The following is a 57671-nucleotide window of genomic DNA, read 5'->3' as shown; positions in this document are numbered from 1 at the left end:
TGCCCAGCCGCTCCTTCTTGCCCTTGGTGGAGTTGATGACCTGTGAGCCGGACTCGACCGTGCCGGAGTAGACGCGGACGTAGGTCAGCTTGCCGAAGAACGGGTGCACGGCGATCTTGAACGCCAGCGCCGAGAACGGTTCGTCGACCGACGGCTTGCGGCTGATGGCCTCGTCCTCTTTACCGGGCACATGACCCTGCACCGACTCCACGTCCAGCGGCGACGGCAGGTAGTCGATGACGGCGTCGAGCATGGGCTGCACACCCTTGTTCTTGAACGCACTGCCACACAGGACGGGGTACAACTCCGAGCCGACGGTCAGCTTGCGGATCGCCGCCTTGATCTCGGCGACCGTGAGCTCCTCGCCGCCGGCGTACTTGTCCAACAGCTCCTCGTCCGTCTCGGCGACGGCCTCGATCAGCTTGGTGCGGTACTCCTCGGCCTTCTCGGCGAGGTCGGCCGGAATGTCTTCGACCTCGTACTTCTCGCCGAGGGCGGTTTCACCGCGCCACACCTTGGCCTTCATCTCGACCAGGTCGACGACGCCGATGAAGTCGTTTTCCGCGCCGATCGGCAGCTGGATCACCAGCGGCGTGGCCCCCAGGCGCTCCTCGATGGTGCGCACGGTGAAGTAGAAGTCGGCGCCCAGCTTGTCCATCTTGTTGACGAAGCAGATGCGCGGAACGTCGTACTTGTCGGCCTGCCGCCAGACCTGTTCGGACTGCGGCTCCACACCTTCTTTACCGTCGAACACCGCGACGGCGCCGTCGAGCACACGCAGGCTGCGCTCCACCTCGACGGTGAAGTCGACGTGGCCGGGGGTGTCGATGATGTTGATCTGGTTGTCGTTCCAGAAACAGGTGACAGCCGCGGAGGTGATGGTGATACCGCGCTCCTGCTCCTGCTCCATCCAGTCGGTGGTCGAAGCACCGTCGTGCGTCTCACCGATCTTGTAGTTGACACCCGTGTAGTACAGGATGCGTTCGGTGGTCGTGGTCTTACCGGCATCGATGTGGGCCATGATGCCGATGTTGCGGACCTTGTTCAGGTCGGTCAGCACGTCCTTCTGTGCCACAGAAGTCTTCTCTTTCGCTTGGTAGTTGGTGTTGTCATTTCGCCCCGGCGACACCGCTCTGTGCCATGCGTCGCTCGCGACTCCGGGGCGTCACATCACCAGCGGTAGTGCGCGAACGCGCGGTTTGCCTCGGCCATCTTGTGGGTGTCCTCACGCCGCTTCACGGCGGCACCCAGGCCATTGCTGGCGTCGAGAATCTCGTTCGCCAGACGCTCGATCATGGTCTTCTCACGACGGGCTTTGGAGAAGCTGACCAGCCAGCGAAGTGCCAGCGTGACCGAGCGATCCGGACGCACCTCCACCGGAACCTGGTAGGTGGCGCCGCCGACGCGACGGCTACGGACTTCGAGGGCCGGCTTGACGTTGTCCAGAGCGCGCTTGAGGGTGACCACCGGATCGGTGCCGGTCTTGTCGCGGGCCTGTTCGAGCGCACCATAAACAATGCGTTCGGCCAGCGATTTCTTCCCGTCCATCAGCACCTTGTTGACCAGCTGAGTCACCAGCTGCGACCCGTACACCGGATCGTTGACCAACGGACGCTTGGGCGCCGGTCCCTTGCGCGGCATCAGCTCTTCTCCTTCTTCGCGCCGTAGCGGCTGCGCGCCTGCTTGCGGTTCTTCACACCCTGGGTGTCCAAAGAGCCGCGGATGATCTTGTAGCGCACACCGGGCAGGTCCTTCACACGGCCGCCGCGCACCAACACCATCGAGTGCTCCTGCAGGTTGTGGCCCTCGCCCGGGATGTAGGCGGTGACCTCGACCGCGCTGGTCAGCTTGACGCGCGCGACCTTCCGAAGGGCCGAGTTCGGCTTCTTCGGGGTGGTTGTGTACACGCGGGTACACACTCCGCGGCGCTGCGGGCTGCCCTTGAGGGCCGCGGTCTTCGCCTTGGCGGGCTTGTCGTGGCGACCCTTGCGGACCAGCTGCTGGATGGTTGGCATCTACCGGCTTTCTGTGTTGCTGCTTTTTAGTTCTGGTAAGTCTCTGTACTGCGCTTTTGCCCCGGACACGTACCCCGCGACCGGGTGTGTCGCACGCGCCCGTCCGAAGCAGGTCGAAGGCAACTTGAAGGCATTGCCTCAATTCTCGGAGCATGGCGACATGCGAATTGGCCCGGCGTGCAGGCACGCTTTGCAGGTCCTTTTGGTGCACGCACCTGCGAAGCGCCTTATCTGCCAGGCACGATCGTCCACAATACCAGCACCGGGGCAGCGCTCCAAACCCGTCGCAGGTGCCCTAACCGCAGGTCAACGAACGTTCTACCGACGTTCCATTCCAGATGCCAGTCGCATGACCATGTCGCTGTACACCGCGTCGGTGTCGATACCGTCCATCGCCCCGGTCATTTCCAGCAGGACGAAGCCGTGCATGGCCGACCAGAATTCCAACGCCGCATAGAACGCGTTCTCGCCCTCGAGTCCATACGAACCCAGGACCGCGATGACGGGGGCGGCGGCCGCCCGGGTCACTTCGGTGAACTCCGGGTCGTCACCACCCAGCGGCATCCTGGTGAAGGCCGAATAGCGTCCTGGATGGTGATGCGCATAGCTGCGGTAAGCACTGGCCATCGCGGTCACCGCGTCGTCGCGGGTGCGGCCCTCCGCGACGTTGGTAAGCATGCCGATGATGTCGCCGACGACGCGCATTCGCACTGTTCTGCGCAGGTCTTCGAGGCTGTTCACGTGGTTGTACAGCGACGGGCCCTTGGTGCCGAGTTGGGTGGCGAGCGCGTTGATGGTCAGCGCGTCCCAGCCTTCGCGATCCAGGAAGGTCAGCGCCGCGTTGACGATGGTCTCGCGGCTGAGCCGGGGGACTCGCCGAGCCGACGTGCTCGGGGGCTGTGCCATGCGCGCTTCGCCCCCTGCCGTCTCGTCTGCCCTTAGTTGATACCCGGAGAAAACTAACACCTCTAGTTCCCTGGCAGTCAGTTGACGCGCTCCTGGCTGAGCTCGGCGAGTTGTTCGGTTATCGAGCACAGATCGGGCAGCGTCGCGGGGTTCATCGTCTGGATCGACCACGTGATGACGTCGCCGCCCTTGGCCACATAGAAGCTGCAGGCATTTGCGTCGAACGCCTTGAAGCCCTTGTTGCCGTCGACGGAGAGTTCGGTCAAGGTGCGGCCGGCCTGTTGTTCCAGGGAACGCTCGGTGTCCATATCGCTGCCGCGGTACCACCAGGTCGAGATCCCCATCCCCGCGCCGACGGTGCCGAACATGGTGTTCTCCTGCCAGAAGCAGCCCGCGTCACTGACCACGGCCTTGGTGAAGCCGTCCGACCCGGCCGCCGCCGCGATGTCGGTGTCGGTGATGCCGTTGCAGTCCACGGCGCGGAACCCACCGCCCGGGTTCACCGTCGACGCAGTCGTCGGCGCGTCATCGGACGATCCGCACGCCGTGAGCGCTGCGGCGCAGGCGGCGAGCGCGACGAGGTGGCGATGCCAGCGGGCGGACACCGTCACATCTCCGATTTCAGGGTGGCCGACAGGAGCTTCTGCGCTTCCCGGCACGGATCGCCGGCGCGCTGATCGCGAAACTGCACCCACCAGCTCAGCACCCCGCTGCCCGCCGCGGCGGTGACCGAGCAGGCGGCGCCGGTGATGTCGCGGCGCGCGATGAACGCCGGGTGGCGCTCCACCACGGTCTCGGTGATCGTCGCGCCGCGCTCGGTGGCCAGCGCGCGTTCGCGATCGAGGCTTCCGGTCTGGAACCAGGAGAACGTCGCGTCGATGGTCACCTCACCGCGGAAGGCCACGTACTGGCAGACCGCTCCGCTGTAGGGCCGCACGACGCTCTCGCCGCCCAAGATCTCCTGCACGGTGTCGTCGTCGAGCAGGGCGCAGCGGTCGTCGACGTAGCCGTAGTTGCGTTCGGGATCTGGCACGGCGGGTGTGGCCCGCTGCGCGCTTCCGCTGACGGTCTCAGCACACCCCGCCACCGTCACCACCGCCACGACCGCCGCGACAGCAATCGGAAACCGCCAACGCATCGCCGCTCACGCTACCCAGCGCGACCGTTAATAGCGACTCGGGTGAACGTCTGTGGATCTCGTCGCCCGCGTCGTACGCTTCGTCAATGATGTGGACAGCTGTGAGCCGGTCACTGGCGGCGTCGGCCGTGGTGTTCCCGCTGATCCTGACGGCCCCCGTGGCGCAGGCACAACCGGTGGTCTGCAACCCGCTGGCGCGGGAGTGCGCCGATAACAGTGTCGTCGGCCGCCATCAGGGAACCGACACCACCATCACGGGTATCGGTGTCGTCGAGACCATCGACTGCGCCAACTCCACGCTGCTCGTCAACGGCGCGAACAACCAGATCACCACGTTGGGAACCTGCTGGGCGGTCACGATGCAGGGCAACGGCAACGTCGTGGTCGCCGACAACGTGATCAACGACATCACGGTGTACGGCTGGGACCAGACCGTGTTGTACAAGAACGGAAATCCGATCGTCTTGGACCGCGGACGGGAACTGGGGATGACCAACCGCATCAACCGGGTACCCGCATGACCATGCGCGCCACATCCATCGCCCATCCCCTCATCGGTGTCATCGCGGCGGCGTTTCTGATCGCGGGCTGCGGATCCGAAAGCTCGGACACCAACACCCCCACCGCGACGGCGGGCAGCTCCGGCGCCCAGGTCGAGGTTGGCAACACGATCAACTACGGCTCGTTCGGCACGACCGCCGACATCGACTGCGCCGACGGCAAATCGCTGAACATCGGCGGGTCGAACAACACCCTCACGGTGAAGGGCACCTGTGCGAACGTGAACATCGGCGGCGCCGACAACAAGGTCACCTTCGAGCGGGTCGACAAGGAAATCAGCGTCGTCGGCCTCAACAACACGGTGACGTACAGAGACGGCGATCCGAAGATCAACGACACCGGCAACAACAACAAGATCAGCAGGGGCTGAAAACCCCTTCCCCTAACTGCCGCGAGCGTCCGTGTTTGCCCTTGAACACGCCGCGGTTTCCCGACATTCCGCGGTCCCTCGCGGCGGGTCAGCGTCCGCACACTGTCGCTAGGCGTTGGCGCCGTGCCTGCCCGCGCCGGCCGCGAAACGGGCTGCCCCTTCGAGGGATTCGGCGGCGACGCGCGACATGCTGCCGAACTCGAAGTCCATTGCCTCGGGCTCCGAGCGGCCCCACTGGTTCAGAGCCGACAGACGGTCGGCACGCATGCATTTCTGAGGCAGCTGGGCCAGTTCGGCGGCGAGTTCCTCGGCCCGCCGGCGCGCTTCCCCGTTGGGCACCACGCGGTTGGCCAAACCCATCGCCAGGGCCTCGGCGGCGTCGACGGCGCGACCGGTGAGGATGAGATCCATCGCCCGGCTGTGCCCGATCAACCGCGGCAACCGGACGGTCCCCCCATCGATCAGCGGGACACCCCAACGCCGGCAGAACACCCCCATGACCGCGTCCTCCTCGACGACGCGCAGATCGCACCACAACGCCAGTTCCAGACCGCCGGCCACGGCGTAGCCGCTGATCGCCGCGATCACCGGTTTGGACAACACCATTCGGCTGGGCCCCATCGGGCCGGGACCTGTGCGGTGCACCGGGTTGGCATCGGGAGTCCCGAATGCCTTCAAATCGGCTCCGGCACAGAATGTCCCGTTGTCGCCCCACAACACCGCGACCGCGGCCGAGTCGTCCTTGTCGAACTGGTCGAAAGCGGCGTACAACCCGGCGGCGGCCGGGCCGTTCACGGCGTTGCGCGCCTCCGGACGATTCATGATCACCGTCGTCACGGGGCCGTTCTTCTCGACCCGCACTCCACCCGTCATCTCGCCTCCGTCAGTTGGTCACGTCGCGTGAGCGACAATCCGGTGCTGTCGCGCCGCGCAGACAACTGCGCGGCGAAGTCGTTGTAGGCCTGGCGCAGCGCGGCGCCCGGCCAGCCGTCGGGCAGCAGTTCCTCCGGCAACACCGGATCGGTGAGCAGGTGGCGCACGATGGCGGCCGCTGCGATGAACCGGTCGGGAACGTCTGGCGCCGAGTTGATTTCGTCGAGCAGCAACTGACCCTCGCGCGCCCACGCCGGCAGGTCCCACAGCAGCGAGACCAACTCGGCGGGTGCTTCGTCACGGGAGATCAACACCCTCACCCGCCGCATCACCTCGGGCGGCAACGCCGTGTCCAGGTTGTCCGGTCGCAGCCACAGCCCTTCGCGCAGTTCGGCGAATCGGCTGTCCTGCAGAGTGCTTCGCAGCCCAGCCCTCGAGCGGGGATCGGACCCGACGCTGGTGATCACCACCGTGGTCCAGTCGCCCCGCCACGGCCGCAGCCGGGGGTTGATGGCGTCGTCCTGCCGCCGCTGCCGGGCCAGCAGGCGGTCGGACAACCGGTAGCCGTCCTCGGAACGAACCAGGTCACCCGCGCCGACCATCCGCGTCAACGCGACCCGCACCGTCGACTCCCTGAGGCCGAAATCCGCTGTGAGCTTGATCAGTTCACTCGCGGTGGCCCACGCCGGGTGCGCCCCGAGCAGAACACTGAGCACCACGGAGCGGGCCGTCATCCGCGAGAGTGACTTCGGCATCAGACGTCGGACGCCCTGCGGCCGTGGTCGCCGAACGGCTCGTCACGCTGTCGGACGGCTTCGCGGAATCCGTGTTCGCGCGACTGCGCGACGAACTCGTGCCCTTCCGGGGTGTGGCGGGCGATGCCGTCGAACACGGTCGACACCATTGCGCTGTTGGCCGTCCCCTGGGAATAGAGAGCGGAGTTCATCGCCAGCTTGACCATGATCAGCTGGTTGATCGGCACGCAGGCTATTCGTTCCACCAACCGTTCGGTGCGTGCGTCCAGGTCCTCGGGGGACGGCGCCTCGACCGCCAGCCCCCACTCGGCGGCCTGCGCTCCGGTGATCGAATCCCCGGTGAGCAGAAGGCGTTTGGCGCGCTGGTCGCCGAGGCGATGCGCCCACATCCCGGCCGCGGGGACACCCCACACGCGGGTAGGCGGGTAGCCGATCTTGGCGTCCGAGGCGGCGATCACCTGATCGGCGTGCAGCGCGATGTCGGTGCCGCCGGCCACGCAGTAGCCGTGGATCTTCACCACTGTCGGCTTGTCGCAGTGCATCAGGCTGGAGAAGCCGCGGACGAACCGGCTCATCATCTGGTAGTCGATCATCGGATCCCATGGTTGATTCGGCAGGTGGTTGACAGCCTGCGTCCTGCCCGACAGCACAGTGTCGCGATAGGGGCTGCCGCCACCGGCCGATGACGACCCCTCGGCGTAGGCGGACAGATCGAATCCGGCGCAGAACCCTTCGCCCCGACCGGAAACCAGGATCACGTGAACGTTCGGGTCGAGGTCGGCGCGTTCGACGAGCGCGGACAATTCCAGCGGCGTGTCCGCGACGATGGCGTTGCCCTTCTCCGGTCGGTTGAACGTGATGCGGGCTACCCGGCCGGTGACCTCGTAGGTCATCGTTTTGAGGTTGTCGAAGTCCACCGGCCTGATCGCGTGGGTCATCCGTTGTCGGTCCTGCCCGCGTCCGGAGCCTTGACCAATGCGCGTTCGATGATCGGCGCGAGATCGAGTCCGGTGGGCAGGGTTCCGAACGCGCCACCCCAGGAGCCACCCATCCGGGTGGCCAAGAACGCCTCCGCGACGGCGGGATGGCCGTGGCGTACCAACAGCGATCCCTGCAGGGCAAGGCTGATGTCCTCGGCGACCTTGCGGGCGCGGTACTGGATGGTTTCGAGGTCACCCAGGGCCGGTCGCAAGGCCTCGACGTGGGTATCGAGTCGCGTGTCCGCACCCGCGGTCCGACCGAGTTCGTCGAACAGCACGTCGACGCACTCCGGGCGAGTTGCCATGGCCCGCAACGTATCCAACGCGCTGATGTTGCCCGAACCCTCCCAGATGCCCATCAGCGGTGCTTCCCGGTACAGCCGCGGCATGCCCGACTCCTCGACATAGCCATTGCCGCCAAGGCACTCCATGGCCTCGGCCGCGTGCGGGGTGGCGCGTTTGCACACCCAGTACTTTCCGGCCGCCAGCCCGATACGCCGCAGCAGGGTTTCGCGGGTGTCGCCGCGCACCGCCGCATCTGTCGCGCCGGCCATGCGCATCGCGAGGATCGTGGCCGCCTCGGCCTCGACCGCGAGGTCGGCCAACACGTTGCGCATCAGCGGCTGGTCGATCAGATACTCGCCGAACGCCTTTCGGTGCTGCGTGTGATGGATCGCGCGGGCCAGCCCGTTGCGCATGCTGGTCGCGCTGCCGAGGGTGCAGTCCAGACGCGTCAGGTTGACCATCTCGATGATGGTCGGCACGCCGCGGCCCTCTTCGCCGACGAGCCACGCGACAGCGCCGTCGTATTCCACCTCGGAAGACGCGTTGGCGTGGTTGCCGAGCTTGTCTTTCAGCCGCTGCAGGAACATCCGGTTGCGGCTGCCGTCGGGCAGGACCCGCGGCAGCAGGAAACACGAGAGGCCGCCGGGCGCCTGCGCGAGCACCAGGAAGATGTCGCACATCGGCGCCGAGGTGAACCATTTGTGCCCGCGCAGTGAGTAACTGCCGTCGCCGTTGGGGGTCGCCTCGGTGGTGCCCGCGCGCACATCGGAGCCGCCCTGCTTCTCGGTCATCGACATGCCCGCGGTGATGCCGGCCTTGGTGGTGGGCGCCTTCAGCTCGGGGTCGTACTCGCGGCTGACCAGCAGCGGCTCGTACACCGCCGCCAGGTCGGGGTTGTGCCGCAGCGCCGGCACCACGGCGTAGGTCATCGAGATCGGGCAGATGTGACCGGGTTCGGGCGTCCACACCGAGGTCTTGGCGGCGCGCACGACGTGGGCGCCGGGCCGGTCGTCAGCCCACGGCGCGGCGTGCAGACCGTGCTTGATGGCCACGGTCATCAGCGAGTGGTAGGCGGGGTCGTACTCGACCTCGTCGACGCGGTGGCCGTAGCGGTCGTGAGTGCGCAGAATCGGCTGGTTGCGGTCGGCCAGCTCGCCCCACCGCTGCGCCTGCCGCGAGCCCGACAGCGCGCCCAGCTCGGTGACCTCGTCGAGGCCCCATTCACCGCCCTCGCGGATCAGCGCCTCGGTGAGTACCGGTGACGTCGCCGGGTTGTAGCCCTCCAGCGGCGGGACCTGGTTGGTGACGACATGCGTATCGGCCATGAGACCACTATTACACTTTCACGAACAGCTGCACAATAGTCGTAACAACAGCCGCGGAAGGGGTCAGCGGCTGTCGACTTCGGCGACGACGTCCCGCCGGCGCGGCTCGTGTTCGTCAACGGGTTCCGGCTCGGCGACAGGCTGGGATTCAACCGTCGGATTCGGCTCGGCCGCCACCGCGGGATCGTCACGCCGGTCGTAGAGCGGAACCATCTCGCCCGAGCGGTCCGCCGAGCGCGACGCCCTCGCGCGTCGCCAACTCTCGTAGCGGTGGAGAACGACGATGACCGCGGCCGCCAGGGCCCAGCCGAGCAGGATGTCGATGACGTAGTGCTCGGCGGTGTACACGAGCGTGAAGGCCATCAGGAGCACATAGGCCACGAGCGGTGGACGCCACGCTTTGTGCACGCGATGCCACAGAAAGGCCGCGATCGCCGCGGTCATGCCGGCGTGCAGGGACGGTATCGCCGCCACCAGGTTGACACTGGCCTGACCCGCATCGAGCAGTGCGCTGGCGGTGTGCATGTTCAGGTTGCCCCAGCCGCGGCCGACGATTCGCTCGATCCACGGGTTCGCCCCATCCTGGCTGGACTGCATCGCCCCGAGCACACCGCCGTCGGGTACTCCGCGCGCCGAGCGGAACATGCAGCGCGCGTAGGCCGGTCCACCTTCGACGTCGTCCGGGGTGCAGCGAGCCGCGGCCCACGGCGGCGCGGCCGGCACCAGGGCGTAGATGACCAAGCCCGTGAAGTTCAAGCCGACGAACAGCCGCACGAACGCCTTCCACTCCGCGCGGTCACGCAGCCACAGCACCGCGGCCACCACGTACGGCAAGATGAAAAACGACATGTAAACGCAGCTGAGGACCACTTCCCACCACGGCGGATGGCCCTGTTTGAGCTGCTCCTGAAGCCATACGGTCGGCACGGTACCGAAGAAGAGCCAACGATCGGCCTCGACGGGCCACTCCCACAGCGTCGGGCGCCCGATCATGTCGGCGGCGCCACGGCTCAGGTCGTAGGCGATCAGTATCAACGCGAACGGAAGCCAATCGCGGATGACGTAGAGCATCCGGCGGACCTGGCCGATGCTCGCGGCCAGCAGACCGGTGGCGATGTAGAGCAGCACGAGCTCACGGTTGAACGCAAAACCTTCGGTGACCGTGCGAAACACGATGACCGCAGCCCATATCGCGACGGCGGTCCGGCGCACGTACTTCAGCCGGCGTTCCCGCCTCTGGGGCCGGCCTGCCTCGGGGGCGCGCTGCGACTCTTGTGACGACTCGTCGACCGCAGACACTTAGTTGAATCTAGTTCACCCGAAAGGTGCCGAGCGTTCGACTGCGGTTCGGTTATCAGGTCGTGATGTGCTCGCGCAGGAAGGCGATGTCGTCTTTGCGGCCCTCGTCTGCGGTTTCGCAGATGACGGGTGCGCCGGCGGCCTGCACCACCGCGACCAGCAGCTGAGGATCGATCTGGCCGGTGCCGAAGTTGGCGTGCCGGTCGGCGCCCGAACCGGCGGCGTCGCGTGAGTCGTTGCAGTGCACCAGGTCGATGCGCCCGGTGATGGCCTTGATCCTGTCGACGGCGTCGATCAGCTTCTCCCCCGCGGCCCACGCGTGGCAGGTGTCCAGGCAGAAGCCGATGCCCTTGTCGCCGATGTGGTCCCACAACCGGGCGATGACGTCGAAGTGGCGGGCCATCGCGTGGTCGCCGCCCGCGGTGTTCTCCAGGTAGACGGGCACGTCGGTTTCGAGGTAATCCAGCGCCTTGACCCAGCGTTCGAAGCCCGCTTCCCAGTCTTTGTCGTCGGCGTGACCACCGTGCACGATGACCGCCGTCGCGTTGATCTCCGAGGCCGCGTCACAGGTGTCCTGCAGGATCTTGCGCGACGGGATCCGCACCCGGTTGTTGGCCGATGCGACGTTGATCAGATACGGCGCATGTACGTACAGCGGGACGCTCGAAGCCTTGAGCACATCGGCGTCCTCGCGCGGTTTGGGTTTCTTCCAGCTCTGCGGATTGCCGAGGAAGAACTGCACCACGTCGGCACCGTCTGCCTCCGCGGCGGCCAGGGGGTCGTCACCGTGGACGTGCGAACCGATCAGCACGACGCCCAGTCTAGGCAGGACCACCGACATGGCCACCGCACCGGCCCACGGTCACGGCACTCGGTCGCACCACTTGCGTTCGCCGCATGCGTGAGGGCGCCGCCTAGGCTCGGAGCGTGGGATCTGGAAGCGACCCGTCTCCGTTCTCGTCGTTGTCCGACGCGGTCGCCTCCGCCCGTTCCACTCTGCAGCGACGCGCCTTTTCGATGTTGTCTCATGCGCCCCGGCCGGTGCGGCAGGCGGGCCGGCTGATCGTCCGAACCGTCAACGACACGCTTCGAGACCGCGTGCCCGGTCTGGCGGCCGAGGTCGCGCTGTTCTCCTTGATCTCGCTGCCGTCGCTCCTGATCGCGGTGCTCGGCTCGCTCGGTTTCATCGCCGAAGCGCTCGGCCCTGAAGGCACGGCGCGCCTGCATCGGCTGCTGCTCGAGGTGCCCAGCTCCTTCCTTGCCGAGCGGACCTTCGAGTCATACCGTCGCGTGGTCGAGGCCGGGCTCACACAATCGCGCGGAAGCGTGGTCTCCATCGGAATCGTGCTCAGCCTGTGGTCGGGTTCGCGGGCGGTGAACCGGTACCTGGAGACAATCACCATCGCCTACGGTGTCGAGCCCCGGCCTGCCTGGCGACGACGGCTGCTGGCGCTGGGGCTGACCGCGGGCGGACTCCTCGGTGCCGTGGCGATTCTGCCGCCGCTCGTCCTCGGGCCCGACCTGGTGGCGTGGGTGACGCCCGACCCGTTGACCGAAAGCACCTTGCGCGCACTGGATCTGCTGTTCTGGCCCGGGGTCGCGCTGCTGATCCTGGTCGGTTTGGTCACGCTGTATCACCTCGGTGTGCCCTGGCGACTGCCTTGGCGCCGCGACATTCCGGGGGCGGTGTTGGCGATGGTGCTGTGGTTGGTGGCATCGGCGGGGCTGCGCGCCTATCTGTCGGTGAGCGCACGTGACGACGCCGTGTACAGCCAACTCGCCGTGCCGATCGCCGTCGTCGGGTGGCTTTACATCACGGCCTTCGCGGTGTTGCTGGGGGCGGAGTTCAACGCCGAGATCGAAAAGATGTGGCCACATGAGAAGTATCCGTGGCGGCTGGGCCGGCGTCGGCGGGCAAGCCGGAACCTCCCCGCCCCGCCTACACGTGCCGTCAGGTCCGGACGGTCAGCAGCAAGATCAGGTACGCCGCATAGGCCGCGACCATCAGCGCGCCTTCGACGCGGGTGACGCGCCGACCCGAAATGAAGATCGGGATACAGAGCAACGCGACAGCCACCATGACCGGCAGATCGATCGTCACCAGGCTGGACGGCAGGTTCAGCCCCTGAGCCGGCACCAAACAGGTCACGCCGAGGATGAGCAGAATGTTGTAGATGCTGCTGCCGATCAGGTTGCCGATCGCGATGTCGCGGTCGCCGCGGATGGTGGAGATGATGGTGGTCACCAACTCCGGCGCCGAGGTGCCGATCGCGACGATGGTCAGACCGATCAGCGCGTCGGACACCCCGAACTGTCTGGCCATGCCGACCGCACCGTCGACAAGCCAGTCGGCTCCCAGCACGACGACGGCGATACCGCCTAGAGTCATCGCGACGTTGATCGAGGTGCGGTGCCCCTTGGTGGCCACCGCGCCCACCTCTTCGGTGGCGTACTCAGCGACCAGCTCGGCTGCGAATTCCTCGACGACAGCGTGGGATTCGCGACGTGCAGACCAGATCACCGCGACGGTGTAGACGAACGCGCCGCCGACCAGGATCGCGCCGTCCAGACGCGTCAGCACACCATCGGCCGCCAGCATCCACAGCAGCAGCGCCGCACCAGCCATGATCGGCAGTTCGAACCGGATGGTGCGCGACTGCAACGTCAACGGCACCAGCGCGGCGCTCAGACCGAGGATGAGCAGGACGTTGACCACATTGGTGCCCGCGATGTTGCCGACCGCCAGCGCGCCGCTGCCCTCCCCCGCCGCGACCACACCGACCGCCAGTTCGGGCATGCTGGTGCCGATCGACACGATGGTCAGTCCGATGATGATCGGGCTGATTCCCAGTCGCACAGCGACTTCCGCGCCACCGCGGACCATGACCTCCGCGCCGACGATCAACGCGCCCAGTCCGAACAGGAACCACGCGGTGTTCGCCAGCATCAGATCCTCACTGCCGAGTGTGGGCTCGTGTCACGCACAACCCGCGCAGGACGTGCGGGTAACCCACGTTCGGCGCACCGCTCGGGGCACGAAAAAGCCCCCGGGCCGTGACCCGGAGGCTTTTCCGTGAACTGCTAGCGGTAATCGCTGTAGCCGTAGTCGTCCAGCGGCACCGCGGCGCCGGTGGCCTGGCCGAAGTCCGGGCTGTAGTACTGATCCTCGTACGACGGGATCGTGTACGCCGCAGCGCGGGCTTCCTCGGTCGGCTGCACCTGGATGTTGCGGTAGCGGTTGATACCGGTACCGGCCGGGATCAGCTTGCCGATGATCACGTTCTCCTTCAGACCCTGCAGCTTGTCGCTGCGGCAGTTGATCGCCGCATCGGTCAGCACGCGGGTGGTCTCCTGGAACGACGCCGCCGACAGCCACGAGTCGGTGGCCAACGACGCCTTCGTGATACCCATCAGCACCGGACGACCGGCCGCGGGCTCGCCGCCCTCGGCGACCACCCGACGGTTCTCGGTCTCGAACTCGCCGCGCTCGGTCAGCGAGCCGGGCAGGAACTCCGTCGAGCCCGAGTCGATGATCGTGACGCGACGCAGCATCTGCCGGACGATGACCTCGATGTGCTTGTCGTGGATCGACACGCCCTGGGCCCGGTAGACCTCCTGGACCTCCTTGACGAGGTGGATCTGCACCTCGCGGGGGCCCTGGACACGCAGCACCTCGTGCGGGTCGGCCGCACCTTCCATCAGCTGCTGGCCCACCTCGACGTGGTCGCCGTCGGCGAGCAGACGCTCGGTGCCGTCGTCGTGCTTGAACACTTTCAGGCGCTGACGACGAGAGAGCTTGTCGTACACCACTTCTTCGCCACCATCATCGGGGATGATGGTGATCTTGTAGAAGCGCTCGCCCTCTTCGAGCTGCACCCGGCCGGTGACGTCGGCGATCGGCGCCTTGTTCCGCGGGATGCGGGCCTCGAACAGCTCCTGCACACGGGGCAGACCACCGGTGATGTCCTCACCCACGCCGCCCTGGTGGAACGTGCGCATGGTCAGCTGTGTGCCGGGCTCGCCGATGGACTGCGCGGCGACGATGCCGACGGCCTCGCCGATGTCGACGAGCTTGCCGGTCGCCATCGAACGGCCGTAGCACATCGCGCACACGCCGGTCCCCGTCGCGCAGGTCAGCACGGAGCGGACCTTCACCTCGGTGATGCCCGCGGCCAGCAACGCCTCGATCGCCGGGTCGCCCAGGTCGTGGCCGCGCTCGACGACGACGTTGCCGTCCTTGTCGACGGCATCGGTGGCCAGCGTCCGGGCATAGGCCGACGTCTCGATGTGCTGATCGCGCACCAACGCGTCACCCTGTAGCTCGGCCAGCGTGACATTGATGCCGCGCTCGGTCTCACAGTCGGTCTCGCGCACGATGACGTCCTGCGAAACGTCGACCAGACGGCGGGTCAGGTAACCCGAGTCGGCGGTACGAAGAGCGGTGTCCGCCAGACCCTTTCGGGCGCCGTGGGTGTTGATGAAGTACTCCAGCACCGTCAGGCCCTCACGGAACGAGGACTTGATCGGACGCGGGATGAACTCACCCTTCGGGTTGGTCACCAGACCCTTCATGCCGGCCAGGGTCCTGGTCTGGGTGAAGTTACCCGTGGCACCCGAGTCAACGATCGTGATGATCGGGTTGTCCTTCGGGTAGTGCGCCCGCAGCGCCTCGCCGACCTCTTCGGTGGCGTCCTGCCAGATCTTGACCAGGGCGTCGTTGCGCTCGTCGTGGTTGAGCGCACCGCGCTGGTACTTCTTCTCGATCTGGTCGGCTTCCTTTTCGTAGCGGTCCAGGATCTCCTGCTTCTGCGGCGGCACCAACACGTCGGCCATCGACACGGTGACACCCGAGCGGGTGGCCCAGTAGAAGCCGGCGTCCTTGAGCTTGTCGACGGTCTGCGCCACCACGATCATCGGGTAGCGCTCGGCGAGATCGTTGACGATCCGCGCCTGGACCTTCTTGTGCATCTGCTCGTTGACGAACGGATAGCCGTGCGGCAGAAGCTCGTTGAACATCACCCGACCCAGAGTGGTCTCCGCGGTCCAGGCGTCACCGGGCTTCCAGCCCTCCGGGAACAGCTCGGCTTCCAGATCGGCGGACGGACGCAGCTGCGTCAACCGCACGCGGATCTTGGCCCGCACCGACAGCGCACCGCGGTCCATCGCCATGATCGCCTCGGCGGGCGAGCTGTACACACCGGTCTCCGGCTGATCCTTGGCGGCCGGCGTGTACTCGCCGGTGTCGCCCTCGATCATCGTCGTCAGGTAGTACAGGCCGGTCACCATGTCCAGACGCGGCATGGCCAACGGCCGACCCGACGCCGGGGACAGGATGTTGTTCGACGACAGCATCAGGATGCGCGCCTCGGCCTGCGCCTCCGCCGACAGCGGAAGGTGCACGGCCATCTGGTCACCGTCGAAGTCGGCGTTGAACGCCTCACAGACCAGCGGGTGCAGCTGAATGGCCTTGCCCTCCACCAGCTGCGGCTCGAACGCCTGGATACCGAGGCGGTGCAGCGTCGGCGCGCGGTTCAGCAGAACCGGGTGCTCGGCGATGACCTCTTCGAGGACGTCCCACACCTGCGGACGCTGACGCTCGACCATGCGCTTGGCGCTCTTGATGTTCTGCGCGTGGTTGAGATCCACCAGACGCTTCATCACGAACGGCTTGAACAGCTCGAGAGCCATCAGCTTCGGGAGACCGCACTGGTGCAGCTTGAGCTGCGGGCCGACCACGATGACCGAACGGCCGGAGTAGTCGACACGCTTGCCGAGCAGGTTCTGACGGAACCGACCCTGCTTGCCCTTCAACAGATCCGACAGCGACTTCAGTGGACGGTTGCCCGGCCCGGTGACCGGACGTCCGCGGCGGCCGTTGTCGAACAGCGCGTCCACCGACTCCTGCAGCATGCGCTTCTCGTTGTTGACGATGATCTCGGGCGCGCCCAGATCGATCAGTCGCTTCAACCGGTTGTTGCGGTTGATCACGCGGCGGTACAGGTCGTTGAGGTCCGACGTCGCGAACCGGCCACCGTCGAGCTGCACCATCGGGCGAAGCTCCGGCGGGATCACCGGAACCGCGTCGAGCACCATGCCCATCGGCGAGTTGGAAGACTGCTGGAACGCCGCGACCACCTTGAGCCGCTTCAGTGCGCGAAGCTTCTTCTGCCCCTTGCCACTTCGGATGACCTCACGCAGCTCCTCGGCCTCGGCCTCGATGTCGAAGTTCTCGATGAGCTTCTTGATCGCCTCGGCACCCATCGCACCGGTGAAGTACTCGCCGTAGCGGTCCTGCAGTTCCCGGTAGAGCACCTCGTCGACGACGAGCTGCTTGGGCGCCAGCTTGGTGAAGGTGTTCCAGATCTCCTCGAGCCGATCCAGCTCACGCTGGGCCCGGTCGCGGATCTGGCGCATCTCGCGCTCACCACCGTCGCGCACCTTGCGGCGCACGTCGCTCTTGGCGCCCTCCTTCTCCAGCTCGGCCAGGTCGGCCTCGAGCTTCTGGGACCGCTCGGCGAGATCGAGATCGCGCTGATCCTCAACGGCCTTGCGCTCCACGGCCATTTCGGCTTCGAGCGTGGACAGCTCGTTGTGGCGCATCTCGTCGTCGACGGCGGTGATCACGTAGGCGGCGAAGTAGATGATCTTCTCGAGATCCTTCGGCGCCAGGTCGAGCAGATAGCCCAGCCGCGAGGGCACACCCTTGAAATACCAGATGTGCGTGACGGGCGCGGCCAGCTCGATGTGGCCCATCCGCTCACGACGCACCTTGGCGCGAGTGACCTCGACGCCGCAGCGCTCGCAGATGATGCCCTTGAAGCGGACGCGCTTGTACTTGCCGCAGTAGCACTCCCAGTCGCGAGTCGGTCCGAAGATCTTCTCGCAGAACAGGCCGTCCTTCTCCGGCTTCAGCGTGCGGTAGTTGATGGTCTCCGGCTTCTTGACCTCGCCGTAGGACCACTGACGGATGTCGTCGGCGGTGGCGAGACCGATCCGGAGCTCATCGAAGAAGTTGACGTCTAGCACGTAACTCCCTTTCCCCTTTCGGGATTAGAAACCAATAACTGCTTAAGCCAAATCCTCAACGGAGGCAGATTCGTTGCGCGACAAGTTGATTCCCAGGTTCGCCGCGGCGCGTTCCAGGTCCTCGTCGTCGCCGTCGCGCATCTCGATCGCGGCGCCGTCGCTCGACAGCACCTCGACGTTGAGGCACAGCGACTGAAGTTCCTTGAGCAACACCTTGAACGACTCCGGGATGCCCGGTTCGGGGATGTTCTCGCCCTTGACGATCGCCTCGTACACCTTGACCCGGCCGACGGTGTCGTCGGACTTGATGGTCAACAGCTCCTGCAGCGTGTACGCCGCGCCGTAGGCCTGCATGGCCCAACATTCCATCTCGCCGAACCGCTGGCCACCGAACTGCGCCTTACCGCCCAGCGGCTGCTGGGTGATCATCGAGTACGGGCCGGTGGAACGCGCGTGGATCTTGTCGTCCACCAAGTGGTGCAGCTTGAGGATGTACATGTAGCCCACCGTCACCGGGTACGGGAACGGCTCGCCACTGCGACCGTCGAACAGCATGGCCTTGCCGTCCTCGTCGACGAGCGTCTCGCCGTCGCGGTTGGGCAGCGTGGAACCCAGCAGACCCTGCAGCTCGGCTTCGCGGGCACCGTCGAACACCGGTGTCGAGACGATACTTCCCGGCTCGGACTCGAGCAGCTCCTTGGGCAACGCGCTCGCCCAGTCCGGCGAACCGTTGATCTTCCAGCCGCTCTTGGCCACCCACCCGAGGTGGGTCTCCAGGATCTGACCGATGTTCATACGACGCGGCACACCGTGGGTGTTCAAGATGATGTCCACGGGGGTGCCGTCGGGCAGGAACGGCATGTCCTCGACGGGCAGGATCTTGCCGATGACGCCCTTGTTGCCGTGGCGTCCGGCCAGCTTGTCGCCGTCGGAGATCTTGCGCTTCTGCGCGACGTACACGCGGACCAACTCGTTGACGCCGGCGGGCAGCTCGTCGTCGTCCTCGCGGGAGAACACCCGGATGCCGATGACCTTGCCGGACTCACCGTGCGGCACCTTGAGCGACGTGTCGCGGACCTCGCGCGCCTTCTCACCGAAGATCGCACGCAGCAGCCGCTCCTCCGGGGTCAGCTCGGTCTCGCCCTTCGGGGTGACCTTGCCGACCAGGATGTCGCCGTCGCGGACCTCGGCGCCGATGCGGACGATGCCGCGCTCGTCGAGGTCGGCCAGCACCTCATCGGAGACGTTCGGGATGTCCCGGGTGATCTCCTCGGCGCCCAGCTTGGTGTCGCGGGCGTCGATCTCGTGCTCCTCGATGTGAATCGAGGTGAGCACGTCCTCTTCTACCAGGCGGTTGGAGAGGATGATCGCGTCCTCGTAGTTGTGGCCCTCCCACGGCATGATCGCCACGAGCAGGTTCTTGCCCAGCGCCATCTCACCGTTCTCGGTGCACGGCCCGTCGGCGATGACCTGACCCGCCTCGACCCGCTGGCCGGCGTCCACGATCGGACGCTGGTTGGCGCAGGTGCCGTGATTCGACCGCGCGAACTTGCGCATCCGGTACGTGTGCCGGGTGCCGTCGTCGGCCATCACGGTGACGTAGTCGGCCGAGACCTCTTCGATCACGCCGGCCTTGTCGGCGACGACGACGTCACCGGCGTCGATCGCCGCACGCAACTCCATACCGGTGCCGACCAGCGGGGCCTCGCTGCGCACCAGCGGAACCGCCTGGCGCTGCATGTTGGCACCCATCAGGGCGCGGTTGGCGTCGTCGTGCTCGAGGAACGGGATCATGGCCGTCGCGACCGACACCATCTGGCGCGGCGAGACGTCCATGTAGTCCACCTCGCTCGACGAGATCTGCTCGACCTCGCCGCCCTTGCGGCGGACCAGGACGCGCTCCTCGACGAAGCGGCCGTTCTCGTCGATCGGCGAGTTGGCCTGCGCCACGACGTGGCGGTCCTCCTCGTCGGCGGTCAGGTACTCGATGTCGTCGGTGACAACACCGTCGACGACCTTGCGGTACGGCGTCTCGATGAAGCCGAAGGGGTTGACCCGTGCGTACACCGACAGCGAGCCGATCAAGCCGATGTTCGGACCCTCGGGGGTCTCGATCGGGCACATGCGGCCGTAGTGGCTGGCGTGCACGTCGCGGACCTCGAGGCCGGCGCGCTCACGGGACAGACCGCCGGGGCCCAGCGCCGACAGGCGGCGCTTGTGGGTCAGGCCCGACAGCGGGTTGTTCTGGTCCATGAACTGCGACAGCTGGCTGGTGCCGAAGAACTCCTTGATCGCCGCCACGACGGGACGGATGTTGATCAGGGTCTGCGGCGTGATCGCCTCGACGTCCTGCGTGGTCATGCGCTCACGCACGACACGCTCCATGCGGCTCAGGCCGACCCGGATCTGGTTCTGGATCAGCTCGCCGACGGTGCGCAGACGACGGTTGCCGAAGTGGTCGATGTCATCGACCTCGACGGGCACCTCGACACCACCCGGGACGGTCATCGTCTTGTCGCCCTGATGCAGTCGCACCAGGTACTCGATGGTGGCGACGACGTCCTCTTCGGTCAGCGTGGTCGACGTGGTCTGCGCCGGGTTCTCGGTGATGCCCAGCTTCTTGTTGACCTTGTAGCGGCCGACGCGGGCCAGGTCGTAGCGCTTCTCCTTGAAGAACAGGTTCTCCAGCAGGGTCTGCGCGGACTCCTTGGTCGGCGGCTCGCCCGGACGCAGCTTGCGGTAGATGTCCAGCAGCGCCTCGTCGGTGCCGGCGGTGTTGTCCTTCTCCAGCGTCGACATCATGATCTCGGAGAAGCCGAACCGCTCCGTGATCTGCTCGCTGGTCCAGCCGAGCGCCTTGAGCAGCACGGTGACCGGCTGACGGCGCTTACGGTCGATGCGCACCCCGACGGTGTCGCGCTTGTCGACGTCGAACTCCAGCCACGCGCCGCGGCCGGGGATCACCTTGACGCTGTGCAGCGTCTTCTCGGTGGACTTGTCGATGCTCTCGTCGAAGTACACACCCGGGGAGCGGACCAACTGGCTCACCACGACACGCTCGGTGCCGTTGATGATGAACGTGCCCTTCTCGGTCATCATCGGGAAGTCGCCCATGAAGACCGTCTGGCTCTTGATCTCACCGGTGTTGTTGTTGATGAACTCGGCCGTGACGAACAGCGGCGCCGCGTACGTCATGTCCTTGTCTTTGCACTCGTCGACGGGGGCCTTGACCTCGTCGAAGCGCGGATCGGAGAAGGACAGCGACATCGAGCCGGAGAAGTCCTCGATCGGGCTCAGCTCGGAGAGCACCTCTTCGAGGCCACCAACGGGCTTTTCCTCGCCGCGCTCCTTGGCCTTCTCACGCCAGGCGTCGGAGCCGATCAGCCATTCGAAAGACTCGGTTTGAACGTCAAGAAGCCCGGGAACCTCGAGGGGCTCACGGAGCTTTGCAAAGGAAATTCGGTTTGGTGCTCCTGGGACGGAGTTTTTAGTAGCTTCTGCTGTCTTGCTTGGGCGGGACCCTGCCAAGATGCATCCTTCCAGCACCTCATGCGACTATCGTCCCGGTAGACCACCGGTCCGTTTTGTCGCGATATCTGCGTCGGTTCGGCTGGCCACTCACGACCACAGACTCCCGAACGCACGGCACGCGACTAGATCACCGAGCTGGGCTCAGGCTAGGACATCGGTGTCAGGTGCGGGTTTAGGTGGGCAGGATGCAGCCAGCGCAACGTCCAACAGTACCGCAGGACGGCGTATTCCTCAACATCACGACCCAACTGCATGTATGGCACGCATCGGGGCGCTGGCCGGCGTCTCGATCTTTCTCATACGTCCATACATTGCTGCAGAACAGATTGGCCCCTCGGCGGCCTCCCGTCAAGAGATAACACGGGTTGTTGTGGAGTTTTGCCTCAAGCGGCGATCGTGTTGCTGCAGTGTCCGGACCCCGCCGAGCCCACCGATTCGCGCACACACACCGGGCCCATGGAGAACAAGCCGTCGGCAAGGGGCATGAACGGCTTCAGGAAGTTCAGCAGGTACGGCTTGGTCAGCGTGTTGGGCAGTGCGACGACGGGGGCCTGCCCGGCCGGGGTGGCGAAGCTGAACTGCTCGCCGCGCTCGAGGTAGAGGCCCTGGTGGCTCGTGGGATCGAACATGTCGTTGACCCACCCGACCATCAGCATCTGCGCGGCCGCGGCATTCTCGGGCCGGGAGAATCCGGCGACCAGCTCCTGGGCGAACTGGATGAGGGGATTGCCGCCGCGCATGGCGTCGACGTGCGAGCCGTTGACCAATGTCACGCCGATGAATCCGGTCGGGCGCGCCGCGGCCAGGGCGTCGAGGCCGGCGCCGAAGTTGTTCCACATGTAGACCGGCGCGGCGAGCTGGTAGATCGGGATGTCGAGGGGAACCTTTCGCAGCGATTCCGTCATCCGCGCCGGGTCGCCCAGGGCCACGCCGTCGAGCAGCACGACCCCGGCGAGCCTGTCGATGCGCTCGTCGTCGGCCATGTAGCCCGCCATTCCCGATACCGCGCCGCCGCCGAGCGAGTGGCCCATCAACACGACGCGATCCGGGATTTCCCCGGTGTACCCGGCGGCCTCAGCGCTGTCGCGCAGCGCGGTGTTTCCGTCGTCGAACAGTCCGGCCATCGCCTCGTGCATCGGCGCCCCGCCGAGCCAGCACCCGTCGACGGCAAAGAAGTTGGAGCCGATCGACGGCGCGACCACGATGCTCTGGGTCTGCTCGGCCAAGGCGGCGGCGGTGTGGCTGTACCAGGGGCCGCTGGCGAGGAACCCGTGCTGCAGATAGATCAGCCGCTCGGGCGCCTCGCCCGTCGCCGTCTCGGGGATGTACCAGTCGGCGGGCACCTCCTTGCCTTCGCCTTCGGCGCATGCGCAGTCGATCCGCAGCGTCGAGGAGCGCACCGTGACCGTGCTGTTGGGCGGCAGGATCGGCGGGCCGCCCAGGAGCCGGGTCGCGACGGCGTAGAGGTCGAACACGATCGTGCCGATCACGCGCAGGATGAGGGGGATCTGGGGCGCGGTCGCGGTGGTCACCGCCGGTGGCGCCGACGCGAAGGCCACCGCCTGGGTGCCGAATTCCTCGGTGTCCTCGACGACGCCGGTGACCGGCTGCTCGAGGACGACCGCTGTGCGTTCTTCGGTCGCGGCCGGGTCGACGATGTCGTTCTCGATGGCGGCGGCCTTCTTGCCGGCCGTGTCCGCTGTGGTTCGGGCGGTGGTGGCGGCGACCACGGCGACCTCGGCGTTCGCAGAGACCACGGCATTCGCAGAAACCGCGGCCGTCGCCTGCTGGCCCGTGTGGTCACGGTCCGAGCCGGACTTCGCGGCGATCTCCTCGATCACCTCGGCGTCGGTCGCGGACTCTTCGATGGTGGGGTCGTCGACCACCGGCTGCTCGGTGGCGCCGTCGGTGACCGCCGGCTGCTCGACAGCGGTGGGGGTGACCGCGGCGGTGTCGGTGGTCCGGGTTTCGGCGGTCTCGTCCTTTGCCTGATCTGTTGCGGCGTCGGCGTCCACGGGTTTCGACGCGGGCCGCTTGCGCTCCTCGCCGCGGCCTGCTTTGCCGGTGGTCTCCGAACCCTTCGCGTCCTTGGTGTCGTCGGGAGTCTTCGCGCCGACACGGGTGCGCGGCGCGCCGGCGGTGGTGCTCGCGGCCGAGGCCCGGCCACCGGTCGCAGCCGACGACTCGCCGCCCGCCGAATCCTTCACGCTGTCAGCTGAATTCGATGACTCCGAAGTCGTGGACCCCCCGCTGTCCGAGGACGAACCGTCGTCGGCGATCGCCGCACCCGCACCGGCGAGCACCGCCGCCGACAGTCCCGCGGTGACGACACCCGCCCTCACCCACATCAGAAACCGGTCGACCATGACCTCTCCCGCTCGACGACGGGAGAAAGATAACGGGTTTGCGGGCCCCGAACCGGCCTTATGCGAAAGTTTGCGCGTGCTCGGTCGACAGGCCCGCCGACGTGACCCGTTCGACGCGCACCGGGACACCGGTCAATCGGGCCATCCCGGCCAGGCTTTCGATGTCGGCCGGATCGCTGGACATCAAGCGGTTGACGTTCGCGCCACCGGCGTCGTTGGCGACGCGCCATCCGGCCGTGCCCCTATGTCCCCAACCGTGCGGGACGGCGATCACTCCGGAGACGATGTCCTTGGTCGTGATGACGGGAACCTCGATCTGGCCGTGTCGCGAGGTGATCCGCACGGTGTCGCCGTCGACGATGTCGGCGGCGGCCGCGTCGTCGACGTGCATGAGCGCGCGGTGCGAGCGCTCACCGCGCATGAGGAGCGGCGAGTTGTGCATCCACGAGTTCTCCGACCGCGCTTCGCGCATGCCGATCAGCCGCATGGGATAACCGTCGGCGACGCTGCGGCGCGACAGCTTGTCGACCTCTGCGGCGATCTCGTCGTGGGCCAGACGCACCCGGCGACCGCGGTAGACGACGATGTCGCCCAGCACGCCGGCCCGCAGATGGTCCGCCAGCACGGCGCCGTGCGGATGGTTCGCGGTGAGTTTCGAGAAGCTCAAGCCCCGCCGCAGGCCGAACCGGTCACCGCCCGCGGCCAACCGGATGACGGCATCGGCCAGAGTTCGGGGGCTGAGCCGAAAACCGAATGCCGACAATATCTTTCGTGCGCCGGCTAGCATCGCCAGGCCGGGTGTCGATCGCCACATCCTGGCCGTGAGGTCGTCGATGATCTCCCACTCGGCGCGGGCCTGCCCCACAGGGGCGACGACGGCCTCGGTGGCTTGCCGGAACGGCGTGGGTTGCAGCGTCTGGAACGGCAGCGGGAAGTCGTCGCGTTCGTACATCGATGTCGCGGGCAGCACGTAGTCGCAGTGCGCCAGCGTCTCGTTGAGGTAGAGGTCGATGCCGACCATCAGCTCCAGGGAGTCCAGCGCGGTTTCGAGTTCGTCACCGTTGGGCACCGAAAGCACCGGGTTGCCCGCTCCGACGAACAGCGCCTTGACCTGCCCACGTCCCGGCGTGGTGATCTCCTTGGCCATCACGGCCGCGGGTTCGGACCCGAGAACGGAGGGGAATCCGCCGATGCGCGACCGTTTGCGCGTGTAGAGGGCGCGCAGCAGCGCACCGCCGGCCTTGTTGAGCCAGCGCTCCCCCGGCATGCCCAGCCGGCCGAACATGCTGCCGCCCGGCACGTCGAGATTGCCTGCCACCAGGTTGACTGCGTCCAGCAGGTACGTGGTCAGCGTTCCGTTCTCGCCGACGCTGGTGCCGACACGGCCGTACACCGCGGCCCGTTCGGTGCGGGCCAGGTCGCGGGCCAGCGCGCGGACGGTGTCGGGGTCGATTCCGGTGTGCGCTTCGGTGGCCTCGGGGCTGAACGGGGTGGCCAACCGTTCGAGCCAGTCCGCGGCGTCGGCCTGCTCTGCCAGCCGTCGGCGGTCGGCCAGGTTCTCACCGAACATCACGTGCAGCAGGGACAGCAGCAGATGGGCGTCGCCGTCGGGGACGATGCCCAGCCATTCGAACTGCGCGGCGGTCTCGGTCCTGCGGGGGTCGATGACCAGCACGCGGCCGCCGCGTTTGACGATGTCGTGCAGGCGGTCCCGGATCCGGGGCGCGGTGAGCACGCTGCCGTGCGAGATGACGGGGTTGGCGCCGATGATCACGAGGAAGTCGGTGCGCAGCACGTCGGGTACCGGCAGCGCGAGCGGCGATCCGTAGAGCAGCTGGCTGGCGACGAAGCGGTTGTTGACGTCCTGCGAACCTGCGGTGAACACGTGCAGGCCCCGTCCTGGACCGCCGAGGAGACCAAGCCCGAATCCGCCCATCAACATGCTCAAGCTCAGCGTGTAGGAGTAGTTGAACGCGCCGGGGTTGCCGAAGTACCAGCCGATCGCCCCGGCGCCGTGGCCGCGGTGGATGGCGGTGAGCCGGGCGGCGATGTCGGCCATCGCCTCGTCCCAGCCCACGGGTTCGAAGTCGCCTTCGGATGTGGGGGCCCCTCCCGCTTGCGGGGGACCGCTTGCGCGAAGACCGTCAGCGCGAGCGCGTCGTCGCAGTGGCGTGGTGACGCGGTCGGGGTCGTTGACCACCTCGGTGAACGCGATGCCCTTCTGGCAGGCGAATCCCGACGAGAGCGGATGGTCCTTGTCGGGGCGCAGCTCGATCAGCCGGCCGTCTTCGACCGTCGCGATCATGCCGCACAGCGGCTCACAGATCCGGCAGAACGTCGGATGGTGTTCGCGCGTCATCTCTCAGCGCGAGCGCTCATCGACGTTCACATCGGGCGGCCTACTGCTGCGCGCGCGGGATGGCGCCCGTCGGCGCTTCTTCGTCGACCGTGCGATGCCGTTGAGTCGGGGCGTCACCGAACTGGCTCGAGGCGTTCTGGTTACTGCCCTCGAGGTCGGCACGGATGGCCTCCTGCGCCTTGGGCGGCAGGGTGTGCATGATCTCGCGCACCCGGGCCTGCCGGCGGTAGACGGCCTGGCGCTCCGGCATGCCGGGCGTCGCCTGGATCTGCGGCGGCACCCCCTCGATCTCCTCGACACCGCCGTCATGGTGACCGGCGTCGATCATGGCCTGCTCTTCGGCCATGGTCGACTCGTCCTTCTCCTCGGACATACCGATCGGGCCGATACGCCGGCCGTTGAGGAACTGTCGCACCACCGGCTCGTCACTGGTCAGCAGCACCTCGCGCGGACCGAACATCACCAGGTGCTTGCGGAACAACATGCCCATGTTGTCGGGCACGGTGCGGGCGATGTTGATGTTGTGGGTCACGATCAGGATGGTGCAGTCGATCTGAGCGTTGATGTCGATCAACAACTGCGAGAGGTAGGCGGTACGGACCGGGTCCAGACCCGAGTCCGGTTCGTCGCAGAGAATGATCTGCGGGTCGAGCACCAGGGAGCGGGCCAGACCGGCGCGCTTGCGCATACCGCCGGAGATCTCGCCGGGGAACTTGTTCTCGTCACCGGCCAGACCGACCAGCTCGAGCTTCTCCATGACGATCTGGCGGATCTCGCTTTCCTTCTTCTTGGTGTGCTCACGCAAGGGGAAAGCGGTGTTGTCGTAGAGGCTCATCGAGCCGAACAGCGCACCGTCCTGGAACATCACGCCGAACAGCGTGCGGATCTCGTAGAGCTCCTTGGCGGTGCACTGGATCACGTCGGTGCCGTCGACGATGATCTTGCCGCGCTCTGGGCGCAGCAGCCCGATGAGGGACTTCAAGAACACGGACTTACCCGTACCGGAGGGGCCGAGCAGAACGCTCACCTCACCCGGCGGCAAGTCGAAAGTGACGTCCTCCCAGATTCGCTGGGGGCCGAAGGACTTGGTCAGTCCCTCAATCTGGATACCAATGCCCACGCGAGATCCTTCCGCCAATCATCGTCACGCCACAGGCTTCACCGCTTGTGGCTTGAGTCACTGTAGCCTACCGCTCCCGGCCACAACACGAGTCTGACGTCGATTGTGACCCATCGGAAAAACGACTGTGGGGCCGACCCGCTTTGCTGGATCGACCCCACAGTTGTGGTATTGCCGGCGTGCCGGCGCGGCGCTACTTGACGGTGACCGTCGCGCCCGCGGCCTCGAGCTTGGCCTTGGCATCGTCGGCGGCAGCCTTGTCGACCTTCTCGAGCAGCGGCTTGGGAGCGCCGTCGACGAGGTCCTTGGCCTCCTTGAGACCCAGGCCCGAGACGATCTCGCGGACGACCTTGATGACGCCGATCTTCTTGTCGCCGGCACCCTCGAGGATGACGTCGAACTCAGACTGCTCTTCGGCGGCCTCGGCGGGGGCACCACCGGCGGCGGGGCCGGCGGCCGCGACGGCGACCGGGGCAGCGGCGGTGACCTCGAAGGTCTCCTCGAACTTCTTGACGAACTCGGAGAGCTCCAGCAGCGTCAGTTCCTTGAACGCGTCGAGCAGCTCGTCGGTGGACAGCTTGGCCATGAGTGGTCCTTTCTGGTTCTTACTTCGTGGCTGGTGGGTGGGTTATGCGGCTTCTTCGCCGGCCTTCTTCTCTTGCAGAGCGGCGGCCAGCCGTGCGACCTGCGACGCCGGAGCGTTGAACAGGCCGGCGGCCTTGGCCAGATTCGCCTTCATCGCGCCGGCCATCTTGGCCAGCAGCACCTCGCGCGACTCCAGGTCGGCGATGCGCTCGACCTCGGACACGCTCAGCGGGCGGCCGTCCATGTAGCCGCCCTTGATGACGAGGGCCTTGTTGTCCTTGGCGAACTTCTTGATCGCCTTGGCGGCGTCGACGGCCTCGCCCTTGACGAACGCGATCGCGGTGGGGCCGACGAACAACTCGTCGAGCCCCTCGATGCCCGCCTCCGCCGCGGCACGCTTGACCAGCGTGTTCTTGGCGACTGTGTAAGTGGCGGAATCACCGAGCGAACGGCGCAGGTCCTTGAGGTTGGCCACCGTCAGCCCGCGGTACTCGGTGACCAGCGTCGCCGAAGCCTCCTTGAACTGCTCGGCGATGTCGGCAACCGCGGTGGCCTTGTCAGCCTTGGCCATGCATGCCTCCTCGTGGATGGGAACCGTGGGCCGAGTGAGGGTTGCGGGCCGGAAACGACAAACGCCCCGACGCAGACAGGTCGGGGCGCGCAAAAGCTGTGGCCTCGTCCTCCTGCGTGGGCCGCCCGGGGGTCCGGGACCTTCAACCGATTGCTCGGTGACCGACGGTCTTCGGTGGAACGTCGTCGAGAATAGCCGACCACCCGCTCATCAGCCAAAACGCGCACCTCCCCCTCTTTCAGCGCGACCGTGCGCGTCTGCGCACGACACGCCGCGATTTTCCGACAGCTCCCGCACTCTCACCCGGTCGCGAGCGTGCACAAACCGCCTAAACCTCCGCCACCGCGACGACCACCAGCCCGAACACCACGACAAGTAAGGCCACCCGACGCCAGTGCAGCCGGTCCCATTGCCGCGCCAGCCCGCGGTCGACATCGGCGCCCTCGGACCAGCGCCCGATGCGGTTGTTGATCGGCACCATCAACGTCACGGTCGCCACCACCACCAGCGCCATGGTCAGGGCCGCGGTGATGAACAGCCAATCCGCCCGCAACAGCACGGCCGCCACGATCAGAACCACCAGCGCCGCGACGTACCAGAACGGCATCACCTTTCCCAGGACCCGCCCGCTGTCGCTACGGGCCTGTGCGAATGCTTCGTCGGGCAGCCGGCCCAGCGCCGGGTTGAGGAACACCGCGACCGCGAGTTCGACCCCGACCAACGGTCCGACGATCAGCAGGGCCAGCACGTGAACAATTGCGTCCATACCCCGACCGTGCCCATCAGGCTGACACAAAACAAGGCACTGACACATCCGGCGGCGCAGCATCCCCGACATCACGAGCGCATGCTGATCCGCAATCTGCACGAGTTGGTCGCCGACGGCATCATCGACCACCACGATGCCCAGACCGTGCCTCCGTGCGTGCACTACTCGGCCTCGGAATACGGCATGACGCTCGCCCCGGTGTTGCAGAGCCTGTGCGATTGGGGTCGAAACCACATGGCCCGCAAACACACTCGGCAGACCCAGGAGGACACCCAACCGGCTGAGGTCAGCCGCCTGCCGTCTGCTGTCGCAGCAACGCAGCTGCCCCGACCAGGCCGGCGTCGCCGCCGAGTTCGGCGGGGACCACCTCGACGCCCCGAATGAAGTCCAGCCCGGCGTGGGACGCGAGCGCCTCCCGGACCGGGTCGAACAGCAGCGCCCCGGACTTGGCCACGCCACCGCCGATCACCACCCGGTCCAGGTCGCAGACCGCGCCGACCGACGCGATCATCGCGCCCACCGCCACCGCACCGCGACGAAATGCGCTCAGCGCCACCATGTCTCCGGCGTTGGCGGCGTCGGCGAGCTCCTTGGCGTCGGCATTGGCCGGTGCCACCCACCCGTGTTCGCGTGCCCACTGCGCCATGCGCGGGCCACCGGCGATGGTTTCGACACAGCCGCGCCCGCCACACGTGCAAAGCGCGCCGTCCGGATCGACGACGACGTGACCGACGTGGCCTGCGTTGCCGGTGCGGCCGTCGTAGGGGGCGCCGTCGAGCACCAGGCCGCCGCCGACCCCGGTCGAGACGACCATCCCGAGCAGAAAGGCCGCGCCTCGGCCCGCACCGCGCCAGTGCTCCCCCATCGCCATGCACAAGCCGTCACCGGCGAGGCGCACCGGGGCGCCGACGATCGCTGCGACCCGGTCGACGACCGGAAACCGTTGCCACGAAGCGATATTGATCGGGCTGACGGTGCCCGCCGACAAGTCGATCGGTCCGGCCGAGGCGATCCCGGCGCCGCGGATCCCTCCGCCCGCGACGGCCAACGCCTCGGTGACCAGCCGATCCGCCACGGCCCAGATCGTTTCCGCATCACCGTCCGGTGTCGGCAGTCTGCCCCTGTGCACCAGCGTGCCGGTGTCGTCGACGAGACCGACAGCGATCTTCGTGCCGCCGATGTCGAGTGCGAGGACGAGATCGGCCATCAGTGTCGGTGGGTGTTGTCGGGTTGTCGGGGGTCCCCGGGATGTTCGTAACCGGGGGCGAGTTCGACGACCGCGGCACACCGGGCGTCCAGCCAGAGCCGGAAGGCCCGGCGCCGCGCGGCGGCCCGCAGATGCGCAGCGGCCGAGGCTGCATCGCTGAAGCGCAACGGGTTTCGTTCCCGGTACGATGCCACCTCGTCATCGGAAACGTCGATACCCGCCGTCACCGCAGCAAAGACTGCGCGGGCGAGCGGTTCGGCCAGCACCGATGCCGCCACGCTGCCGATCTCCATCCGTACGGTCATGTCCGGCAGCACCTCGGCCTCGGCCGGCGCGTCCTCGACGTTCAGCCCGCGTGCCGCCGCTTCGGTCGCCACGACATGCTCGGTGACCAGAAGCTGGGTGAGCCAACGCCGCAGCTGTCGACCTTCGCTGGTGCCGGGCCGCGGCAGCGAGGAGGCGAGCCGCGACGCGCGCAGGGAGGCTTCGCGAGCGTCCACCTGCTCGAGCGAGACGGCCACTCCGTCCACACTTGCCGCGACCCCGGTCCACGCCGAGTCGCTCACCGAACCGTCACCTTCACCGCGGGCGAGTAGACGAGATGTCCGGCGGCGGCCAACCGAATCAGCGCCCACCATTCTCCCGGTTCGACCCAGTCCGGCGGGGCGACATCGAAACCGATGTCGGTCGTGCCGCGAGCGGACAGCTCCACACCGGTTACCGCCGGCCCCAGCCATTCCCACGTCCCCCACGGGCTGATCAGGTGCGCTTCGACCGCGACGTCGGCGCGGGCGTCGGTGCCGACGGTGACCCCTAGACGAGCCGTTTCGCCGGCCACCACATCGACCGGCTCCGGTCCAGTGACCAGCCGGAACAGGGTGTCGTCCGGAGGCGCGTCGATTGCGACGACGCACACGTCCTCGACGACCTGACGCCACGACGGTGGGATCGAGACGTGCGCACCCGTCAACGCGAGTTCGGCACGTATCGGATACAGCCCGGGTGACACGGATGTCGGCGGTGTCACGCTCACGGTGGTGTCCAGGTATTCGCCGGGCGGCAACATGAACGGCAACACACCGGGTTCTGCGGTCCAGCCGTCAGGACACAGCAGCCGCACCCGGCCGTGCAAGATCTCGTCGCAGCAATCGCTGGCCACGGTGAGACGAAGCCGCTGAGGGGAATCCGGCGCCACGACGTGTTGCGGGTGCAGATGGGCGACGGCGGGCAGGCCGCCGAGCGGGGCCGGACCGCGGTTGTGCAGCCAGTACCGGGCATAGAGCGGCTGAGCCTGCTCCGCCTCGGGTGCCAGCACGGCATGGTCGGCCTGCAGGACCTGCGGCAGATTGAATCGGGCCAGCACGGTGGCGACCTCGAAACCGTGCAACGACAATCCCTCCGGCGTCACCTCTCGCACACGCGGTTGCTCGAGCAGATCCACCCGGACCGCGGCAGACACCCGACGCAAACCCGAGGTGACCGTGACTTCGGTTGTGCTGCCCGTGGTTTCGACAAGTCGCATCGCGACACCGTCCGATGGGTGGACCGATCGCACACTACCGCTCGCGAGCGGGTTGCCCGCAGCCTTGAGCGCTGCCAGCCGCACCGATCCCGCCGGCTCTATCTCCAGCAGCGAACCCGACGGCGGCAGCCCGCCCACCGGTCCCCACTTGTCCGTCACCGCCAGGAGCGGATTGGAGAACTCGGCGCTGCGGGCCGGAACACCGGCCCGGCGCCAGTCACCGTCCCCGGAGACCAGCGCGTAGTCGAATGTGTGTGTCCAGTGCTGTAACTGGAAATTGGACCCGTCCGGCGCCGTGCGCCGCGGTGGATCGATCCACGTGCCCGAGGGCCACCCGGTGCACGACCGCATCAACGAAAGATTCAGCGTTCCATCCGATTCGACGGCGAAGCCGGGCACACCGCGGTTCAGCACCGCGACCGTCCGGTCTTCGAACGCATCCATCTCGGCCGGGGGTGCCTGCTCGACGACGATCTCCCAGTCGGACAAGTCGTCGACAATCCCCGCCACGACATGGTCCAGAGCCGGCCCGGCCACGATCAGAACCGGGAGCGCCCGCACATCGCGCAGATCCGCACTCGGCACCCACGCCTCCGCCAGCCCGACTGCGGCCGGTACCCACACCCTGGCCGCGCCGGCCGTGTCGAGCTGTCGCTTCACCTCCTCGGCGTACGACGAATCGACGGCGTCGAGAACGGTTGCGGTGAAGGGGTTCTGCTCTGGGCCGCCGAGAGCGATCCGCACGTCAGGAAGGTTCGAGTCGACGGCGAGATCGCCGTAGCGCGGCTTGTCCGCACCGCTGCACGTCGCGGTCACGCCGGCGCGCGCGAGCGCAACCATCAACGGACGTGACAGCGCCGCCTCGTTCTCCGTCGGCGTGATCACCTCGGCGACCGATACCGCCCGACGCCCCTCGCCGACTCGCACCCGCGCCGTCGACGACAGCCCGAACCAGCCGTACGCGGGGTTGTCCAACGTCCACGGATGCGTCGCGGCGTCGACCGCCGTTTCCCGGTCGCGTTCGTGCAGCAGCGCGAAGCCGCGGCCGATCACCGCGTCGCCGACCTCGCTGACCGGCATCGCACCGGGCACCGGGCACGGCCAGCGCAGCCGCAGCAGCCGGTCGGCGCCGGTGAACTCGTTGATCGTGGTCCGGCAGTCGACGCGCGCCACACCGTGCCAGAGCGTCAGAACCTGCGTGTAGCGCAGCACATCACCGACCGCGCCCTCGATCACCAGCCGTTGCCCGAGCGCTCCGCCGTAGGCCCGCACCGTGGCAGGCGATGCCGACGAGCGAACCACCGGGCCCTTGGGCAGCAGGTGCCATGGCCCCTCACCGGCTTCGGGATGGGCGGGGTACTCGTCGTACACGGCCAACTCGTTGCCGACCTCGCCGTCAGCGATCAAGGACCGGCCCGAACCGCATTCGACCAAGGACTCGACCGCACCGCCCCGTGACGGGTCGACCCGCAGCCGGTAATGATCGTTGCCGATCTCGTTCCCGCTCAGCGGTTCCCACGACGCTGCCGCCGGGCCGTCCGACTCCTCGAGTCGGTAGGACTGCCACCCCATCGACGGCACGTCTCCGGCGAGCCATGTCACCGTACGACCACCGTGTTCGACGTGAGCCGCCAGCTCGTCACCCGCAGAGTCGACCACCCGCACGGTCCCGATCGGTTCCGCGATGCGTGCGGTGACGACGTCGGTGCGCTTGTGCGCGACGGGATTCCACACGACGACCGATCCGTCGACCGCCCCCGACAGCACGGCCAGCGCCTGGTCGCGCGCGGCCCTGCCCAGCTCCCATGCGTCTCGCCAGCTCGTCAGCAGGTCGAGGTACACCTGGTCGGATTCCGAGCCGGTGATCGCATCGTGGTGCGCGCCGTAGGCCAGTTGGACCCACGCTTTGGCCAGAGCGGCCTGCGGATACGTCGCGCCCCCGAGAAGCCCGGCGAACACCGCGAACTTCTCGGCGTCGAGCACGACGTCTTCGGCCGCCCGGTTGGCCTGCTTGGTGTCGATGTAGGAGACGTCCTTGCCGGTGTAGATCGGGTTCATGTCGCGGGTCTGAGGTGACGGTTCGACGCCCCGCTCGGCCAGTTCGGCGCGTACCGCGGCGAAGAACTCGCCGGGCACCGCACAGATGAACCGCGGCCATCGGTAGCGGGCGTTCCAGTCCCGGTGGATCTCGGTCACCCACTTGTTCGGCGGGGTGTAGTCGGTGCCGACCGGCAGGAGCACGTTGCGAGTCAACGCGACCTTCTTCAGCGACGTGAACAATCGATACGTCTCGTCTTCGGCAGCCTCCAGCGTCGGCGCCGAATCCATCCACCAGCCGGCCGCATAGTGCGCGGGCATGTAATGCGTCAGCAGCCCGCGCCCCGAGGGAGCCAGCCAGTCGAATTCGCTGCTGAACTGCATGCGCTCGGGGGCGCCGCCCCCGGCCATCGGGCCCCATTGATGGTGCGGGCCGCGAGCCCACGAACTCGACGTCAGCCCGGCGTCGGCGGCCATACCCGGAAACTGCGGGTCGTGGCCGAACGCGTCGAGCTGCCACGCCGTCGCCGGATCGGCACCGAGCACGTCGCGCTGAAACCCGATGCCGTGCACGAAGTTCCGGATCGTGGTCTCGGGGCCGGTGAGGTTGGTGTTCGGCTCGTTGTACGTTCCGCCCATGATCTCGACGCGACCCTGGGCGACGAAGCGGCGCAGATCGTCGCGATCCTCGGGGTGGGTGTCCCAGAACGGTTTGAGATAGTCGACCTCGGCCAACACGAACTTGTATTCCGGTTCCCGGCGCGCCATTTCGAGGTGGGCGCTGACCAGATCGAAGCCGTTGGTCTGGCGACACCGACCGGGCGGGTCCTCGCTCCACACACTGGTGTACGCGGCCTGCGTGTTCCACCACACCGGGTCGTAGTGGAAGTGGCTGATCATGTACATCGTCCAGCCGGGTTCGGCGACGGTGAAGACAAAGGGCGTGATGCCGTCGCCCGTGACGATCCGCGCCGGCCGCTGCTGACCGGGGACCGGGTCGGTGACCGTGACCGGCACCTCGACGGTGCCGTCGCCCGCCGCGGCTCGCGCGTGGCCCACCAGCCCGTCACCGTCGACCCGCACCTCGCCCGGGCCGTCGGTATACGTGACCCGCACGATCTGCGACGGCGCCTCCTCGGCCCCGACGAACAGATCCGTCGACTCCGCCGAGATGACCCGCACAGCCAAACCCTACGTGCGCTCACCCCCGCATTGCGGTGGAAATCAGGCTCGCGAGATGTCGACGACGAGGGCGCGGTGGTCCGAGATCGGAAGCGAGGGCGCGTAGCACCGCTCCACCCGCAGGCCCCGATCGTCGGTGACGATGTGGTCGAGTTGACGATCGGGTTCTTCGGCCGGGAACGTGACCGCCGAGGCGAGCGGTCGCAGACGGGTCCAGCGCTGAATCGTTCGCGGCACCATGTTCAGGTCACCCATCAGCACTCGCGGCGACGGGAACCCGTCCAGGTCGCGCAGCAGCCGCCGCAACTGCATACGATTCCACCCCGGCACGAACGACAGATGCGTGTTGGCGACGGTCAGTGGCCCCAGCGCAGTGTTCAACTGGCCGACAACCGCCGCTCGCGGCTCCTCGTTGACGACCTTGACCCGGTTCGGTCCTGGCAGGTACATCGGGAACGGCACCGGTATCCGTGGTAGGCGTAGCACCTGCCAAGACTCGGCGGGGAACCGCGACAGCAGCGCGATGCCGTAGGCGGCGGTTCCTGGCTGCTCGTCGCCGGTGGCCGCCATCCAGGTGGCTCCGGGTGTGCCGGAGATCGCCGCCACGAACCGGTGGCTCACCGCACCCATCGCTTCGGCGGCGACCGCGGTCAGGTCGGCCATCCCCGACCGCGGCTGGTCGAGGTCGACCTCCTGCAGGGCCAGGATGTCGGCGTCGAGTTCCCGGACGGCCTCCACGAGGCGGTCTCGATGAACGAGCCCGTCGTGCACGCTGCGCCCGTGCAAGATGTTGAAGGTGGCCATCCGCATCTGCATGGGTACTAGCTACCCACAATGAATGACTGCTAGGCGATCAGTCGGCCCCAGGAGAGATGTGCCCCAGAGAAACGATGATCTGCGCGACGCGCTCAAAAGCGCCGCGTCGGCCTTGCGGGCCCAGGGCCCCGACTTCGCCTTGGGGGGCAGCTACGCGCTGTGGGTGTTCGGTGGGCCGGAACCCGTGCACGACGTGGATTTCGTGGTCGCCGAACCCGACACCGAGAAGGCCGCGGCGACGCTGGAGGAGGCGGGTTTCCGGGTCGAGCGCACTCCGGAGGACTGGTTGTTCAAGGCGTGCGTGGAGGACGACTTCGTCATCGACGTCCTGCACCGGCTCAACGGCGTTCCGGTCGACAAGGAAACCATCCTCGCGGCCGAGGAGTACGACGTGCTCGCGGTCCGGATGCGGGTGCTGGCGCCGACCGAGGTCATGCGCGAGAAGCTGAACTCCCTCAACGAACACCATTGCGACTTCGCCGCACTGCTGCCCGCGGTGCGTGCGGTTCGCGAACAGCTGGACTGGGAGCGACTCCGCGCCGAGACCGCCGACAACGCGTTCGCATCGGCGTTCCTGATGCTCGCGGACCGCTTGGAGCTCACCGGCTGACGCTGCGCCCCAGCCGCTCGGACACCACCTCGGCCGCCCGCACCACCTCCGGCGGCGAGAGCACCTCGAAGTCGCATCCCACCATCGCGAAGAAAAGCACCATGCGTTCGGGATCGTCGGCGCCGGCGGTGACGATGCACGTGTCGGGACCGTCGGACTCGACAGTCACCGATGCCGCCGAGAAGTGCTGTGCGACAACGCTTTCAGGCGCTTCGAAGCGGACGCGCGCGATATATCGGTACGGCGAGCTGCTGATCGACCGCTGCACGTAGGCCGCCGCGTCGGGCGCCTCGCGGGGCGTGAAGGTGCTGCCCTGCGCGCGCACGTCGTTCATCCGGTCCAGCCGCAGACTGCGCCAGTCCTGTTTGTCGCGGTCGTAGGCCAGCAGGTACCAGCGCCGCCCGGTGGTGACCAGCTGATAGGGCTCGAGCCGGCGCTGAGTGGCATTGCCGCGAATGTCGATGTAACCGGCGGAGACGTGCTCGTGGTCGCGGGATGCTCGCGCCAGCGTCATCAACACGTCGGGTGCGACCGGTGCATCCGAGGACGGCGACATCAGGGTGACGGTCGCGTCGTGCACCGCGGCCACCTGCGAGCGCAGCCGCGACGGCATCACCTGATCGAGCTTGCTCAGCGCGCGCAACGCCGATTCCCCCACGCCCGCGACCGTTCCACCCGCGGCCAGGCGCAGGCAGACCGCCATCGCGACGGCCTCGTCGGGGTCCAGCAGCAACGGCGGCAACGCCGCGCCGGCGCCGAGCTGATACCCGCCGCCGTGGCCCTTGCTGGCGTGGACCGGATACCCGAGGTCGCGCAGCCGCTCGACGTCGCGGCGCACACTGCGCGTGGTCACCCCCAGGCGTCCGGCGAGCTCCTCGCTCGTCCACACCCGGCGCGCCTGGAGCAAACCCAAAAGCTGAAGTACCCGGCTCGTCGTCTCCGACATGTACGCAGCCTGCCTCATTCATAGGACAGAAGCTGTCCTATAACCCTGTCAGAGTGATCGTATGCCCACGACGATCACCCACGAGCTGGCAGAACAGGCAGACTTCCACTGGACCAACTTCCTGCGTCCCCGGTTCCAGGGGCTCACCGACGACGAGTACTTCTGGCAGCCGGTCGCGGACTGCTGGACGGTCCACCCCGACGGGAGGATCGACTTCGCATATCCCGAACCGACGCCGCCACCGTTCACGACGATCGCCTGGCGACTGGCCCACCTCATCGTCGGGGTCTTCGCCATGCGCAACCACAGCCATTTCGGCGCGCCGGCCGTCGATTACCAGTCGTGGCACTACGCCACCGACGCGACGACCGCGCTGCGACAACTCGACGAGCAGTACAACACCTGGATCGAGGGCGTACGAGGGTTGTCCGAAGACGACCTGAACCGGCCGTGCGGGCCCGCGGAAGGCCCGTACGCCGACTACCCCCTCATCGCACTGGTCCTGCACATCAACCGCGAGTTCATTCACCACGGCGCCGAAATCGCCTGCATCCGAGACCTTTACGCCCACACCAACCCGAAAGGAAAATGAACATGCCCGCTCTGCCCCCACCCGTTGCCGACGAGCGCGAGGGCCTGCGTGAGTACGTGGCCGCGCAGCAGTACGCCTTTCACGCCGTGGCGTTCGGGCTGACCGACGAACAGGCGCGGTCGACACCATCGGTCAGCGCGCTGTCGATCGGCGGTTTGATCAAACACGTCACCAGCTGCCAACACGGCTGGATGCAGCGGGTCGCGGCCGCACCCGAACCGATCGCCAGCGACCTACGACCGACGGAGGACCAGCAGGCGGACTACCAGAGCGAGTTCGTCATGCGCGACGACGAGACCCTCGCCGACATCCTCGCCCGGTTCGATGAGCAGAACGTCGAGACCATCCGGTTGATCGAGACCACCGACCTGAACGCGGCCGTGCCGGTCCCGCCGCATGTGCCGTGGTTCCCCAAAGATGTGTCCGCATGGTCGGTGCGCTGGGTGATCCTGCACATGATCGAGGAGTTGGCGCGGCACGCCGGACAAGCCGACATCATCCGCGAATCCATCGACGGTGCAACGCTTTACGAGCTGCTCGCCGGCCTGGAGGACTGGGAACCGACGCCGTGGCTGACGCCGTGGGGCAAGAAGCCGGTAGCCGGGTAGGTGTAGAAAGCAGAACATGCGGGTTCGGAGCGGCACAGCGGTCTGCGGGGACGTCGGCATCTTCTACGAGGATCTCGGCGACCCGGCCGACCCGCCGGTGCTGCTGATCATGGGCGTCGGGGCCCAGTTACCGATGTGGCCGGACGGCTTCTGCGCACGGCTGGTCGACCGGGGCTACCGGGTGATTCGCTTCGACCACCGCGACACCGGGCTCTCGACGAAGTTGGACGGACAGCGCGCGGACGGGTCGGTGTATCCGAGGGTTCTGCGGTATCTCCTGGGCCGCGCGAGTCCGGTGCCGTACACGCTCGTCGACCTGGCCGAGGACGTGCGCGGGTTGCTCGACCATCTCCGCATCGAGCGCGCGCACATCGTCGGCGCATCCATGGGCGGGATGATCGCGCAGGTGCTCGCGGGCCGCCACCCCGACCGGGTGGCATCGCTGGGCCTGGTGATGACGAGCGCGGGCACGCCGTTCTCGTCGCTGCCGGCGCTGCGGGTCATCCGGCTGGCATTCGGCACGCCGCCCCGTGACGCCCCGCTCGAGCAGCGGCTGGCCCACGAGGTGCGCAACGTCGCAATCATCAACGGGCCCAACTTCTTACCGCCCACCGAGCAGTTGCACCGCCGCGTGCGCGAGCTGCGCGAGCGCAGCGACTACCCGCAGGGCATGCTGCGCCAGTTCGACGCGATCCTGGGCACCGGCAGCCTGCTGCGCTATACCCGCCGCATCGCCGCACCGACCGTCGTCGTGCACGGTACGAAGGACCCGCTCGTACGACCGCGCAACGGCCGCACCGTCGCACGGGCCGTCGACGGAGCACGCTACGTCGTCGTCGACGGCATGGGGCACGACCTGCCCGAACCGGTGTGGGGCCCGGTCGTCGGGGCGCTGACGGAGAACTTCGCTACCGCAGCACCTGACTGACGGCGTGCTCGACGACCGCATCCAGGTCGGTCCCCAGCCTGCCTGCCAGCCACTGTTGCGCCAGCTCTGCCATCGCACCGGTGTACATCGCCGCCCCGACCTGGGCGGCCACCGAGTCGGTGTCCGGCTGCAGGCGCCAGGCCTCGGTGAGCACGCCTTCGCGCAACAGATCCTGTGTGGCCGCACGCCGAGCCGCCAGCACCGGATTCGATCGCGCATCGGTGAACAGCACCCGGCCGCGGCGTGGATCCTCGGAGCTGAACCCGAGCACCGCAGCGATCCCGGCCCGGGTCCTGGCCCGCAGCGATTCGCCGGCCTGCGACATGGCCCCTTCGATCGCTTCGGTCAGTTGGGCACTCACCTGGTCGTAGACCGCCCCGATCAGATCGTCGGTATCGGCGAAGCTCTCGTAGAAATACCGCGTGTTCAGCCCGCATTCACGGCACACGGATCGCACCGACAGGGCGGCCTCGCCGCCATCGCCGAACAGCCGGAAGGCGGCGTCGATCAGCTGCGCGCGGCGTTCGGCGCGGCGGTCCGTCAGCGGCACGCCCGCCCATCGGGTCGGACTCGACACGACCCCAGCGTAGGACGTCGAGCGTCAAGTCTGGTCACATACGTGACCAGAATGTATTCTGGCTACACCCGTGACCAGACTTGGAAGCTAGGAGCCGCCGTGATTCTGTTGCCGCACCAGTTCATCGGAGAGGCCCTCAACCAGCGATTCGACAAGGACATTCGGCGCAATTACTTCCGCGGAATGCTGTTCGCTGCACCGGTGGGCGATCCGGGCTGGTTCGGCCCCGGCAGCGCGGTCTGGCATGTGCATTCGCACATGCAGGCGCTGATCTTCGGCCTGCAGTGCGCGGCGTTCATGGAGCGGCTCGATCCGTCGATCTACTGGATGGGGATGCACCACTCACGGCTGGTGAAGCGCGACCCGGAAACGGGTGTCGCCGTCCCCGAGATCGACCCCAGAGGCGCGGCGGTACGCCTGGGCCACTCGATCGCGTTCTTCATCGGCACCGCCTACGGCTCAACCGAGACCGCCGAACGCCTGGCCAAGGCCGTGCGCTCGATGCACCACACCATCAAGGGCACGCGCCCCGACGGCGCCCGCTACGACGCCGACGACCCGGACTGGCTGCGGTGGAACTACGCCACCGTGGTGTGGGGGCTGGCCACCGCGCACGAGCTCTACCATCCGAACCCCTTGCGCGGCAACAAGATCGACCGATACTATCGCGAGTTCGTGCGGGTGGGCCACGCGTTGGGTGGCACCGACCTGCCCGAGACGAAGGCCGAGGTCGCCGATTGTCTTGAGTCCTACCTACCGCGGTTGGCCGTCACGCACGGCACGGCGCTGGCCACGGGACCGGGCCTGCCGCTGGCGCAGAGCGCGATCAACTGGGCCATTCGCGACACGATGCCGCGCTGGGCCAAGCAGTTGATTCAGCACAAGGACCCGAACATCCTCGAACGCACCGCGCGGCGGGCGACCGTCTGGTCGGTGATCAACGGCTTGCATCTCGCGCAGGGCCCGATACCGGAGTTCCGCCAGGCGCAGGCCAGGGTGGCATCGGGCACCGATTTGCCGCACACGCTGCCGTCATACCGGTTGGGCGACGACACGGTTCTCAGCCGTGACGAGGTCGAGCGCAGCTTCGCCGAGGCGTAGCGTTCCAGGGCGCTTCGACTAGAGGGACATTTCCCAAAATCTAGACTGTTGTTCTACCCTGAGCTGTGACATTCATCCCCAAAATTGACGGGGATGTTGACGCCATGGTTCAGGGGGACGTGATGCACCATCCTCACCTCGGACGACGACTGGTCAGCGCTCTGGCGGCATTCGTGGCGGTTTGCACCGTGATCGCCTTGGCGTCGGGCGCCACGGCGTCAACCGCGGTTCGACTGGCCGCAAACGCGTATGTGATGGGCGGTACGACGTTTCCCACGCCGACACCGGGATACGTCGCCGCCGCGGTCCAGGACTTCGTCCGCCCCACGCTCGGTGGTAGCTACACCGGAATCTCCCTGACGACACCCGAGGGCGTCATCGGCATCAACCAGTCGGTGCGTGACGGCGTCGTCGACCTGGAGAACGCGATGGCGCGGCAGGAAGCGGAGAACCCGGGCCAGCCGTATGTGGTCTTCGGCTTCTCGCAGAGCACCGTGATCACGACGCAGGAGAAGCGGGCGCTCGCGCAACGGCAGGCGGCCGGGGAATCACTGCCGAACGTCAGTTTCGTTGGGATCGGCGTCGGAAATCGACCAAACGGCGGCATCGCCGCTCGGCTTCCTGGGCTGGTCATCCCGTTCTTCGACTTCACTTTCGACGGCCCAGCGCCGACGGATGTCGGTGTTCCGACCATCGACATCGCGCGCCAGTACGACGGCCTGGCCGATACGCCGCAGTTCATCACCAACCCGGTGGCGCTGGCGAACGCAGTCCTGGGAGTGGTCTTCGTGCACCTCTTCTACGGCGAGGTGAGCCTGGACCCGGCGAGTCCCAAGTACGTCCCGGGCACGGTCCGCCAAGTGAAGGGGGACACGACCTACTACTGGATCCCGACCGAGGACCTACCCCTGTTCGACCCGCTGCGCCTCATCCGGGTACCCGAAGGCGTCATCGACATCGCGGAGCCACTGGTCAAGGTCTTGGTCGAAGCCGGATATGACAGATCGGTTCCGTTCGGCGAAAACACGCCCGCACAACTGATTCCGGTGATCGACCCCTTGACGTTCGCGGTGCAGGTCGCCGGTGCGGTGATCGAGGGGGCCAACAATGCGGCAAAGCTGGCGGGCCTGTCATTACCGGCTTACCCGGCATTGGCCGCTGATCTCGACCACCTGGAGGCGGCGGTGGCCGAGACGATCGGTCGGCCCTACCGCGATGTCGTGCGCGAGATCAACATACTCAACCCGATCCTGGCGTTCAACGCGATCGAGGGTCCGCTGGTGACCGCGGTCAACGGTGTGCTCAACGCGACCGGCATCCCTGCGCTGCTGAACCAGGCCCCGGGAGCGGTGCTGTTCCCAGTCACGGCCTGGGCGGAACGCAATGTGCTTTACCCCTACCCCGACAGTTCGGCCGGTGGGCCCCTTGCTGCGCTGGCGCGGGATTTCCTCAGGCCGGTGCTACCGCACCTGGGCGCGGACACCGCCGACAGCCCGCCGCTCACGGAGCCAGCCGGTGACGGGCCTGCCGGCCGTGGCGACGCCGGTGTCGGTTTGTCGGAAACCGGCGCCAACGATGTCGATGCCGTCGGTGCCGGTACTGAAGTCGACGAGACCCAATCGAGTCACGCCGACGTCGGAAACCAGCAGCCGACAACAAGTACCGGCGAAGTCGATGCCGATGTCAGTGTCGATGCCGATGCCGATGCCAATGCCGATGCCGATGCCGATGCCGAGACAGCGCAATCGACGAGTAGCGCCGAAATCCGTAGGGAGGCGCCGGAATCAGGGCGGCAGGGAGAATCGGGGCGGCAAGGAACACAAGACCGCGACGAACAGCGACCGCCGAAGAAGCGCAATTCCCTCGATACGAAGTCCGAAGCGGTGACCAGGCCGAAGCCGAGACCAAGATCCGCAGACTCGGTTCGCGATGGTCGCCCCGACAACTCGACCGCGCCCACGAGGCCCGCAAGACCTCAGGGCCCGGCGGACAAGCCGGCCGACACCTCCGCTGACCAGCGGGACAACCAGGCTCAACGCCGTGCGGACGCGGCCTGACGCGCCGTGAAGCCGGATCGGCGGCTTTTGTGAGCCCGTCCACAGGTTTTTACGTGTCACCGCGGACTTTGAGACACTGGCTTCCATGAGTGCCACGCGAAAGACGCAGCACCGCGATGTCGCCAGACTGGACAGGGTCCCCCTGCCGATCGAGGCCGCCCGCGTCGGTGCCACGGGTTGGCAGATCACCCGGACCGGTGCGCGGGTCGTTTCCAAGATCGGCGGCCGCGGTTCGCTGCAGCAGAAGATCATCAGGCAGGTCCCGCAGGCCTTCGCCGACCTTGGGCCCACCTACGTGAAGTTCGGCCAGATCATCGCCTCGAGCCCGGGCGCGTTCGGCGAGCCGCTGTCCAAGGAGTTCCGCAGCCTGCTCGACCGGGTTCCGCCTGCGGACCCCCAAGAGGTGCACAAGCTGTTCGTCGAGGACCTCGGTGACGAGCCCGCGAACCTGTTCAAGAGCTTCGATGAGAAGCCGTTCGCATCGGCGTCGATCGCCCAGGTGCACTATGCGACCCTGCACAGCGGAGAAGAGGTCGTCGTCAAGATCCAGCGTCCCGGCATCCGCAGGCGGGTCGCCGCGGACCTGCAGATCCTCAAGCGCGGGGCGCGGCTGGTCGAGTTCGCCAAGCTGGGTCAGCGTCTGAGCGCTCAGGACGTCGTTGCCGATTTCGCCGACAACCTGGCCGAGGAACTCGACTTCCGGCTCGAGGCGCAGTCGATGGACGCCTGGGTCGCGCACATGCACGCTTCGCCGCTGGGCAAGAACATCCGTGTGCCGCAGGTCTATTGGGACCTGACCAGCGAACGCGTGCTGACGATGGAACGCATCCAGGGCACCCGCATCGACGATGTGAAGGCCATCCGCGAAAAGGGTTTCGACGGAACCGAACTGGTGAAGGCCCTGCTGTTCAGCGTCTTCGAAGGCGGTCTGCGGCACGGCCTGTTCCACGGCGACCTGCACGCCGGCAACCTCTACGTCGACGACGACGGCAAGATCGTGTTCTTCGACTTCGGCATCATGGGCCGCATCGACCCGCGCACCCGCTGGCTCCTGCGGGAACTGGTGTACGCGCTGCTGGTCAAGAAAGACCACGCCGCAGCGGGCAAGATCGTCGTGCTGATGGGCGCCGTCGGCACCATGAAGCCCGAGGCGCAGGCGGCCAAGGACCTGGAGAAGTTCGCGACACCGTTGACCATGTCGACCCTGGGTGACATGAGCTACGCCGAGATCGGCAAGCAACTGTCGACGCTCGCCGAGGCCTACGACGTCAAGCTGCCGCGCGAACTGGTGCTGATCGGAAAGCAGTTCCTCTACGTGGAGCGCTACATGAAGCTGCTCGCGCCGAAGTGGCAGATGATGTCGGATCCCCAGCTGACCGGCTACTTCGCCAACTTCATGGTCGAGGTCAGCCGGGAACACGACGAGGAGCTCGACAGCGAGGTTCGCGGCTGAATGCAGGTCCGAACCGGCATCGCCAAATCCAAAGATGCCAAGTCCGGTGATCTCGACATCTACTACGAGGACATGGGCGATCCGAACGACCCGGCGGTGCTGCTGATCATGGGATTGGGCGCGCAGCTTCTGATGTGGCGCAAGGGTTTCTGTGAGCGGCTCATCGATCAGGGCCTGCGGGTCATCCGGTTCGACAATCGCGACGTCGGCCTCTCGTCGAAACTGCGCGGACTGCACACCGATACCCCGCTGGTGCCGCGCATGCTGCGCTCGCTGGTCGGGATGAGGAGCCCGGCCGCCTACACACTCGAAGACATGGCCGATGATGCGGCAGCCCTGCTGGACCATCTCGAGATCGAGCGCGCCCACATCGTCGGCGCGTCGATGGGCGGGATGATCGCCCAGGTGTTCGCCGCCCGGCACAAAACGCGCACCCGGTCATTGGCGATCATCTTCTCGAGCAACAACAAAGCGCTGCTGCCACCACCGGGTCCGCGACAGCTGCTCGCAATCTTGCGCCGGCCCAAGGGCAACACCCGCGAGGCCGTCATCGAGAACGCCGTCAGGGTCAGCAAGATCATCGGCAGCCCGGACTTCCCCGCGTCGGTGGAGCGACTCCGCGCCGACGCGATCGACGACTACGACCGCTGCTACTACCCCGCCGGGATCGGCAGGCATTTCGCGGCGATCCTGGGCAGCGGCAGCCTGTTGCATCACGACCGCGAGATCAAAGCCCCCACCCTGGTGCTGCACGGCAAGGCCGACAAATTGATGCGACCGTCCGGGGGACGAGCGATCGCCAACGCCATCGAGGATGCCCGGCTGGTGTTGTTCGACGGTATGGGGCACGAATTGCCCGAACCGCTGTGGGACGACATCATCGGTGAACTCAAAACCATTTTCGCCGCGCCTATTTGACGTCCACGCAACTCCTGCACGGGTGGCCGGACGGCGCGGCTGCGCGTACATTCGTCCCGAGTGCTTCCAGGCTTGAACTGTCACAGGCGACGCGAGCTCTGATTCCGCCCAGAAAGGCACCATCGTGGCCGCAATACGCAACTTGACGCCGCACTTCGCCGACGTGCAAGCGCATTACGACCTCTCGGACGAATTCTTCCGGCTCTGGCTGGATCCGACGCAGACGTACAGCTGCGCGTACTTCGAACGCGACGACATGACGCTCGAGGAGGCTCAGCTCGCCAAGGTCGACCTTGCGTTGGGCAAATTGGGTCTCGAGCCGGGGATGACGCTGCTCGACGTGGGCTGCGGTTGGGGTTCGACCATGCTGAGGGCTGTCGAGAAGTACGACGTCAACGTCGTCGGCCTCACCTTGAGTGAGAACCAGCACGCCCACGTCGAGAAGGCCTTCGCCGCATCCGACAGCCCGAGGTCCAAGCGCGTGCTGCTGCAGGGCTGGGAACAGTTCGACGAACCCGTTGACCGAATCGTGTCGATCGGCGCGTTCGAGCACTTCGGCAGGGACCGATGGGACGACTTCTTCGCCATGGCTCACCGCGTCCTGCCCGACGACGGGGTGATGCTGCTGCACACCATCACCGCGCTCACGCTTCCGCAGATGGCCGAGCGGGGTATGCCGCTGACGTTCTCCGTGGCCCGGTTCGTGAAGTTCATCCTCACCGAGATCTTCCCGGGCGGCTATCTGCCGACCATCGAACTGGTCGGCGACCACGCTGAGAAGGCAGGCTTCACGTTGACGCGGCGCCAGAGCCTACAGCCGCACTACGCGCGCACCCTCGACTGCTGGACAGCGGCGCTGCAAACCCACGAGGACGAAGCGATCGCCATCCAGTCCCGAGAGGTCTACGACCGCTACATGCACTACCTGACCGGCTGTGCGCACGGTTTCCGCGTCGGATACATCGACGTCAACCAATTCACGCTCCAGAAGTAGCCCCGGCTCCCCACAAATCGCCGCCGGAGTGGCGGCAAGCCGAATTAGGGTCTGGCAACGGCCGAACGATATGGTGTCGACCAGATCATCGCGTGACGACGTGCAGGCCCGCGTCACGTCATTGGGAAAGGCCAAGCAGGGGAAATATGTCTGACAACTCAACCGGCACGAAGGATATGCGGCCTCATTTCGAGGACATCCAGGCGCATTACGACCTGTCGGACGACTTCTTCGGCGTGTTTCAGGATCCGACGCGTAAGTACAGCTGCGCTTACTTCACCGGTCCTAACGTCACGTTGTCGGAGGCGCAGGTCGCCAACGTCGACCAGCACCTCGACAAGCTCGACCTCAAGCCGGGTATGACCCTGCTGGAGGTCGGCTGCGGGTGGGGGCTGACGTTGCAGCGCGCGATGGAGAAGTACGACGTCAACGTGATCGGGCTGACGCTGTCGAAGAACCAGCAGGCCTACTGCAACCAGCTGTTGAGCAAGGTGGACAGCGACCGCAGCTACGACGTCCGACTCGAGGGCTGGGAGCAGTTCCACTCTCCCGTCGACCGCATCGTCTCGATCGAGGCGTTCGAGCACTTCGGGTTCGAGCGCTACGACGACTTCTTCAAGACGTGCTTCGACATCCTGCCCGACGATGGCCGCATGACCATCCAGAGCAGCGTCGGCTACCACCCCTACGACCTGGCCGCACGCGGTAAGAAGCTGACCTTCGAGATGGCCCGCTTCATCAAGTTCATGATCACCGAGATATTCCCCGGGGGCCGTCTGCCGACGACGCAGATGATGATCGAGCACGGCGAAAAGGCCGGCTTCCAGGTTCCCGAGGCCATCTCGCTGCGCAACCACTACATCAAGACGCTGGGCATCTGGGCCGACCGCCTCGAGCGCAACAAGGACACCGCGATCGCCGCCGCCGGCGAGGAGAATTACGAGCGCTACATGAAGTACCTCAAGGGCTGCCAGTGGTACTTCATCGACGAGGGCATCGATGTCAGCCTGGTCACCTACCTCAAGTCCGGCGCAGCCGCATAGGGACAGAACGTAGGGAAATACCTGATTCGCCCGGTGTGAGGAATCGCTACCGTTCGACAGATGAGCGGGAGTCGGGAGTCCGCGTGTTACCTGGCGGAGTGGTACCTGCCCGAGTTGAGCGAGCAATCCGTCGAGGATCTCGTCGCGCGTCTTGACGCCGCGGCGGCCGCCGCCACGGTCGAGGGGACTCCCGTCGAGCTGTTGATCACGTTGGCCGTCCCCAGCGACGAGGTGCTCTACGGCGTCTTCGGCGCCGACTCCCGGGAGATCGTCTCCCGGACCTGTCTCGCCGCGGGTGCGCCGCACCAGCGGTTGTCCGCTCCGGTGGGCACCCGGATTCGCCCGCATAACCGCGCATGACGTTGCCGAACCTCGCGCCCCGTCCCGGCTCCGCTCAATAAGCGCACCTCTTAGCTGCATCTCTTCGCCCTACGACTACTGCACTCATACGTCAGCGGGATATCCTCGATTTGCTGTCGATGGGGGGTGTGGGTCTGGTGTCCGGCGTGATCGAGCGTCCGGCCGAATTTCGGTCGGTGGGCGATTTCCTGGAATCCGCTGGCAGCGGGCCCTGTGCACTTGTCATCGAGGGCGATGCCGGAGCCGGAAAGACAACCCTGTGGCTGACGGGTATATCGGCGGCTCGCGAACGTGGCTACCGGGTGCTGACGGCGCGCGCCGGTCAGGCGGAGACCACCCTGGCGTATGCGGCCGTGGCCGACCTCCTCGGTGGCGTACCCTCCGACGTCGTCGCGAGCCTGCCCGACGTGCAGCGCCTGGCCATGGACCGCGTCCTGCTGCGCGCCGACGGCGGCGGTCCGCCGACGGATCAGGGCGCGGTGGCGGCGGCCTTCACCGCCGCAATCGAGCGACTCTGCGGGCACGGGCCGGTGCTCATCGCCCTCGACGACGTGCAGTGGCTGGATCCGTCCAGTCAAGCCGTGGTGGTTTTCGCTGCGAGGCGGTTCAGCGGGCCAGTGGGCATGCTGGTCACCGAACGCACCGAACACAAGGGCCCCGGCGCGGCGAGTTGGCTGCAGGTGGGCGACTCCTCCGGTGTCCGACGGGTGCATGTGGGCCCATTGAGCCTGGGCGGCTTGCATGCCCTGATCTCGACGCGTCTCGGCCGGTCTTTTCCTCGCCCCACGATGGTCCGAATCGCCGAGATCTCCGGCGGCAACCCGTTCTACGCCCTCGAGTTGGCGCGGGCGATCGACGCGGGTGGCTCCCAGTCGGTGTTGCCCGCGACGCTCGCGGAGTTGATGCGCAGGCGCATCGGTCGTCTCGAACCCGAGACCCAGGTTCTGCTGCTGGCCGCCGCGTGCGAGGCCGCTCCCACCGTCGACCTGCTGGCGCGGGTCACGCGCAGCACAGGTGATCGCACCGCCGAACTGCTCGCCGAAGCCAGAGACAAGGGCGTCCTGATCATCGATGGCGACGCTGTGGCGTTCTCGCACCCGCTGTTGGCGCGCAGTGTCTACACCGACGCCAAACCGAGCGCGCGGCGCGCCATGCACCGGTCGCTTGCCGAAGCGGTGGTACTCGAGGAGTCGAGAGCCAGGCATATGGCACTGGCCGCCGCCAGCGCCGACCCGGCCACCCTGGAGGCGCTGGACATCGCGGCCGATACGGCGGTGGCACGCGGTGCGCCTGCCGCGGCCGGCGAATTACTCGAACTGGCAATCGGTCTGGGCGGTGATACGCCGACGCGGCGAATTCGCGCGGCTGACCACTACCTGCATGCCGGCGATCTGGAGCGCACACGTTCGCTGCTGGACGGGTTGACCGAGCGCGTGACCAGCGGCGTGCACCGGGCAATGGCATTGAACTTGTTGGCCAGCATGCGTATCCAGCACAACAGCTTCACCGATGCCGTCGTCCTACTCGAACAGGCGCTCGACCACGACGAGGGCGACCGCGAAGTTCGTGTCCGCACGCTGCTGCTGTTGGCATACTCGCGGCTCAACGCCGGCGATTTCGGGGCAGCGCTGCAGAGCGCGGAACGGGCGGCCGCGTACGCGGAAGACGTGGGGATCGCCGACCTCACGAGTCAGGTTCTGGCGGTGCGCACCAACATCGCCTGCATGTGCGGTCGCGGCGTCGACTGGGCGGGCATCAGCCGGGCGCTGGCACTGCAGGATCTGACCAGCGAGGCGCCCATCGCATTCGGGGCCAGAGCCAATCACGCCGTACTGCTGGGGTTCGTGGGGCGGTTGGACGAGGCGATCGACGAGATGACCTTCGTGCGTGCGCGTTGCGTCGAGAGAGGGGCCGAAACCGATCTGATCTTCGTCGCGGTGTTCAGTGCGCTGATCGAGATCTGGCGGGGACGCTACGAGGAGGCGACCCGCATCGCCGAGGAGACCGTCGAGCGGGCACAGCAACTCGGCGGCGAGCACATGCGAGTGGTCGCCAAGACCATCCAGTCCGCGGTCGCGGCGTATGCCGGAAGGCAGGACGAGACCCGCTCTGTCGCGCGGAAGGCGATCGACCTCGCCGAGCGTTGCGGTTCCCCCCGGCTAGCGGATTGGGCCTCGGTCAACCTGGCGTTCCTCGAAGTGTCGTTGGGCAACTACGAGCAGGCGTTGCACATACTGCAGCCGATGGTCGACCGCTTCCCGTTCCTGCCCGGTACCGAGATCATCACGGCGGGATTCGTTCCCGACGCGGTCGAGGCGATGGTCGCGCTGGGCCGCGCGGCCGAAACCGAGCCGATGATCGAGGCGCTGGAGGCCAACGGGCGGCTGCTCGACAGGCCGTGGATGCTGGCCATGGCCGCGCGGTGCCGCAGCCTCTGGCTGGCCGCGCATGGTGAAATCGATGAGGCGGCCGACGTGGCGAGGCGAGCGTTGGTGCACCATGAACGCCTGCCGATGCCCTTCGAGCGCGCCCGAACCCTGTTGTTGCTCGGCCAGTTACAACGGCGTCAACGTCAGAAGGAAGCGTCACGCACGACGATGACCGAGGCGTTGCACGCGTTCGAGAGCTTGGGAACGCCGCTGTGGGCGCAGCGGGCCCGCGCCGAACTCGCGCGAGCCGGCGCGTCGAGCAACGGACACCTGGGCCTGACCCCGTCGGAGCACCGCGTCGCCGAACTGGCCGCGTCGGGTATGACGACCAAGGATGTGGCCACCGCGCTGTTCATCAGCCCCAAGACGGTCGAGACCAACCTGTCTCGCATCTACCGCAAACTCGGGATCAGATCACGTGCCGAACTCGGGCGCGTCTTCGGCGAGAGCCGTTGAGCTGGATGTCCCGGCGGATTCCCGTCGAACGTAGTTGACCAGAGACGCGTCGGCGTCGGCCGGCTCGAATCCGGCCGATTGGATCTTGGCGAGATCGAGGACGCTGTTATCCGGGCGCGGCGCAACGAGTTTCGATGAGTCGGCGAAGTACTGCTCGGTCGTGACATCGGTGATCCGGGCCGGATCGTGACCGGCCAGTTCGAACGTCCGCCTCGCGAGGTCAGCCCACGAGTTGACCGGTCCCGAACCGGTGACGTTGTACGTGCCGTACGGCGCATGGGTGTCGATCAAATGCCGGATCGCTCTTGCGATTTCCGATGTGAACGTGAGGCGCCCGCGTTGGTCGTTCACCACGGAGGGGTTCACCCCACGATCAGCGAGGGAAAGCATCGTGCGCACGAAGTTGTTCCCATCCCCGATCACCCATGAGGTCCGGATGATGTAGTGCCGGTCGACCGTTGCCACGACGAGGTCACCGGCGGCCTTGGTCTGGCCGTACACGCCGAGTGGTGACACGGGATCATCTTCGCGATAAGCCCTCGTGTCCCGACCATCGAAGACGTAATCACTGGAAATGTGCACCAACGTGATGTTGTTGTCGGCAGCGGCACGTGCGAGCGCAGCGACACCGGCGACATTGGTGGACCACGCGACCGCACGGCCTTCCGGTGTTTCGGCCGCGTCCACACCCGTGAATGCGGCGGCGTTGATGATTATCTCGTATTCGCGCCAGCGGCGGGCGGATTCGAGACCGGCGGTGGTGAGGTCGATGTCGGCGCGTTCGGCGAATTCGACAGCGGGGTTGCCGGCGTACGCCTCGCGCAGTGCCCGGCCCAGTTGACCGCCGGCGCCGAGGACCAGAGTCTTGCGTGGCGGGACGGGCTTGACGTCCGCTAGCCGTGGATTTTCGCGATCCTTCGCCGACAGCTGCGCGCGTTCCAGTGGGATCGGCCACTCGATGGCGACCGTCTCATCGGCCAGATTGACCGAGGTGTACTGGGCATCGGGCGAGTAGTGATCGTTCACCAGGTAGATATAGGCGGTGCTGTCCTGAAGGGTCTGGAACGCATTGCCGACACCGCGAGGCACGAAAACCGCTCTCGATGGGTCGATTTCGGTGCTGAAGGTGGTGCCGAACGTAGGCCCGTCACGCAGGTCGACCCACGCCCCGAAGATCCGGCCGGTCGCGACGGAAATGAACTTGTCCCACGGCTCGGCATGAATCCCGCGTGTGGTGCCCGCACTCTCGTTGAGCGACACGTTGTTCTGGACCGGCTTGAAATCGGGTAGACCGAGCGCGACCATCTTTTCGCGCTGCCAGTTCTCTTTGAACCATCCACGGTTGTCTCCGTGTACGGGCAGTTCCCACACAACCAGCCCCGGTATGGGAGTCGTGATGGCGCGCAGGGGTTTACCGAACTCAGTCACAAATAGGCCTTCTTCACTGACCCATCCGGGCGTAAAAGCTCTCGGTGGCGTCTTTGGCGGGAGCCCACCAGTCTTCGTGGTCGCGGTACCACTGGATCGTTGCGGTCAGACCGTTTTCGAAGTCTTGATATCGCGGTCGCCAGCCGAGCTCCTCTCGGACCTTGGTGGAATCGATGGCGTACCGCAAGTCGTGGCCGGCTCGATCGGTGACGTGGTCATACGCGTCGGCCGGCTGACCCATGAGGGTGAGGATCAACTCGATGACGGTCTTGTTGTCCTTCTCACCGTCCGCACCGATGAGGTACGTCTCGCCGATGCGGCCTTTGTCGAGGACGGTCAGCACCGCCGAGGAATGGTCGTCGGCGTGGATCCAGTCCCGCACGTTGCGGCCCTCGCCGTAGAGCTTGGGACGAATCCCGCGCAGTACGTTGGTGATCTGTCGCGGGATGAACTTCTCCACGTGCTGATAGGGACCGTAGTTGTTGGAGCAGTTCGAGATTGTCGCGGCCACACCGAAGGATCGAACCCAGGCCCGTACCAGCAGATCGCTTCCCGCCTTCGTTGACGAGTATGGCGACGACGGGTTGTACGGCGTCTGCTCGGAGAACCGGCGCGGGTCGTCGAGTTCCAGGTCCCCGTACACCTCGTCGGTCGAAATGTGATGGAAGCGCGTGCCGTGCTTGCGTGCGGCCTCGAGCAAGGTGAAGGTGCCTACGAGGTTGGTGTGCAGGAACGGCTCCGGGTTGTCCAACGAGTTGTCGTTGTGGGATTCGGCGGCGTAGTGCACGACCGCGTCGGCATCGGCGAACAACTCGTCCACGAGGGGAGCGTCCGCGATGTCGCCGTGCACAAAGGCCATTCGGTCTTCGGGTAATCCGGCGAGTGAGGCGCGATTGCCGGCATAGGTGAGTTTGTCGAGCACCGTGACGTGATGGTCGGTGCGGTCGATGACGTACCGCACGAAATTCGAGCCGATGAATCCCGCTCCACCGGTGACGAGAAGTCGCGACATCAGCGTCCTCTCTCCAGGAGATCCAACAGATAGTTGCCGTAGCCGGACTTCACCAAAGGCGTGGCACGTTCCCGTAATTCGTCGTCGCTGATCCAGCCCTGCCGCCAGGCGATCTCCTCGGGAGCGCCGATCTTCAGCCCGGTGCGCCGTTCCATGGTGCGTACGTACTCGGCGGCGTCAGTCATCTGGTCGAAGGTGCCGGTGTCCAGCCACGCGGTCCCGCGGGGCAGCACGTGCACCTGAAGCCGCTCTCGCTCGAGATAGCAGCGGTTGACATCAGTGATCTCGTATTCGCCGCGGGCACTGGGCTTCAAGCCCTTTGAGATCTCGACAACGTCGTTGTCGTAGAAATACAGGCCCGGCACGACGTAGTTGCTCTTGGGACATTCGGGCTTTTCCTCCAAGGATATGGCCAAGCCCCTGTCGTCGAACTCGATCACACCGTACGCGGACGGCTCCGCTACCCAGTAGGCGAAGATGGCGCCGCCGTCGATGGTGGTGAACCTTTTCAGCTGGCTGCCCAGTCCGGGACCGTACAACAGGTTGTCGCCCAGCACGAGAGACACACTGTCGGTGCCGATGAACGTCTCACCGATCGTGAAAGCCTGTGCGAGACCGTCCGGCGACGGCTGCTTGGCGTAGGTGATGGACACCCCGAAGCGCGATCCATCACCGAGCAGGCGTTCAAAGCCGTCCGCGTCGTGGGGCGTCGTGATCACCAGGATGTCGCGAATGCCGGCCAGCATCAGCGTCGAGAGCGGGTAGTACACCATCGGCTTGTCGTAGACCGGCACCAACTGCTTGGACACACCCAGGGTTATCGGGTGCAGGCGCGTGCCGCTCCCGCCGGCCAAGATAATGCCCCTCACGCGCCCAATCGTGACACACAGCGAATGTGCGCCCGCACAGAGACGCTGGTCCGGGGGTGCGAGCGGCTCGCGGTCAGGCCGCGGCGGGTTGGGAGTCCTGCGAGTTCTCGGAGTCTTTGGTGTCATCCTCGGAGCCTTCGACGGTCCCGGCGGGTGCCGGCGTCGTCGAGAGATTCTCAGAGGGTTTTGTCACCGGGGCGATCCGTTGAACGGAACCGTTGTCACCATCTGCAGGGTCCGCGGCGGGCCTGTTCGGCGAGGCATCCAACGACACGCTGCGACCGTCGGCGTCGACTCTGTTTGCAGCGACGACTTGGTTGTCTTCGGGCTCCTTGCCCATCACAACCCCGGTCCCCTGCCCGGGGTCAGCGCCGTTCACACCAGGATCGACATCCGCGGTCGGTGGCTCGGGTACCGTCTCCGGCAACTCCTCACCCTCGGCGGCGCCCGCGACGATCTCGTCTTCCAATTGTGACGTCTCGATGCCTTCGGTAAGCACCAGATCGCCGTCGGTCTGCGTGTGCGCGACGAACTGATTCGCTTCGCCGCCCGCCTGCTGATCGAGGTCACCGTTTGCTTGGTCCGATTTCAGACCGGCTCCGGCTAGGTCGTCACGTTCACTGCTCACCAGCCGCGCGTTCTCTGGCTCGTCCTCGTCCTGGCCAGCCAGCGGTGACACCGCGGGAGTCGGCACCTCAGGAGTCAGCGGGATCTCTGTCGCCAATCCGAAGTTGGCCAAGAAGTTGTTGATGCCCTGGAAAATTGCGGGGATCAACTTGAGTACAAGTGTGATCGGGTTGAAGAACGGGATGAGCCCGATCGGCGAGTACTGGCCGAACGGAATGTTGCGGTCGTACCCGGTCTCCTCGATGATCACGCGGAGCGCAGGCTCGAGGAGGTCCGCGATCGGCTTGCCGATGAACGGAATCGAGTGCAACGGACGCACCAGCGGCAGCACCTTCGGCGTCACCGTGTAGTAGGTGGTGTCGCTTCCCTCCAATTTCTGAATGTGGACGATCTCGGGGTACTTCGTCGGGTTGGAAGTGATCTCCCGCCACTCATCCACGGTGTAGCCGGCGGGGGTCTCATCTGCATCGCTCTCCTGGTTTTTCGCCAAGTACGTGCCGTGGTCGTAGTAGAACCCCATCAGCGAGTTGATCACCGCAAGGGGATTGAGCAGATACTGCGGGAAGTCTGCGATGCCCTCCCATCGGATCGCCCAGTCCTCGGTTTCGAACTCTGTGTCGGTTGGCGTCGGCTGGCCGGTGGTCACATCGAGTATCGGGATGCGGCCGAGGATGCCGAACCGCGACAGGATGCCGCCGTTCGGACGGTTCGGGTTGCCGATGAAGACGAACTGCACTGAGTCGACTCCGTCGAGGAACTGGTCCCAGTCCCCGTTTGCGATTCGCGTCTTCGCGATGCTGACGACGCGAGCGCCCTGAGAGTAACCGGCTATCACGAGGTCACCATCGAAGTCGGGGTCAATGTTTTCCAAGTTGCCGAGCGCCTGCTTCAAGTTCTCCACACCGGCGGCGACCGATACGTTGAATTTCTCGCAACGACCGGGATCACACCACCCGGGCAGCGGAATCGGCCAGAACGACGCGGGGTAGTTGACGCCTTCCAGCTCGCAGCTAGCGTCATCACATTGCGTTTTTTGCATGTAGTAGTCGCGGAAGTTCGGCATGTACTCCCCGACGCTGTTGGCATTGGGAGTCCCAGTGCCAGGCACGATCAATGCGGTTGCCGCCAGGCTGACCGCCGCCACCAGTGCCGCCGCGGCACCGAGGACGGTTGCGCTAAGCAGGCCCAGCAAAGCGAGAAGGACGACCCGAATGCACTTACGCATGGGTTAACTTTCACACAAGTGTGACAGCGTCACCGTGGAACAGCGAACTTCGACTGAAGAAAGTTCTACATCAAGAAGGCGGTGCCTACGGGCGGCTTGGGATGCTCGCTCGCAGCCCCAGCGGGGATTTCCCTCCCGCCCCATCATGCCCATCGATGGCGGACAGATACATACTCGATCGACTCGAGCTGAGATCGGCCGTGCTCACCGACGTACGGCGAGATCGGCCCCTCGGATGCGGCCGACACCCGGTTTCGGTGGCCGCCCGCAAACGCCCTACGCTCAGGCCTCGGCGAAGTTGCGCGTCACCGACGGATCGACGGGAATGCCCGGGCCGGTCGTGGTCGAGATGACGACCTTCTTGAGGTAGCGGCCCTTCGACGACGACGGCTTGGCCCGCAGGATCTCGTCGATCGCGGCGCCGTAGTTCTCCGCAAGCGCCTTCTCGTCGAACGAGGCCTTGCCGATCACGAAGTGCAGGTTGGCCTGCTTGTCGACGCGGAAGTTGATCTTGCCGCCCTTGATGTCGGACACGGCCTTGGCGACGTCGGGCGTCACGGTGCCGGTCTTCGGGTTCGGCATCAGGCCACGCGGACCGAGGATGCGAGCGATGCGGCCGACCTTGGCCATCTGGTCGGGTGTCGCGATCGCCGCGTCGAAGTCCAGCCAGCCGCCCTGGATCCGCTCGATCAGATCGTCGCTACCCACGGCGTCGGCACCTGCCGCCTCCGCGGCCTCGGCCTTGTCGCCGACCGCGAACACCACAACGCGGGCGGTCTTGCCGGTGCCGTTCGGAAGGTTGACGGTGCCGCGCACCATCTGGTCGGCCTTGCGCGGGTCGACACCCAGCCGGATCGCCACCTCGACGGTCGCGTCCTGCTTCTTCGATCCCGTCTCCTTGGCCAGCTTCGCGGCCTCCAGCGGCGTGTACAGCCTGCTGCGGTCCACCTTCTCGGCGGCTTCGCGGTATGCCTTGCTCGTCTTGCTCATTCGTTTCTCCTAGTTGCTGAGTTGTGGTCTGTGATGATCGCTCTTCGCGCGAGCGCTCATCGCCGAGCCGAAGCTGGCTCTCCCACGGGATCCGGTCGAACTATTCGACCGTGATGCCCATCGACCGGGCGGTGCCGGCGATGATCTTGGCGGCCTGATCGATGTCGTTGGCGTTCAGGTCTTCCTTCTTGGTCTCGGCGATCTCGCGCACCTGATCCCAGGACACCTTGGCGACCTTGGTCTTGTGCGGCTCGCCCGAGCCCTTCTGGACACCGGCGGCCTTCAGCAGCAGCTTGGCCGCGGGCGGTGTCTTGAGGTTGAAGGTGAAGCTGCGGTCCTCGTAGACGGTGATCTCGACGGGGATGACGTTGCCGCGCTGGTTCTCCGTCGCGGCGTTGTACGCCTTGCAGAACTCCATGATGTTGACGCCGTGCTGGCCGAGCGCCGGACCGACCGGCGGGGCGGGGTTGGCCTGCCCGGCCTGGATCTGCAGCTTGATCAGCCCGACGACTTTCTTCTTCGGGGCCATGGGTGTGGTGTTTCCTCTCTCGTTACTCAGCGATCTGTGTGCGTTTTCGAGCGCTCGCGCTGCTCAACGCACACAAATCGCAGCTAGATCTTGGCGACCTGGTTGAAGGTCAGTTCGACAGGTGTTTCGCGGCCGAAGATGGACACCAGCACCTTGAGTTTCTGCTGCTCGGCGTTGACCTCGCTGATCGATGCGGGCAGCGTCGCGAACGGCCCGTCCATGACGGTGACCGACTCGCCGACCTCGAAGTCGACCTCGATCGGCGCGCGCTCGATGCCCCCGGCCTCGGCGGCGGCTGCACCGGCAGCGGCGGCCGCCTTG

Annotated in this window: 50 protein-coding genes (2 of these 50 running past the window's edge); 16 read left to right on the top strand and 34 right to left on the bottom strand. The window is 66.5% G+C overall.

The features are described from left to right. The 6 genes from fusA to AU197_RS00770 form a co-directional block, all read right to left on the bottom strand. Positions 1 to 1075 carry the 5' portion of an elongation factor G gene (gene fusA, locus AU197_RS00795; RefSeq protein WP_082696465.1) on the bottom strand. 1031 nt of this gene lie to the left of the window's left edge, so 1075 of the gene's 2106 nt are visible here — the first part of the coding sequence; it begins with the start codon at positions 1073 to 1075; the stop codon falls past the left edge of the window. A 95-nt stretch (positions 1076 to 1170) separates the two neighbouring features. After that, the gene (gene rpsG, locus AU197_RS00790) at positions 1171 to 1641 is read right to left on the bottom strand and encodes a 30S ribosomal protein S7 (protein WP_064400139.1); all 471 of its coding nucleotides are present in this window, start codon (positions 1639 to 1641) and stop codon (positions 1171 to 1173) included. Beyond that, complete coding sequence (gene rpsL, locus AU197_RS00785; RefSeq protein ID WP_064345572.1) at positions 1641 to 2015, bottom strand: 30S ribosomal protein S12; 375 nt, start codon at positions 2013 to 2015, stop codon at positions 1641 to 1643. Before rpsL ends, rpsG begins: the two co-directional genes overlap by 1 nt. A gap of 318 nt (positions 2016 to 2333) precedes the next feature. Further along, positions 2334 to 2921 (bottom strand): TetR/AcrR family transcriptional regulator, encoded by a 588-nt coding sequence (locus AU197_RS00780; RefSeq protein WP_064400492.1) that lies wholly within the window; start codon positions 2919 to 2921, stop codon positions 2334 to 2336. Positions 2922 to 2998: 77 nt separating this feature from the next. After that, positions 2999 to 3526: a DUF3558 domain-containing protein gene (locus tag AU197_RS00775; protein WP_064400824.1), complete on the bottom strand. Its 528-nt coding sequence runs from the start codon at positions 3524 to 3526 to the stop codon at positions 2999 to 3001. 2 nt (positions 3527 to 3528) lie between these two features. Beyond that, on the bottom strand, positions 3529 to 4059 hold the full coding sequence (locus AU197_RS00770) for a DUF3558 domain-containing protein (RefSeq protein ID WP_064400491.1): 531 nt from the start codon (positions 4057 to 4059) through the stop codon (positions 3529 to 3531). A gap of 86 nt (positions 4060 to 4145) precedes the next feature. Between AU197_RS00770 and AU197_RS00765 the strand changes: the two genes are divergently transcribed. Both AU197_RS00765 and AU197_RS00760 read left to right on the top strand, forming a co-directional pair. After that, positions 4146 to 4580, top strand: coding sequence for a DUF3060 domain-containing protein (locus AU197_RS00765; RefSeq protein WP_064400490.1), 435 nt, complete (start codon positions 4146 to 4148; stop codon positions 4578 to 4580). Positions 4581 to 4582: 2 nt separating this feature from the next. Then, positions 4583 to 4990, top strand: coding sequence for a DUF3060 domain-containing protein (locus AU197_RS00760; protein ID WP_064400823.1), 408 nt, complete (start codon positions 4583 to 4585; stop codon positions 4988 to 4990). Positions 4991 to 5098: 108 nt separating this feature from the next. Here AU197_RS00760 and AU197_RS00755 read toward each other — a convergent pair whose 3' ends face one another. The 6 genes from AU197_RS00755 to AU197_RS00730 form a co-directional block, all read right to left on the bottom strand. Beyond that, positions 5099 to 5863: a crotonase/enoyl-CoA hydratase family protein gene (locus AU197_RS00755; RefSeq protein WP_064400489.1), complete on the bottom strand. Its 765-nt coding sequence runs from the start codon at positions 5861 to 5863 to the stop codon at positions 5099 to 5101. Next, entirely contained in the window at positions 5860 to 6618 is a 759-nt protein-coding gene (locus tag AU197_RS00750; protein ID WP_064400488.1) for a PaaX family transcriptional regulator C-terminal domain-containing protein, read from the bottom strand. The genes AU197_RS00755 and AU197_RS00750 overlap by 4 nt, the downstream gene beginning before the upstream one ends. Beyond that, complete coding sequence (locus AU197_RS00745; RefSeq protein ID WP_064400487.1) at positions 6618 to 7556, bottom strand: crotonase/enoyl-CoA hydratase family protein; 939 nt, start codon at positions 7554 to 7556, stop codon at positions 6618 to 6620. Before AU197_RS00745 ends, AU197_RS00750 begins: the two co-directional genes overlap by 1 nt. Beyond that, on the bottom strand, positions 7553 to 9208 hold the full coding sequence (locus AU197_RS00740; protein ID WP_064400486.1) for an acyl-CoA dehydrogenase family protein: 1656 nt from the start codon (positions 9206 to 9208) through the stop codon (positions 7553 to 7555). The genes AU197_RS00745 and AU197_RS00740 overlap by 4 nt, the downstream gene beginning before the upstream one ends. A 63-nt stretch (positions 9209 to 9271) precedes the next feature. Continuing rightward, positions 9272 to 10507: a phosphatase PAP2 family protein gene (locus AU197_RS00735; RefSeq protein WP_064400485.1), complete on the bottom strand. Its 1236-nt coding sequence runs from the start codon at positions 10505 to 10507 to the stop codon at positions 9272 to 9274. 55 nt (positions 10508 to 10562) lie between these two features. Further along, a complete protein-coding gene (locus AU197_RS00730) occupies positions 10563 to 11318 on the bottom strand; it encodes a deoxyribonuclease IV (RefSeq protein WP_064400822.1) in 756 nt (251 codons plus the stop codon). A 116-nt stretch (positions 11319 to 11434) separates the two neighbouring features. On the opposite strand from AU197_RS00730, the gene AU197_RS00725 reads away from it, so the two are divergent. Then, positions 11435 to 12535 carry a YihY/virulence factor BrkB family protein gene (locus tag AU197_RS00725; RefSeq protein ID WP_231744788.1) on the top strand — a complete coding sequence of 367 codons (1101 nt, stop codon included), beginning with the start codon at positions 11435 to 11437 and terminating at the stop codon, positions 12533 to 12535. On the opposite strand, the gene AU197_RS00720 is transcribed toward AU197_RS00725, so the two are convergent. From AU197_RS00720 to AU197_RS00680, 9 genes are all read right to left on the bottom strand, one after another. Next, positions 12459 to 13454 carry a calcium/sodium antiporter gene (locus AU197_RS00720; protein ID WP_064400484.1) on the bottom strand — a complete coding sequence of 332 codons (996 nt, stop codon included), beginning with the start codon at positions 13452 to 13454 and terminating at the stop codon, positions 12459 to 12461. The two genes, AU197_RS00725 and AU197_RS00720, sit on opposite strands and share 77 nt — an antisense overlap. A 134-nt stretch (positions 13455 to 13588) precedes the next feature. Continuing rightward, on the bottom strand, positions 13589 to 17533 hold the full coding sequence (locus AU197_RS00715; RefSeq protein ID WP_064400483.1) for a DNA-directed RNA polymerase subunit beta': 3945 nt from the start codon (positions 17531 to 17533) through the stop codon (positions 13589 to 13591). A gap of 42 nt (positions 17534 to 17575) precedes the next feature. Further along, on the bottom strand, positions 17576 to 21061 hold the full coding sequence (gene rpoB, locus AU197_RS00710) for a DNA-directed RNA polymerase subunit beta (protein WP_502687842.1): 3486 nt from the start codon (positions 21059 to 21061) through the stop codon (positions 17576 to 17578). Positions 21062 to 21447: 386 nt separating this feature from the next. Next, a complete protein-coding gene (locus AU197_RS00705; RefSeq protein ID WP_064400481.1) occupies positions 21448 to 23430 on the bottom strand; it encodes an alpha/beta hydrolase in 1983 nt (660 codons plus the stop codon). A 58-nt stretch (positions 23431 to 23488) separates the two neighbouring features. After that, on the bottom strand, positions 23489 to 25789 hold the full coding sequence (locus AU197_RS00700; RefSeq protein WP_064400480.1) for a molybdopterin-dependent oxidoreductase: 2301 nt from the start codon (positions 25787 to 25789) through the stop codon (positions 23489 to 23491). Between the two features lie 40 nt (positions 25790 to 25829). Continuing rightward, on the bottom strand, positions 25830 to 26909 hold the full coding sequence (locus AU197_RS00695; protein WP_064400479.1) for an ABC transporter ATP-binding protein: 1080 nt from the start codon (positions 26907 to 26909) through the stop codon (positions 25830 to 25832). A gap of 193 nt (positions 26910 to 27102) precedes the next feature. After that, positions 27103 to 27495, bottom strand: coding sequence for a 50S ribosomal protein L7/L12 (gene rplL / locus AU197_RS00690; RefSeq protein ID WP_064345556.1), 393 nt, complete (start codon positions 27493 to 27495; stop codon positions 27103 to 27105). Positions 27496 to 27537: 42 nt separating this feature from the next. Beyond that, a complete protein-coding gene (gene rplJ / locus AU197_RS00685) occupies positions 27538 to 28065 on the bottom strand; it encodes a 50S ribosomal protein L10 (protein WP_064400478.1) in 528 nt (175 codons plus the stop codon). A 328-nt stretch (positions 28066 to 28393) separates the two neighbouring features. Continuing rightward, complete coding sequence (locus tag AU197_RS00680; RefSeq protein ID WP_064400821.1) at positions 28394 to 28831, bottom strand: anthrone oxygenase family protein; 438 nt, start codon at positions 28829 to 28831, stop codon at positions 28394 to 28396. Positions 28832 to 28912: 81 nt separating this feature from the next. On the opposite strand from AU197_RS00680, the gene AU197_RS25845 reads away from it, so the two are divergent. Then, positions 28913 to 29218: a winged helix-turn-helix transcriptional regulator gene (locus AU197_RS25845; RefSeq protein WP_082696463.1), complete on the top strand. Its 306-nt coding sequence runs from the start codon at positions 28913 to 28915 to the stop codon at positions 29216 to 29218. Here AU197_RS25845 and AU197_RS00675 read toward each other — a convergent pair. From AU197_RS00675 to AU197_RS00660, 4 genes are read right to left on the bottom strand one after another with little or no spacing between them, the layout of a single operon-like run. Beyond that, entirely contained in the window at positions 29121 to 30041 is a 921-nt protein-coding gene (locus AU197_RS00675; protein WP_064400477.1) for an ROK family protein, read from the bottom strand. The two genes, AU197_RS25845 and AU197_RS00675, sit on opposite strands and share 98 nt — an antisense overlap. Continuing rightward, positions 30041 to 30607 (bottom strand): DUF7158 domain-containing protein, encoded by a 567-nt coding sequence (locus tag AU197_RS00670; protein WP_064400476.1) that lies wholly within the window; start codon positions 30605 to 30607, stop codon positions 30041 to 30043. Before AU197_RS00670 ends, AU197_RS00675 begins: the two co-directional genes overlap by 1 nt. Continuing rightward, complete coding sequence (locus tag AU197_RS00665; protein ID WP_064400475.1) at positions 30604 to 34782, bottom strand: glycoside hydrolase family 38 N-terminal domain-containing protein; 4179 nt, start codon at positions 34780 to 34782, stop codon at positions 30604 to 30606. The genes AU197_RS00670 and AU197_RS00665 overlap by 4 nt, the downstream gene beginning before the upstream one ends. Before the next feature lie 42 nt (positions 34783 to 34824). Then, on the bottom strand, positions 34825 to 35592 hold the full coding sequence (locus tag AU197_RS00660; RefSeq protein WP_064400820.1) for an endonuclease/exonuclease/phosphatase family protein: 768 nt from the start codon (positions 35590 to 35592) through the stop codon (positions 34825 to 34827). A 64-nt stretch (positions 35593 to 35656) separates the two neighbouring features. On the opposite strand from AU197_RS00660, the gene AU197_RS00655 reads away from it, so the two are divergent. Next, complete coding sequence (locus AU197_RS00655) at positions 35657 to 36208, top strand: nucleotidyltransferase family protein (RefSeq protein WP_156434263.1); 552 nt, start codon at positions 35657 to 35659, stop codon at positions 36206 to 36208. Here the strand turns inward: AU197_RS00655 and AU197_RS00650 are convergent. Further along, positions 36198 to 37154, bottom strand: a complete 957-nt coding sequence (locus tag AU197_RS00650; RefSeq protein WP_064400473.1) for a helix-turn-helix transcriptional regulator — start codon at positions 37152 to 37154, stop codon at positions 36198 to 36200. The genes AU197_RS00655 and AU197_RS00650 overlap by 11 nt on opposite strands. A gap of 61 nt (positions 37155 to 37215) precedes the next feature. Between AU197_RS00650 and AU197_RS00645 the strand changes: the two genes are divergently transcribed. From AU197_RS00645 to AU197_RS00635, 3 genes are read left to right on the top strand one after another with little or no spacing between them, the layout of a single operon-like run. Next, positions 37216 to 37746 (top strand): DinB family protein, encoded by a 531-nt coding sequence (locus tag AU197_RS00645; protein WP_064400472.1) that lies wholly within the window; start codon positions 37216 to 37218, stop codon positions 37744 to 37746. Between the two features lie 2 nt (positions 37747 to 37748). Continuing rightward, a complete protein-coding gene (locus AU197_RS00640) occupies positions 37749 to 38354 on the top strand; it encodes a DinB family protein (RefSeq protein WP_064400471.1) in 606 nt (201 codons plus the stop codon). A gap of 16 nt (positions 38355 to 38370) precedes the next feature. Then, positions 38371 to 39282 carry an alpha/beta fold hydrolase gene (locus tag AU197_RS00635; protein WP_064400470.1) on the top strand — a complete coding sequence of 304 codons (912 nt, stop codon included), beginning with the start codon at positions 38371 to 38373 and terminating at the stop codon, positions 39280 to 39282. On the opposite strand, the gene AU197_RS00630 is transcribed toward AU197_RS00635, so the two are convergent. Next, positions 39263 to 39859, bottom strand: coding sequence for a TetR/AcrR family transcriptional regulator (locus AU197_RS00630; RefSeq protein WP_064400469.1), 597 nt, complete (start codon positions 39857 to 39859; stop codon positions 39263 to 39265). The genes AU197_RS00635 and AU197_RS00630 overlap by 20 nt on opposite strands. Positions 39860 to 39961: 102 nt before the next feature. On the opposite strand from AU197_RS00630, the gene AU197_RS00625 reads away from it, so the two are divergent. The 8 genes from AU197_RS00625 to AU197_RS00590 all read left to right on the top strand — a co-directional run bounded on the left by AU197_RS00625 (position 39962) and on the right by AU197_RS00590 (position 50670). Continuing rightward, positions 39962 to 40960, top strand: a complete 999-nt coding sequence (locus AU197_RS00625; protein WP_064400819.1) for an oxygenase MpaB family protein — start codon at positions 39962 to 39964, stop codon at positions 40958 to 40960. 104 nt (positions 40961 to 41064) lie between these two features. After that, positions 41065 to 43017: a PE-PPE domain-containing protein gene (locus tag AU197_RS00620; RefSeq protein WP_064400468.1), complete on the top strand. Its 1953-nt coding sequence runs from the start codon at positions 41065 to 41067 to the stop codon at positions 43015 to 43017. An 85-nt stretch (positions 43018 to 43102) separates the two neighbouring features. Beyond that, positions 43103 to 44470 (top strand): ABC1 kinase family protein, encoded by a 1368-nt coding sequence (locus AU197_RS00615; protein ID WP_064400467.1) that lies wholly within the window; start codon positions 43103 to 43105, stop codon positions 44468 to 44470. Further along, on the top strand, positions 44471 to 45388 hold the full coding sequence (locus tag AU197_RS00610) for an alpha/beta fold hydrolase (protein WP_064400466.1): 918 nt from the start codon (positions 44471 to 44473) through the stop codon (positions 45386 to 45388). It begins immediately after the preceding gene. A gap of 133 nt (positions 45389 to 45521) precedes the next feature. Beyond that, positions 45522 to 46382 (top strand): cyclopropane mycolic acid synthase family methyltransferase, encoded by an 861-nt coding sequence (locus AU197_RS00605; protein ID WP_197415441.1) that lies wholly within the window; start codon positions 45522 to 45524, stop codon positions 46380 to 46382. Between the two features lie 146 nt (positions 46383 to 46528). After that, entirely contained in the window at positions 46529 to 47425 is an 897-nt protein-coding gene (locus tag AU197_RS00600; protein ID WP_064400464.1) for a cyclopropane mycolic acid synthase family methyltransferase, read from the top strand. 60 nt (positions 47426 to 47485) lie between these two features. Next, on the top strand, positions 47486 to 47785 hold the full coding sequence (locus AU197_RS00595; protein ID WP_064400463.1) for a hypothetical protein: 300 nt from the start codon (positions 47486 to 47488) through the stop codon (positions 47783 to 47785). A gap of 119 nt (positions 47786 to 47904) precedes the next feature. Further along, the gene (locus AU197_RS00590; RefSeq protein ID WP_064400462.1) at positions 47905 to 50670 is read left to right on the top strand and encodes a helix-turn-helix transcriptional regulator; all 2766 of its coding nucleotides are present in this window, start codon (positions 47905 to 47907) and stop codon (positions 50668 to 50670) included. Here AU197_RS00590 and AU197_RS00585 read toward each other — a convergent pair. The 7 genes from AU197_RS00585 to nusG all read right to left on the bottom strand — a co-directional run. After that, positions 50629 to 52098, bottom strand: a complete 1470-nt coding sequence (locus AU197_RS00585; RefSeq protein WP_064400461.1) for a sugar nucleotide-binding protein — start codon at positions 52096 to 52098, stop codon at positions 50629 to 50631. The two genes, AU197_RS00590 and AU197_RS00585, sit on opposite strands and share 42 nt — an antisense overlap. Positions 52099 to 52111: 13 nt before the next feature. Further along, positions 52112 to 53110, bottom strand: coding sequence for a dTDP-glucose 4,6-dehydratase (gene rfbB, locus AU197_RS00580; RefSeq protein WP_064400460.1), 999 nt, complete (start codon positions 53108 to 53110; stop codon positions 52112 to 52114). Then, positions 53110 to 53979, bottom strand: coding sequence for a glucose-1-phosphate thymidylyltransferase RfbA (rfbA, locus tag AU197_RS00575; protein ID WP_064400459.1), 870 nt, complete (start codon positions 53977 to 53979; stop codon positions 53110 to 53112). The genes rfbB and rfbA overlap by 1 nt, the downstream gene beginning before the upstream one ends. A gap of 73 nt (positions 53980 to 54052) precedes the next feature. After that, the gene (locus AU197_RS00570; RefSeq protein ID WP_064400458.1) at positions 54053 to 55831 is read right to left on the bottom strand and encodes a PE-PPE domain-containing protein; all 1779 of its coding nucleotides are present in this window, start codon (positions 55829 to 55831) and stop codon (positions 54053 to 54055) included. 282 nt (positions 55832 to 56113) lie between these two features. Continuing rightward, on the bottom strand, positions 56114 to 56821 hold the full coding sequence (gene rplA, locus AU197_RS00565) for a 50S ribosomal protein L1 (RefSeq protein WP_064400457.1): 708 nt from the start codon (positions 56819 to 56821) through the stop codon (positions 56114 to 56116). A 100-nt stretch (positions 56822 to 56921) separates the two neighbouring features. Next, the gene (gene rplK, locus AU197_RS00560) at positions 56922 to 57350 is read right to left on the bottom strand and encodes a 50S ribosomal protein L11 (RefSeq protein ID WP_059101294.1); all 429 of its coding nucleotides are present in this window, start codon (positions 57348 to 57350) and stop codon (positions 56922 to 56924) included. Positions 57351 to 57433: 83 nt separating this feature from the next. Then, a protein-coding gene (gene nusG, locus AU197_RS00555) for a transcription termination/antitermination protein NusG (protein ID WP_064400456.1) crosses the window boundary here: on the bottom strand, positions 57434 to 57671 show its 3' end. The gene runs 587 nt beyond the window's last position; 238 of the gene's 825 nt are visible here — the last part of the coding sequence; the start codon falls outside the window, past its right edge; the stop codon is at positions 57434 to 57436.

Origin of the sequence: Mycobacterium sp. IS-1590, assembly GCF_001500025.1 — a bacterium.
Taxonomy (GTDB): domain Bacteria; phylum Actinomycetota; class Actinomycetes; order Mycobacteriales; family Mycobacteriaceae; genus Mycobacterium.
Note: the sequence above shows the minus strand (reverse complement) of the source record. Positions and strands in the feature narration are given on the sequence as shown.

Coding starts and splice junctions, on each gene's coding strand:
- AU197_RS00620 (WP_064400468.1), top strand. CDS start 41,065: ATGGTTCAGGGGGACGTGATGCACCATCCTCACCTCGGACGACGACTG.
- AU197_RS00750 (WP_064400488.1), bottom strand. CDS start 6,618: ATGCCGAAGTCACTCTCGCGGATGACGGCCCGCTCCGTGGTGCTCAGT.
- AU197_RS00745 (WP_064400487.1), bottom strand. CDS start 7,556: ATGACCCACGCGATCAGGCCGGTGGACTTCGACAACCTCAAAACGATG.
- AU197_RS00650 (WP_064400473.1), bottom strand. CDS start 37,154: ATGTCGGAGACGACGAGCCGGGTACTTCAGCTTTTGGGTTTGCTCCAG.
- AU197_RS00570 (WP_064400458.1), bottom strand. CDS start 55,831: ATGCGTAAGTGCATTCGGGTCGTCCTTCTCGCTTTGCTGGGCCTGCTT.
- AU197_RS00705 (WP_064400481.1), bottom strand. CDS start 23,430: ATGGTCGACCGGTTTCTGATGTGGGTGAGGGCGGGTGTCGTCACCGCG.
- AU197_RS00640 (WP_064400471.1), top strand. CDS start 37,749: ATGCCCGCTCTGCCCCCACCCGTTGCCGACGAGCGCGAGGGCCTGCGT.
- AU197_RS00615 (WP_064400467.1), top strand. CDS start 43,103: ATGAGTGCCACGCGAAAGACGCAGCACCGCGATGTCGCCAGACTGGAC.
- AU197_RS00595 (WP_064400463.1), top strand. CDS start 47,486: ATGAGCGGGAGTCGGGAGTCCGCGTGTTACCTGGCGGAGTGGTACCTG.
- AU197_RS00590 (WP_064400462.1), top strand. CDS start 47,905: ATGGGGGGTGTGGGTCTGGTGTCCGGCGTGATCGAGCGTCCGGCCGAA.
- AU197_RS00755 (WP_064400489.1), bottom strand. CDS start 5,863: ATGACGGGTGGAGTGCGGGTCGAGAAGAACGGCCCCGTGACGACGGTG.
- AU197_RS00720 (WP_064400484.1), bottom strand. CDS start 13,454: ATGCTGGCGAACACCGCGTGGTTCCTGTTCGGACTGGGCGCGTTGATC.
- rpsG (WP_064400139.1), bottom strand. CDS start 1,641: ATGCCGCGCAAGGGACCGGCGCCCAAGCGTCCGTTGGTCAACGATCCG.
- AU197_RS00765 (WP_064400490.1), top strand. CDS start 4,146: ATGATGTGGACAGCTGTGAGCCGGTCACTGGCGGCGTCGGCCGTGGTG.
- AU197_RS00600 (WP_064400464.1), top strand. CDS start 46,529: ATGTCTGACAACTCAACCGGCACGAAGGATATGCGGCCTCATTTCGAG.
- rplA (WP_064400457.1), bottom strand. CDS start 56,821: ATGAGCAAGACGAGCAAGGCATACCGCGAAGCCGCCGAGAAGGTGGAC.
- rplL (WP_064345556.1), bottom strand. CDS start 27,495: ATGGCCAAGCTGTCCACCGACGAGCTGCTCGACGCGTTCAAGGAACTG.
- AU197_RS00645 (WP_064400472.1), top strand. CDS start 37,216: ATGCCCACGACGATCACCCACGAGCTGGCAGAACAGGCAGACTTCCAC.
- AU197_RS00780 (WP_064400492.1), bottom strand. CDS start 2,921: ATGGCACAGCCCCCGAGCACGTCGGCTCGGCGAGTCCCCCGGCTCAGC.
- AU197_RS00610 (WP_064400466.1), top strand. CDS start 44,471: ATGCAGGTCCGAACCGGCATCGCCAAATCCAAAGATGCCAAGTCCGGT.
- AU197_RS00700 (WP_064400480.1), bottom strand. CDS start 25,789: ATGACGCGCGAACACCATCCGACGTTCTGCCGGATCTGTGAGCCGCTG.
- AU197_RS00740 (WP_064400486.1), bottom strand. CDS start 9,208: ATGGCCGATACGCATGTCGTCACCAACCAGGTCCCGCCGCTGGAGGGC.
- rplK (WP_059101294.1), bottom strand. CDS start 57,350: ATGGCCCCGAAGAAGAAAGTCGTCGGGCTGATCAAGCTGCAGATCCAG.
- rpsL (WP_064345572.1), bottom strand. CDS start 2,015: ATGCCAACCATCCAGCAGCTGGTCCGCAAGGGTCGCCACGACAAGCCC.
- AU197_RS00770 (WP_064400491.1), bottom strand. CDS start 4,059: ATGCGTTGGCGGTTTCCGATTGCTGTCGCGGCGGTCGTGGCGGTGGTG.
- AU197_RS00760 (WP_064400823.1), top strand. CDS start 4,583: ATGCGCGCCACATCCATCGCCCATCCCCTCATCGGTGTCATCGCGGCG.
- AU197_RS25845 (WP_082696463.1), top strand. CDS start 28,913: ATGCTGATCCGCAATCTGCACGAGTTGGTCGCCGACGGCATCATCGAC.
- rplJ (WP_064400478.1), bottom strand. CDS start 28,065: ATGGCCAAGGCTGACAAGGCCACCGCGGTTGCCGACATCGCCGAGCAG.
- AU197_RS00680 (WP_064400821.1), bottom strand. CDS start 28,831: ATGGACGCAATTGTTCACGTGCTGGCCCTGCTGATCGTCGGACCGTTG.
- AU197_RS00635 (WP_064400470.1), top strand. CDS start 38,371: ATGCGGGTTCGGAGCGGCACAGCGGTCTGCGGGGACGTCGGCATCTTC.
- AU197_RS00660 (WP_064400820.1), bottom strand. CDS start 35,592: ATGCGGATGGCCACCTTCAACATCTTGCACGGGCGCAGCGTGCACGAC.
- rfbB (WP_064400460.1), bottom strand. CDS start 53,110: ATGTCGCGACTTCTCGTCACCGGTGGAGCGGGATTCATCGGCTCGAAT.
- AU197_RS00675 (WP_064400477.1), bottom strand. CDS start 30,041: ATGGCCGATCTCGTCCTCGCACTCGACATCGGCGGCACGAAGATCGCT.